General features: G+C 70.0%; 54 protein-coding genes (1 of these 54 only partly in view). 14 read left to right on the top strand and 40 right to left on the bottom strand.

The features are described from left to right. A protein-coding gene (locus LF262_RS16095) for a HelD family protein (protein ID WP_235781410.1) crosses the window boundary here: on the bottom strand, window positions 1-560 show its beginning. Its footprint begins 1714 nt before the window's first position; the window shows 560 of its 2274 coding nt (coding positions 1-560); the start codon lies at window positions 558-560; the stop codon falls past the left edge of the window. Between the two features lie 91 nt (window positions 561-651). Beyond that, window positions 652-1164, bottom strand: coding sequence for an adenine phosphoribosyltransferase (locus tag LF262_RS16090; protein WP_308190553.1), 513 nt, complete (start codon window positions 1162-1164; stop codon window positions 652-654). Between the two features lie 178 nt (window positions 1165-1342). Between LF262_RS16090 and LF262_RS16085 the strand changes: the two genes are divergently transcribed. After that, window positions 1343-1954: a GNAT family N-acetyltransferase gene (locus tag LF262_RS16085; protein ID WP_235781409.1), complete on the top strand. Its 612-nt coding sequence runs from the start codon at window positions 1343-1345 to the stop codon at window positions 1952-1954. Here LF262_RS16085 and LF262_RS16080 read toward each other — a convergent pair. The 5 genes from LF262_RS16080 to LF262_RS16060 all read right to left on the bottom strand — a co-directional run bounded on the left by LF262_RS16080 (window position 1951) and on the right by LF262_RS16060 (window position 6923). Further along, the gene (locus LF262_RS16080; protein ID WP_235781408.1) at window positions 1951-2586 is read right to left on the bottom strand and encodes a DNA-3-methyladenine glycosylase; all 636 of its coding nucleotides are present in this window, start codon (window positions 2584-2586) and stop codon (window positions 1951-1953) included. The genes LF262_RS16085 and LF262_RS16080 overlap by 4 nt on opposite strands. A gap of 3 nt (window positions 2587-2589) precedes the next feature. Continuing rightward, complete coding sequence (locus tag LF262_RS16075; protein WP_235781407.1) at window positions 2590-3336, bottom strand: maleylpyruvate isomerase family mycothiol-dependent enzyme; 747 nt, start codon at window positions 3334-3336, stop codon at window positions 2590-2592. Between the two features lie 14 nt (window positions 3337-3350). After that, window positions 3351-4139, bottom strand: coding sequence for a PIG-L deacetylase family protein (locus LF262_RS16070; protein WP_235781406.1), 789 nt, complete (start codon window positions 4137-4139; stop codon window positions 3351-3353). 80 nt (window positions 4140-4219) lie between these two features. Continuing rightward, on the bottom strand, window positions 4220-5701 hold the full coding sequence (gene argH, locus LF262_RS16065) for an argininosuccinate lyase (RefSeq protein WP_235781405.1): 1482 nt from the start codon (window positions 5699-5701) through the stop codon (window positions 4220-4222). Between the two features lie 16 nt (window positions 5702-5717). Further along, window positions 5718-6923: an argininosuccinate synthase gene (locus LF262_RS16060; RefSeq protein ID WP_235781404.1), complete on the bottom strand. Its 1206-nt coding sequence runs from the start codon at window positions 6921-6923 to the stop codon at window positions 5718-5720. A gap of 174 nt (window positions 6924-7097) precedes the next feature. Between LF262_RS16060 and LF262_RS16055 the strand changes: the two genes are divergently transcribed. Further along, entirely contained in the window at window positions 7098-8486 is a 1389-nt protein-coding gene (locus tag LF262_RS16055) for a M20/M25/M40 family metallo-hydrolase (RefSeq protein ID WP_235781403.1), read from the top strand. A gap of 14 nt (window positions 8487-8500) precedes the next feature. Here LF262_RS16055 and LF262_RS16050 read toward each other — a convergent pair whose 3' ends face one another. The 3 genes from LF262_RS16050 to LF262_RS16040 are packed head-to-tail and all read right to left on the bottom strand — an operon-like array spanning window position 8501 to window position 11897. Beyond that, window positions 8501-9382: an RNA polymerase sigma-70 factor gene (locus LF262_RS16050; protein ID WP_308190552.1), complete on the bottom strand. Its 882-nt coding sequence runs from the start codon at window positions 9380-9382 to the stop codon at window positions 8501-8503. A 52-nt stretch (window positions 9383-9434) separates the two neighbouring features. Beyond that, window positions 9435-10664, bottom strand: coding sequence for an NAD(P)/FAD-dependent oxidoreductase (locus LF262_RS16045; RefSeq protein WP_235781402.1), 1230 nt, complete (start codon window positions 10662-10664; stop codon window positions 9435-9437). 33 nt (window positions 10665-10697) lie between these two features. Beyond that, window positions 10698-11897 carry an NAD(P)/FAD-dependent oxidoreductase gene (locus tag LF262_RS16040; RefSeq protein WP_235781401.1) on the bottom strand — a complete coding sequence of 400 codons (1200 nt, stop codon included), beginning with the start codon at window positions 11895-11897 and terminating at the stop codon, window positions 10698-10700. 109 nt (window positions 11898-12006) lie between these two features. On the opposite strand from LF262_RS16040, the gene LF262_RS16035 reads away from it, so the two are divergent. Further along, a complete protein-coding gene (locus LF262_RS16035; protein ID WP_235781400.1) occupies window positions 12007-12603 on the top strand; it encodes a DinB family protein in 597 nt (198 codons plus the stop codon). Here the strand turns inward: LF262_RS16035 and LF262_RS16030 are convergent. The 7 genes from LF262_RS16030 to argC all read right to left on the bottom strand — a co-directional run bounded on the left by LF262_RS16030 (window position 12587) and on the right by argC (window position 19308). Then, window positions 12587-13048: a DUF8821 family protein gene (locus LF262_RS16030; protein ID WP_235781399.1), complete on the bottom strand. Its 462-nt coding sequence runs from the start codon at window positions 13046-13048 to the stop codon at window positions 12587-12589. The two genes, LF262_RS16035 and LF262_RS16030, sit on opposite strands and share 17 nt — an antisense overlap. 240 nt (window positions 13049-13288) lie before the next feature. Further along, window positions 13289-13807: an arginine repressor gene (locus tag LF262_RS16025; RefSeq protein WP_372462795.1), complete on the bottom strand. Its 519-nt coding sequence runs from the start codon at window positions 13805-13807 to the stop codon at window positions 13289-13291. A gap of 13 nt (window positions 13808-13820) precedes the next feature. Then, window positions 13821-14792: an ornithine carbamoyltransferase gene (gene argF, locus LF262_RS16020; RefSeq protein ID WP_235781397.1), complete on the bottom strand. Its 972-nt coding sequence runs from the start codon at window positions 14790-14792 to the stop codon at window positions 13821-13823. Next, window positions 14789-16105 carry an acetylornithine transaminase gene (locus tag LF262_RS16015; protein ID WP_235781396.1) on the bottom strand — a complete coding sequence of 439 codons (1317 nt, stop codon included), beginning with the start codon at window positions 16103-16105 and terminating at the stop codon, window positions 14789-14791. The genes argF and LF262_RS16015 overlap by 4 nt, the downstream gene beginning before the upstream one ends. Next, window positions 16102-17070, bottom strand: a complete 969-nt coding sequence (gene argB / locus LF262_RS16010; RefSeq protein ID WP_235781395.1) for an acetylglutamate kinase — start codon at window positions 17068-17070, stop codon at window positions 16102-16104. Before argB ends, LF262_RS16015 begins: the two co-directional genes overlap by 4 nt. A gap of 7 nt (window positions 17071-17077) precedes the next feature. Beyond that, a complete protein-coding gene (argJ, locus tag LF262_RS16005; protein WP_235781394.1) occupies window positions 17078-18244 on the bottom strand; it encodes a bifunctional glutamate N-acetyltransferase/amino-acid acetyltransferase ArgJ in 1167 nt (388 codons plus the stop codon). Next, window positions 18241-19308 (bottom strand): N-acetyl-gamma-glutamyl-phosphate reductase, encoded by a 1068-nt coding sequence (gene argC, locus LF262_RS16000; RefSeq protein WP_235781393.1) that lies wholly within the window; start codon window positions 19306-19308, stop codon window positions 18241-18243. The genes argJ and argC overlap by 4 nt, the downstream gene beginning before the upstream one ends. Window positions 19309-19426: 118 nt before the next feature. On the opposite strand from argC, the gene LF262_RS15995 reads away from it, so the two are divergent. From LF262_RS15995 to LF262_RS15985, 3 genes are read left to right on the top strand one after another with little or no spacing between them, the layout of a single operon-like run. Continuing rightward, window positions 19427-20398, top strand: a complete 972-nt coding sequence (locus tag LF262_RS15995; RefSeq protein ID WP_235781392.1) for a quinone oxidoreductase family protein — start codon at window positions 19427-19429, stop codon at window positions 20396-20398. Between the two features lie 53 nt (window positions 20399-20451). Beyond that, entirely contained in the window at window positions 20452-24402 is a 3951-nt protein-coding gene (locus LF262_RS15990; RefSeq protein ID WP_372462794.1) for a Pls/PosA family non-ribosomal peptide synthetase, read from the top strand. Further along, window positions 24372-25772, top strand: a complete 1401-nt coding sequence (locus LF262_RS15985; protein WP_235781391.1) for a M1 family metallopeptidase — start codon at window positions 24372-24374, stop codon at window positions 25770-25772. Before LF262_RS15990 ends, LF262_RS15985 begins: the two co-directional genes overlap by 31 nt. Before the next feature lie 73 nt (window positions 25773-25845). On the opposite strand, the gene LF262_RS15980 is transcribed toward LF262_RS15985, so the two are convergent. From LF262_RS15980 to pheS, 3 genes are read right to left on the bottom strand one after another with little or no spacing between them, the layout of a single operon-like run. Next, window positions 25846-26610: a 4'-phosphopantetheinyl transferase family protein gene (locus tag LF262_RS15980; protein ID WP_235781390.1), complete on the bottom strand. Its 765-nt coding sequence runs from the start codon at window positions 26608-26610 to the stop codon at window positions 25846-25848. Window positions 26611-26627: 17 nt separating this feature from the next. Then, on the bottom strand, window positions 26628-29174 hold the full coding sequence (gene pheT / locus LF262_RS15975; protein ID WP_235781389.1) for a phenylalanine--tRNA ligase subunit beta: 2547 nt from the start codon (window positions 29172-29174) through the stop codon (window positions 26628-26630). Window positions 29175-29179: 5 nt separating this feature from the next. After that, the gene (gene pheS / locus LF262_RS15970; RefSeq protein WP_372462793.1) at window positions 29180-30271 is read right to left on the bottom strand and encodes a phenylalanine--tRNA ligase subunit alpha; all 1092 of its coding nucleotides are present in this window, start codon (window positions 30269-30271) and stop codon (window positions 29180-29182) included. Window positions 30272-30305: 34 nt separating this feature from the next. Here pheS and LF262_RS15965 point away from each other — a divergent pair, with 34 nt between their 5' ends. From LF262_RS15965 to LF262_RS15955, 3 genes are read left to right on the top strand one after another with little or no spacing between them, the layout of a single operon-like run. Beyond that, a complete protein-coding gene (locus tag LF262_RS15965) occupies window positions 30306-30734 on the top strand; it encodes a hypothetical protein (RefSeq protein ID WP_235781388.1) in 429 nt (142 codons plus the stop codon). Beyond that, window positions 30731-31375, top strand: coding sequence for an SIMPL domain-containing protein (locus LF262_RS15960; RefSeq protein ID WP_235781387.1), 645 nt, complete (start codon window positions 30731-30733; stop codon window positions 31373-31375). Before LF262_RS15965 ends, LF262_RS15960 begins: the two co-directional genes overlap by 4 nt. A gap of 50 nt (window positions 31376-31425) precedes the next feature. Beyond that, a complete protein-coding gene (locus LF262_RS15955) occupies window positions 31426-32544 on the top strand; it encodes an Rv2578c family radical SAM protein (protein ID WP_235781386.1) in 1119 nt (372 codons plus the stop codon). Between the two features lie 75 nt (window positions 32545-32619). Here LF262_RS15955 and LF262_RS15950 read toward each other — a convergent pair whose 3' ends face one another. Further along, window positions 32620-33054 (bottom strand): (deoxy)nucleoside triphosphate pyrophosphohydrolase, encoded by a 435-nt coding sequence (locus LF262_RS15950; RefSeq protein ID WP_235781416.1) that lies wholly within the window; start codon window positions 33052-33054, stop codon window positions 32620-32622. Window positions 33055-33376: 322 nt separating this feature from the next. Here LF262_RS15950 and LF262_RS15945 point away from each other — a divergent pair, with 322 nt between their 5' ends. Further along, window positions 33377-34519 (top strand): MFS transporter, encoded by a 1143-nt coding sequence (locus LF262_RS15945; RefSeq protein ID WP_235781415.1) that lies wholly within the window; start codon window positions 33377-33379, stop codon window positions 34517-34519. 9 nt (window positions 34520-34528) lie between these two features. Here the strand turns inward: LF262_RS15945 and LF262_RS15940 are convergent, their stop codons facing one another. The 5 genes from LF262_RS15940 to infC all read right to left on the bottom strand — a co-directional run bounded on the left by LF262_RS15940 (window position 34529) and on the right by infC (window position 38548). Next, complete coding sequence (locus LF262_RS15940; protein WP_235781385.1) at window positions 34529-35449, bottom strand: cation diffusion facilitator family transporter; 921 nt, start codon at window positions 35447-35449, stop codon at window positions 34529-34531. Between the two features lie 83 nt (window positions 35450-35532). Next, window positions 35533-36435, bottom strand: a complete 903-nt coding sequence (locus tag LF262_RS15935; protein WP_235781414.1) for a TrmH family RNA methyltransferase — start codon at window positions 36433-36435, stop codon at window positions 35533-35535. A 148-nt stretch (window positions 36436-36583) separates the two neighbouring features. Then, window positions 36584-36967, bottom strand: a complete 384-nt coding sequence (gene rplT, locus LF262_RS15930) for a 50S ribosomal protein L20 (protein WP_235781384.1) — start codon at window positions 36965-36967, stop codon at window positions 36584-36586. A 96-nt stretch (window positions 36968-37063) separates the two neighbouring features. After that, window positions 37064-37258 carry a 50S ribosomal protein L35 gene (rpmI, locus tag LF262_RS15925; protein ID WP_235781383.1) on the bottom strand — a complete coding sequence of 65 codons (195 nt, stop codon included), beginning with the start codon at window positions 37256-37258 and terminating at the stop codon, window positions 37064-37066. A 168-nt stretch (window positions 37259-37426) separates the two neighbouring features. After that, entirely contained in the window at window positions 37427-38548 is a 1122-nt protein-coding gene (infC, locus tag LF262_RS15920) for a translation initiation factor IF-3 (RefSeq protein WP_235781382.1), read from the bottom strand. Window positions 38549-38911: 363 nt separating this feature from the next. On the opposite strand from infC, the gene LF262_RS15915 reads away from it, so the two are divergent. Then, complete coding sequence (locus LF262_RS15915; RefSeq protein ID WP_235781381.1) at window positions 38912-39337, top strand: DUF1844 domain-containing protein; 426 nt, start codon at window positions 38912-38914, stop codon at window positions 39335-39337. Between the two features lie 93 nt (window positions 39338-39430). Here the strand turns inward: LF262_RS15915 and LF262_RS15910 are convergent, their stop codons facing one another. From LF262_RS15910 to LF262_RS15875, 8 genes are all read right to left on the bottom strand, one after another. Continuing rightward, window positions 39431-40741 carry an MFS transporter gene (locus LF262_RS15910; RefSeq protein WP_235781380.1) on the bottom strand — a complete coding sequence of 437 codons (1311 nt, stop codon included), beginning with the start codon at window positions 40739-40741 and terminating at the stop codon, window positions 39431-39433. A 48-nt stretch (window positions 40742-40789) separates the two neighbouring features. Continuing rightward, window positions 40790-41737 carry an SseB family protein gene (locus LF262_RS15905; protein ID WP_235781379.1) on the bottom strand — a complete coding sequence of 316 codons (948 nt, stop codon included), beginning with the start codon at window positions 41735-41737 and terminating at the stop codon, window positions 40790-40792. Further along, window positions 41738-42478 carry a bifunctional 1-(5-phosphoribosyl)-5-((5-phosphoribosylamino)methylideneamino)imidazole-4-carboxamide isomerase/phosphoribosylanthranilate isomerase PriA gene (gene priA / locus LF262_RS15900; RefSeq protein ID WP_235781378.1) on the bottom strand — a complete coding sequence of 247 codons (741 nt, stop codon included), beginning with the start codon at window positions 42476-42478 and terminating at the stop codon, window positions 41738-41740. A 30-nt stretch (window positions 42479-42508) separates the two neighbouring features. Further along, window positions 42509-42667 (bottom strand): CG2302 family histidine operon protein, encoded by a 159-nt coding sequence (locus LF262_RS15895; RefSeq protein WP_235781377.1) that lies wholly within the window; start codon window positions 42665-42667, stop codon window positions 42509-42511. 3 nt (window positions 42668-42670) lie between these two features. Beyond that, window positions 42671-43351 (bottom strand): imidazole glycerol phosphate synthase subunit HisH, encoded by a 681-nt coding sequence (hisH, locus tag LF262_RS15890; protein WP_235781413.1) that lies wholly within the window; start codon window positions 43349-43351, stop codon window positions 42671-42673. Window positions 43352-43422: 71 nt separating this feature from the next. Continuing rightward, a complete protein-coding gene (gene hisB, locus LF262_RS15885; protein WP_235781376.1) occupies window positions 43423-44055 on the bottom strand; it encodes an imidazoleglycerol-phosphate dehydratase HisB in 633 nt (210 codons plus the stop codon). A 51-nt stretch (window positions 44056-44106) separates the two neighbouring features. Continuing rightward, a complete protein-coding gene (locus LF262_RS15880; protein WP_235781375.1) occupies window positions 44107-45228 on the bottom strand; it encodes a histidinol-phosphate transaminase in 1122 nt (373 codons plus the stop codon). 122 nt (window positions 45229-45350) lie between these two features. Further along, on the bottom strand, window positions 45351-45722 hold the full coding sequence (locus tag LF262_RS15875) for a LysM peptidoglycan-binding domain-containing protein (RefSeq protein ID WP_235781374.1): 372 nt from the start codon (window positions 45720-45722) through the stop codon (window positions 45351-45353). A 360-nt stretch (window positions 45723-46082) separates the two neighbouring features. Here LF262_RS15875 and lexA point away from each other — a divergent pair, with 360 nt between their 5' ends. Beyond that, window positions 46083-46790 (top strand): transcriptional repressor LexA, encoded by a 708-nt coding sequence (gene lexA, locus LF262_RS15870; protein ID WP_235781373.1) that lies wholly within the window; start codon window positions 46083-46085, stop codon window positions 46788-46790. Between the two features lie 11 nt (window positions 46791-46801). On the opposite strand, the gene LF262_RS15865 is transcribed toward lexA, so the two are convergent. Both LF262_RS15865 and hflX read right to left on the bottom strand, forming a co-directional pair. Beyond that, a complete protein-coding gene (locus LF262_RS15865; protein ID WP_235781372.1) occupies window positions 46802-48817 on the bottom strand; it encodes an ATP-dependent DNA helicase in 2016 nt (671 codons plus the stop codon). Window positions 48818-48877: 60 nt separating this feature from the next. Further along, window positions 48878-50494, bottom strand: a complete 1617-nt coding sequence (gene hflX / locus LF262_RS15860) for a GTPase HflX (RefSeq protein WP_235781371.1) — start codon at window positions 50492-50494, stop codon at window positions 48878-48880. 366 nt (window positions 50495-50860) lie between these two features. On the opposite strand from hflX, the gene LF262_RS15855 reads away from it, so the two are divergent. Together LF262_RS15855 and LF262_RS15850 are read left to right on the top strand one after the other, a co-directional pair. Continuing rightward, on the top strand, window positions 50861-51472 hold the full coding sequence (locus LF262_RS15855; protein ID WP_235781370.1) for a class I SAM-dependent methyltransferase: 612 nt from the start codon (window positions 50861-50863) through the stop codon (window positions 51470-51472). 17 nt (window positions 51473-51489) lie between these two features. Then, window positions 51490-52035, top strand: a complete 546-nt coding sequence (locus LF262_RS15850) for a DUF488 domain-containing protein (RefSeq protein ID WP_235781369.1) — start codon at window positions 51490-51492, stop codon at window positions 52033-52035. Window positions 52036-52053: 18 nt separating this feature from the next. Here LF262_RS15850 and dapF read toward each other — a convergent pair whose 3' ends face one another. The 4 genes from dapF to LF262_RS15830 all read right to left on the bottom strand — a co-directional run. Beyond that, window positions 52054-52995, bottom strand: coding sequence for a diaminopimelate epimerase (dapF, locus tag LF262_RS15845; RefSeq protein WP_235781368.1), 942 nt, complete (start codon window positions 52993-52995; stop codon window positions 52054-52056). Window positions 52996-53004: 9 nt separating this feature from the next. Further along, entirely contained in the window at window positions 53005-53925 is a 921-nt protein-coding gene (gene miaA, locus LF262_RS15840; RefSeq protein WP_235781367.1) for a tRNA (adenosine(37)-N6)-dimethylallyltransferase MiaA, read from the bottom strand. Between the two features lie 2 nt (window positions 53926-53927). Then, entirely contained in the window at window positions 53928-55460 is a 1533-nt protein-coding gene (gene miaB / locus LF262_RS15835) for a tRNA (N6-isopentenyl adenosine(37)-C2)-methylthiotransferase MiaB (protein ID WP_308190551.1), read from the bottom strand. 95 nt (window positions 55461-55555) lie between these two features. Beyond that, on the bottom strand, window positions 55556-56004 hold a 449-nt coding region (locus tag LF262_RS15830), incomplete at its 5' end, for an aggregation-promoting factor C-terminal-like domain-containing protein (protein ID WP_372462792.1).

Raw genomic sequence — 56004 nt, 5'->3', positions numbered from 1 at the left:
ATGATCCGGTCCTGCTCCGCCTGGATGGTGCTGACGATATCCGCCATGCGGCCCGTACGCTTCGAGTTGAGCGCCGCGAGGAGCGCGCCCTCGCCCTGGTGGTGGGCCGCGCCGTCGGCGAGCAGCTCCGAGTCGAGCACGTCATCCTCGAGGGCCTTGACGTCGCGGCCCTGGAGGATCAGGTGGCGGCGGCGCCGCACCCCCTGGCGGTCGAATGCCGTGGCCTGGTAGAAGTGGCTCGCCTCAGGGGCGCGCCAGTCCACCATGAGACGGCGAAGGTCCTCAGTGCTCATGCCGATGCGGCCGATGTACTGCGACTCGCCATCGTCAAGGTCGAGGCGGCCGAACACGAGCCGGTCCTCGACAGCATCGAGCTGGGCGAGCCGGTCCTCATACATCGCGGCAAAGGCGTCGCGCTCCGAAACGTTCTGGCTTGAGCCGATCGCACCCGCCTTGCGGACGGCCGCGAGCTGGCCGCGCTTCTCCTCTCGCAGCTCGTCAAGCCTCGTGTAGAGGCCCTTGACGTAGTCCCGTTCATGGGCAAGATCGGCGTCGAGCATCCTTGCCTTCCCCTGTCAGAAAAGTTCGACCGTCCATTCTACAGCGATTCCGGTGAACGGACGCGAAACCCTCCACACGATGTGACGCCGGTCAGTCATGGAGTTGCTGGAGCGAGTGCACGCGCTCGCCCGCGAGCGCCTTCCGGCCGCCCAGGCCGACGAGCTCGAGCACGACACCGATGCCCACCACGCTGCCGCCCGACCGGTTGACGAGCCGCACCGCTGCTCCCACCGTCCCGCCCGTGGCCAGGACGTCGTCGAGGACGAGGACGCGGGCGCCGGCCGGGATGTCGGTGGTGTGCACCTCGAGTGCTGCACTGCCGTACTCGAGGGCGTATTCCTCGGTGAACGTCTCACGCGGGAGCTTGCCGGCCTTGCGGACTGTCAGGACGCCGGTGCCAGTCGCGTAGGCTGCAGCGGCCGCCAGCAGGAAGCCCCTCGCCTCGATCCCGGCCACGAGATCGAATTGCCCGGCAAACGGCCGGACGATGGCGTCCACGATGGCCCGCAGCCCCTGGGCGTCGGCGAACACCGGGGTGAGGTCCTTGAACGTGATCCCGGGCTTCGGGTAGTCCGGAACGGTCATGCAGAGACGGTCCAGGATGTCCTCCACAGCCCGGGCGCCGGGCACGTTCTCGGGGCCGGCGGCGCCGCTCGTCGAAGGGGTCTGGGCCGCGGTTTCTGGGCTGGGATCACTCACACCTCCACGTTAGGCGAAAGTTCCTATCCACATGGCCGGTGACACCGCCCACGCGGGGACGCCCGGATGCTTCACTGGCACCATGCATCACGAGCTCACGTTCGCCGGGCACGGCATCCGTTTGCTTCCGCTGGCGCCCCAGCACGCGGAACACCTCTTCGGCCACATCGACGACTCGCTGTGGTCGGGCATGGCCGCACGCCGTCCTGACTCGGTCGAGGATCTGGCAGAGCTCTTTGCCGCGCGCCTTGCGGACCCCTCGGCGCTGCCGTTCACCGTGGCCGACGGCGCGACGGGGGCGCTCGCGGGCACGACAGGGCTGTACGACGTCGATGCGAGGCTCGGGCGTGCCGAGCTGGGCGGGACCTTCTTCGGCCGCCCCCATTGGGGTTCGGGGATGAATCCGGCGAGCAAACTGCTTCTGCTGCAGCATGGCTTCGAGGACCTGACCCTGAGTCGCATCGCGTTCCGGGTGGACACCCGCAACGCGCGCAGCGCGAAGGCCCTCCTGGCGCTCGGCGCGGTCTACGAGGGAACGCTGCGCGCATACCGGCCGGGCCACGACGGCCCACGCGTTGACGCCGCCGTCTTCTCAGTGCTCGACGCCGAGTGGCCCATGGTCCGCGCCCGCCTCCTCGCGCGGCTTGCGGCACGGGCCTTTCCCATCAGCGTCGCTCCGGCGGACGCAGCCTAAGCGCGGAGGGGCCGCGGCTTGGCTGGGCGGTACTGGGAGACGCTCGGCTCGCCGGGCAGCCAGAACCGCCACGGGTAGTCCTCGGATCCTCCCGGACCGGCCAGCCCCACCCGGGGTCCGGACAGCACCCCAGCGGCCCGGTGCGCTGGCGGCACGAGGCGGAACCGCGCGCCGTCGAGCGTCGCACCATCGTCACCGCGGCCGATCCCGAGCGCCTGCGTGAGCCTGGCAGGCCCACGGGCTAGCTCGACGTCCCGCCTCGCAGACGCACGGCGCGAACGCGCTAGTTCGACTCCCCCGATGATCTCTCCCGCCCGCAGGAGGCACCCTGACGACGTTCCTGCGGGACCGCACACCACGTTCGCGCAGAAGTGCATGCCGTAGGTGAAGTAGACGTACAGGCGCCCGGGAGGACCCCACATGACCTCGTTCCGCGGCGTTCGTCCGTTGTAGGAGTGCGAGCCCGGGTCGGGGTGGTCTGAGCCGCGGTGGCCGCGGTAGGCCTCGACCTCGGTGAGCCGGACACTCACGGCGCCCTCCGGCGTCGTATGCGTCAGCACTGCGCCGAGGAGATCCGGAGCGACTGCCACCGGATCCCGCAGGAGCCAGCGGACGAGTCCATCGAAGTCCATCGGCTACTTCGTGGGAATCGCCGAGGGCCACGGCCCGAGCCCGGGCAGGGGCACGGCCTCACCGGCATGCGTGGCGCGGACGGCACCGTGCGAGACGGAACGCCCCGCGAGCCACGCCGCCAAGTCCTGGAGACGCCCCTCGAGGACGACGACGTCGCTGCCGCCGCCGAGGCTGATCTCCTCACCTCCTGTGGCACACAGGTCGAAGGTGCGGCCCTCGGGAACCCGTGGGGCGAGGAAGCCGAGGAGATGCCGGCAGAAGGCACCCGACCACTCCTGCTGGGTGCACCCGGTTCCGAGATCGCCGCGGTGGATGACAAGCTCGCGCCACAGCGCCAAGGCCGCGTCGCGCACCACGCCATCTCGGAAGCGCACCGGGGTATCCCATTCCTCCGGGCTCAACACCTCGAAGGCCGCGAGCGCGCGGTCCACCGACGCCCCGACCCGCTTGCGGTGCACGCCCGCCGCGGCATGCGCCCCGGCCTCGATGGCACGGTCTCGAGCGGGCAAGCCGCCGTCGTAGAGGTCCGCCTGCCTGTGGCGTCGCGCAAGCTCGGCCTGCCGCGCGAGGGCGGAGGCGATCCCCTCGATGTGGGCGAGCACATGGCCGCGGGTCCAGCCCGGCAGCTCAGACGGTGCCGTGACCGAATCCTCCGAGAGGCCGCCGAGCTCGCTGTGGATCCCCTCCGCTGCGGCCCGCAGCGCCATGAGGAGCTCTTCATCGGTCAGGGCTGCGGCACGGGTTCCCATGCGGCCCAGCGTACCTACTCGAGACCCTCGAAGATGTCAGTCAAGAGCGGCTCGCCCCGTCCGCGCGGAGGCCAGGCCTGTACGAAGTACTCCCTCGACGTCGCCGAAAGCCAGGCAGCGCGGGCCAGGGGGTGTTCGAACAGGGAGAGCCGCTGGCTCCTGTGCTCCGACAGGCCCGCAACGACGCGCTCGGCAACGCTGCTCGTGTCCACCCGAATGTCCACCAGTTCGTCGGGGATTCCGCGGAAGTGGTAGACCTGCGATGGATCCCAGGCCGCCAGCCCCGTCGCCTGGCGCGCCACATTGACGCGCCGCCACGTCGACTCCTTCATGGCCCAGTGCAGAAGTCGCTTGAGTCCAGGGCCGCCATCCAGCGCGAGGGAGACGAAGGCCGCGTCCGTGGCCCGGCCGATGGCGATGTGGTCGGGATGGCCCGTCACGCCGTCGGGGCCGAAGGTCGCAACGACATCCGGCCTCTCCTCATCGAGGAGTGCGCCCACGCGGGCTGTGAGCTCGGCGAAATCCACGTGGGCGAGTCTGCCGTCGTCGTACCCAAGCCACTCGTGGCGGTCCGGCCCGCGGCCGTGCGCCGCCCAGGCCTTCGCGTCCTCGAGCCGCCGCAGGGCACCGAGGGTCGCGGGCGTCGCGTCGACCTCGGGGGCGATCAGGCCAGCCGCTCCGTCGGTGGCGTGGACGAGCGCGAAACGAAACGCCGGCTCGTGCCCGTGGAGGGCGATCGAGCCGGCAATGCCGACGGCGTCGTCGTCGGGGTGAGCGACGACGAGCATCAGCGCGCGGGCCACGGAATGATGATGCGCCGCGGCGGCCGTCATTGGGAAGGGGACGGCCGCCGCAGTCGGCGGGCTGCGCGGAGTAGGAGCTCTCAGCCGGCCGACGGCGTGTGGATGGCGAACGCGCGCGCCTCGCCCAGCTGGGCCTTGAGTGCGTCAAGCTGCTTCGTGACGGCCGACGGCGCAGTCCCGCCCTGCGCGCTCCGACTCGCCAGAGAACCCTCCGTGGACAGCACCGAACGGACCTCCGGGGTGAGCGCGGGGCTGATCGCCGCGTACTCTCCGTCGGTGAGGTCCCAGAGCTCGACGCCGCGCGACTCTGCCTGCTTGACGGCGGCGCCCGAGAGCTCGTGGGCTTCGCGGAACGGCACGCCCTGGCGGACGAGCCACTCGGCGATGTCGGTCGCAAGGGCGAAGCCCTGCGGCGCGAGGGCCGCCATGCGCCCGGTGTTGAAGGTCAGCGTCCCGATCATGCCGGATACGGCCGGGAGCAGGAGCTCGAGCGTGTCCGCGGCGTCGAACACCGGCTCCTTGTCCTCCTGCAGGTCGCGGTTGTACGCGAGCGGAAGGCCCTTGAGGGTCGCGAGCAGGCCTGTGAGGTCACCGATGAGGCGCCCGGCCTTGCCCCGGGCGAGCTCGGCGACGTCCGGGTTCTTCTTCTGCGGCATGATGCTCGAGCCGGTGGAGTAGGCGTCGTCGAGCGTGACGAAGGAGAATTCCTTCGTGGCCCAGAGGATGACCTCCTCCGAGACGCGGGAGAGGTCCACGCCGATCATCGCCGCGACCCAGGCGAACTCGGCGAAGACATCCCGCGAGGCCGTGCCGTCGATCGAGTTGTGCACGGCCGAGTCGAAGCCGAGGTCCGCAGCGACGGCCTCCGGGTCGAGCCCGAGGGACGAGCCCGCGAGCGCCCCTGAGCCGTAGGGGGAAACGGCCGCGCGCTTGTCCCAGTCCGCGAGGCGCTGGACGTCGCGGAGCAGTGCCCACCCGTGGGCCAGGAGGTGGTGGCTGAGCAGGACGGGCTGCGCGTGCTGGAGGTGCGTCCGGCCGGGCATCGCCGCTTCTGGGTGCGCCTCGGCCTGGGTCACGAGCGCGTCGACCGTGGCGAGGACACCGCAGGCGATGATCCGCGCGTGGTCGCGCAGGAACATGCGCCCGAGGGTCGCGATCTGGTCGTTTCGCGAGCGGCCCGCGCGGAGCTTGCCGCCGAGGTGCGTGCCGGCGCGCTCGATGAGGCCGCGCTCGAGCGAGCCGTGCACGTCCTCGTCGGACTCGGCCGCGACGTACGCGCCCGAGGCCACGTCAGCGTCAAGGCGGTCCAGCGCGTCGAGCATGCCGGCCAGCTCGACGTCGTCGAGCAGTCCTGCGCGGTGCAGGACGCGTGCGTGCGCACGCGAGCCGGCGATGTCGTAACGGGCCAGGCGCCAGTCGAAGTGCGTGGACTTGCTCAGTGCGGCCAGTGCGTCCGCAGGTCCCCCGGCGAAGCGTCCGCCCCAGAGCGCGCCCTCATTCGTCCCCGAGTGCCCCCCGGCCTCGCTGCGCTCGGTCGGGGACCCCTGCACTCGTGGGCCCATCCCGTCAACCATCGCCCTACTCCCCCGCGACGCGCTGGTCGCGGCTCGAGGCGACCTTGGAGGACATGCCCCAGATGTCGATGAAGCCCTTGGCGTTCGACTGGTCGAACGTGTCGCCGGTGTCGTACGTGGCGAGGTTGAAGTCGTACAGCGACGTGTCGGAGCGGCGGCCATTCACCACGGCCGTGCCGCCATGCAGGACCATCCGGATGTCGCCGGAGACGTACTTCTGGGAGTCGTCGATGAAGACGTCCAGGGCGCGCTTGAGCGGGGAGAACCACTGGCCGTCGTACACGAGCTCGCTCCAGCGGCGGTCCACGCCGGCCTTGAAGCGCGCGTGCTCGCGCTCGATCGTGATGTCCTCGAGGTGCTTGTGCGCCGCGATGAGGGCCATGGCTCCGGGGGCCTCGTAGATCTCGCGGCTCTTGATGCCCACGAGGCGGTCCTCGACCACGTCGATGCGGCCCACGCCCTGGGCACCCGCGCGGCGGTTGAGCTCCTGGATGATCTGCAGCGGGGTCATGGCGACGCCGTCGAGCGCGGTGGGCGCGCCCTGAGCGAAGGTGATCGTCACCTCATCCGGCGCTGGCGGGAACTCAGGCGCCGCCGTGTAGTCGTAGATGTCCTTGGTCGGGGCGTTCCAGATGTCCTCGAGGTAGCCCGTCTCCACCGCGCGGCCCCACACGTTCTGGTCGATCGAGTAGGGGTTCTTCTTGGTGGTGATGATGGGGAGGTGCTTCTCCTCCGCGTACGCGATCGCCTTGTCGCGGGTGAGCGCTAGGTCGCGGACCGGTGCGATGCATTTGAGGTCGGGGCCGAGGGTCTGGATGCCCACCTCGAAGCGGACCTGGTCGTTGCCCTTGCCGGTGCAGCCGTGGGCCACGGTGGTGGCACCGAACTCGCGGGCGGCCTTGACGAGGTGCTTGACGATCACTGGACGCGAGATCGCCGAGACGAGCGGATAGTGGCCCTGATAGAGGCCGTTGGCCTTGAGGGTGGGCATGCAGTACTCGTCGGCGAACTCGTCGCGGGCGTCCGCGATGTAGGCCTCCACAGCGCCGCAGCCCAGAGCGCGCTGGCGCACCGTCTCCATGTTCTCGCCGCCCTGGCCCACATCGACGGCGACGGCGACCACCTCGGCGCCTGTCGCGTCGGCGATCCAGCCGATGGCAACGGAGGTGTCCAGACCGCCCGAATAGGCGAGGACGATGCGATCCTTCATGGGGTTCTCCTTTGGCACAGAATCCACAGCAGAGCGGATTACGAATTGTTATGCATCAGTCTACATAGATATGCATTCGTCGCAATCCGTGGCGTCAGCTCTCAGGCATTGTCGTCGGCCAGAGCCCCAGTGACAACGCTTGGCCCGACGCCTTCACTCTGAGAGGGTGGGCGCATGCCAGACGAAAGCGGGAATGTGCGCGCACAGGCCGAGGCAGGCTTCAACGAGGCAATCACGGATTTGGCCCGCCTCGTCGCGATTCCTGGCTCGGCCTGGCCCACACTCGACCCCAGCCCGCTCGGTGTCAGCGCCGCACTCGTCGCCGACCTGTTCACCAGGGCGGGCTTTCCCGAGGTCGGAGTCGTACAGGCGCCGCGGCCGGATGGCACGCAGGGAGCCCCTGCCGTCCTCGCCCACAAACCTGCACCACCCGGAGGTCCTACAGTCCTCCTGTACGCACACCATGACGTCCAGCCTGCGGGCGACCCCGCCGAGTGGCAGGTGCCCCCGTTCGAGGCCACCGAGCTGGGCGGGCGCCTGTACGGGCGCGGCGTCGCGGACAACAAGGGCGGCGTCATCCTCCACCTCGCGGCGTACCGTGCCCTCGTTCGAGCCCTCGGGCCCGAGGTGGGCCTCGGTGTGACCGTGCTCATCGATGGAGAGGAGGAGATCGGCTCGCCATCACTTCCGGCGCTCCTGGACCGTCACCCAAAGGTCCTGCGATCGGACGTCGTGATCGTCGCCGACTCGGGCAACTGGCGCGTCGGGACGCCCGCTCTCACCACGAGCCTGAGGGGCTACGCTTCAGCCACGATAGAGGTCCGCGTGCTCGAGCACGCCCTGCACACGGGAACCTACGGTGGCCCGGTACTCGATGCCCTCGCGGTACTCGCACAGCTCATCGCGAGCCTGTATGCCCCGGACGGAAGCGTGGCCGTTGCCGGGCTTGTGGGCTGGGACGCCGGTGGGACGGAGCTGAGCGAGGAGGACTACAGGTCGGACGCGGCTGTACTGCCGGGGGTACGGCTCGCCGGATCGGGGAGCATCACATCGAGACTGTGGACCAAGCCCGCACTGTCGGTCATCGGGCTCGACGCACCGCCAGTGGACCTCTCGCCAGACGCCATCGTCCCAAGGGCCAGGGCCAAGGTCAGTCTCAGGATCGCGCCCGGCGACGATCCGGCCCGAGCCCTCGACACGGTGCGGGCGCATCTCGAGGAGCACACCCCGCTCGGAGCACACGTCACCCTCGCACCGGGGAGCGCAACGAGGTCGTTCGCCGGCGACGCCCAGTCACCGGCTGCGCGATCGATGCTGCGCGCGATGGAGGAGGCTTGGGGCGTCCCACCGGTCCTCATGGGCGTGGGGGGTTCGATCCCGGCGGCCGCCGAGCTGGCGGCGTCGATCCCCGGCGCCCAAGTGCTCATCAACGGTGCCGAGGACCCCGACTCGCGCGCCCACGGCGTTGACGAGTCCATCGACCTCGACGACTTCGGAAAGGCCATCCTGGCCGAGGCCCTCCTGCTCGCCTCGCTGGCAGAGGAGGGCGGATGGCGCTCGTGAGCCGCCCCGGCACGTCAGGAGCGAACGACCACCGTGTCCGCCCCGAGGCGCGTGAGCTTCTCCGGATTGCGCACGTAGTAGAGCCCGGTGATCCCCGTGCTGTCGACGCGTGCGGCCAGCACGCCGTCGAGCTTGCCGTTCAATCGGAACACGAGGGCTGGCGTGCCGTTGACGAGCGCGGGCTCGGCGGTCGGAATCACCCCCGATTTTGCCAGACCCCCCATCACCATCCGGACGATCCGATCTGCACCCACCACGGGCCGCAGCGCCGCCTGCCGGATTCCACCGCCGTCACCGATGTACACGACATCCGGCGCGAGCACGTCGAGGAATCCCTGCCGGTCGCCCGTCTCGAGTGCGCGCTGCAGCGAGGCCAGCGCTGTGCGGGCCTCCGCCGCTGACGCGGGCTGGCGCGGCTGCCGGGCCTCGACGTGCTTCCGGGCCCGGTGGGCTATCTGTCGGACCGCCGCCTCGCTCTTGTCCACTGATCGGGCGATTTCCTCGTAGCCGACGTCGAAGACCTCTCGCAGGACGAACACGGCGCGCTCGGTGGGTGTGAGGGTTTCGAGCACCACCATGAGCGCCATGGACAGGCTCTCGGCGAGCTCGACGTCCTCGGCCACGTCCGGGGATGTCAGCAGCGGCTCGGGGAGCCACGGGCCCACGTACGCCTCCTTGCGGCGCGCCATCGTCCGGAGGCGATTGAGAGCCTGACGGGTCACGATCCTGATCAGGTAGGAGCGCCCGTCCCGGACTGTCTCCAAGTCCACCTCGGCCCATCGCAGCCACGACTCCTGGAGGACGTCCTCGGCGTCGGCAGCAGAACCGAGCATCTCGTACGCGACCGTGAACAGGAGGTTACGGTGGGCCACGAACACCTCTGTTGCCACACCCACCGCGTGCTCATGCCGTGGCGGACTTTCCTCCCTGCGTGACATCGCCGCCACCCTAGCCTCCCTTGTGAGCGGGCACCAGCCCCACGGAGCCACGGGACGCGATCCGGGCGGTGCGCCTGCGGTCCCTGACGATCCAGGCATGCGAGCCGGGTCTGCGTGCCTCCTTGGCCAGCTGGTCGATCGGGCTGGTGCACGCCGCTTCCTTCAGCAGCGCACCAGCTCGTCCCGACACATGCAGCCAGATGGCCGTGTCATCGGAGCGGGCGAACTGGAAGACGCCATCCCGCCGGCCCAGGCTCACGCACATCGCGGCGATTCCGCGGGTAAAGTCCTGCGGGGTCTGGCCTGCGATCCGCTGTAGCACCGTGTCCGCCGCATGCGAGCCGAGCGGAAGTGCTGCTTGGCAGCTCATCCTCAGGGGCATGCCCGACGGTGAGGCGGCGTCGCCTGTCGCGACGATGCGGCCGTCGTCGATGCTGGTCAGCGTCTCGTCGGTCAGGAGCCGTCCCGCGGAGTCGACACTGAGCCCGCTGCGGAGCGCGAGCGCCGAGGCAGCGAACCCGGTGGCCCACACCGACACGGCGCTGGCAAGGTCGTGGCCGTCGGCAAGGCGGACGGCGTCTCGGGTCACCTCGGCAACCCGGGACGCGGGGCCCTCGAGCACGGTGACGCCGAGCCTCGCCAATCCGGCGGCCACCGAACGGCGGCCCCTTGGGTGCAGGTAGGGGCCGAGCGTGCCACCGCACAGAAGCGTGACTGCTCGGCCCTGTTCGGCGAGCTCCGAGGCCACTTCGATGCCGAGCGGACCGGCGCCGACCACGGTGATGGGCGCCCTCGGCGGCGTCGTGGCCACGATCGCGCGGAGCCGCTGCGCCTGTTCGAGGATGGACACCGGGTGGGCGAATTCGGCAGCACCGGGGATCAGCGGAGATGCCGCCGCGCTTCCCACAGCGTAGACGAGGTAGTCGTACGCGATCGTCGAGCCTGAAGCGAGCTCCACGGCGCGCTGCTGGGCGTCGATGCGCGCGGCCGTGTCCACGACGAGCCGTACGCGCGGCGAGAGGACGGCGGCGAAGTCGCGGACGGCGTCGTGCGTCCCGCCCACAAGCTGGTGCAGGCGGACCCGCTCGACGAACTCGTTGCGCGGGTTGACGAGGGTGACGTCCACGTCCGGTCGTTGGGTCAGCCGGTTGGCTGCCATCGTGCCGGCATATCCGCCGCCGATCACGGCGACACGGGTGCGCGGGGTGCTCCCTGAAGCAGCTGAGGCGGTGCTCTCCATGACGGTTCTTCCTCCTGGTGGTCGATCCGGTGATTACGCGCTGACCCGCGCTGACTCAAGCAGGCCCTGCCGCCCGGTGTCCTTGAACGGGACCCAGTTCATGAGTCCGGGTCGCTTGCCCTCGAAGACCAATGACCCGTAGGCGAACCCAGACCCGGACTCCTTGAGGATGGCCGCGCTGCGTCCGGCGACATAGGCCTTCGTCGCATGGTCGTCTTTTGAAGCGAACTGGTACACGCCGAAGCGGCGTCCCAGACTCAGGCACTGCCCGACGAATCCAGGGGCCACGGCCTTCGGCTCCCGGCCGTCGATACGCGCCAACACCGTGTCCGCCGCCAGATTGCCGAGCGGGACAGCGATCTGGCAGCTCATCCGGTAGGGCGCGCCCGACGGTGAGGCGGAGTCTCCCGCGGCGACGATCCGCGGGCTGTCCACGCTCGTGAGCGTCTCGTCGGTGAGGAGGCGACCTGCCTCGTCCGTGCTCAGGCCGCTGCGCGCGGCGAGATCTGGTACCGCAAATCCCGCTGTCCAGAGCGTCACGTCGCTGGCGACCTCGCGGCCGTCCTCCAGAAGCACGGTGGCCGCACCCACCTCAACCACGCGTGCGCCGTCGCCGTCGCCGTCGAGCACCGTCACTTTGAGCGATCGCAGCCTGTCCCCGACGACCCTGCGGGCGGGCGCCTCCAGATACGGGCCCAGCTCGCCACCGCACACGAGGGTCACGCCGCGTCCCTGCTCCGTGAGCTCGGCGGCAGTCTCGATGCCCGTAGGGCCCGCGCCGACGATCGTCACAGCGCCGGACTCCGGCGCCACGTCGACGGCCGCCCGGGCCCGTCGCGCGTCCTCGAGGGTCGATATCGGGTAGGCGAACTCCGCCACGCCCGGCATGCTTGGCGTCGCGCCGAAGCTTCCGACGGCGTAGACAAGGTAGTCATACGCGACGGTCGCGCCCGATATGAGCCCGACGGCGCGCTGCTGGGCGTCGATGCGCACCGCGGTATCCACGACGAGGCGGACGCGCGGCGAGAGGACAGCGGCGAAGTCGTGGACGGCGTCGTGCGTCCCTCCGACAAGCTGGTGAAGGCGGACCCGCTCGACGAACTCCGCGCGTGGGTTGATGAGGGCCACGTCCACGTCTCGGCGCTTCGTGAGCCGGTTCGCCGCCATGGTCCCGGCGTACCCGCCGCCGATCACGACGACGCGGGTGCTGGCGCTGCTCCTGTTGTCAATCACGGTGTCTCCTAGGGTCCGGTATCCCGTGTGTCGGGATTCCGACCACAAGACACCGTTGCCTGCGGATCTGTGACACGCTCTTCAGTGGGATCTCGGTGAGAATGGCGTCATGACGGACCTCAACGATCCCAAGACCGCCCTCAAGCGCTACCTCCAGACCCAGCGGGAGGCCCTGCTGTGGAAGCTCGAGGGCCTGAGCGAACGGGAGCTGCGGCTGCCGCGCACGCCCACCGGGACCAACCTCCTCGGCCTCATCAAGCACGTGGCCAACGTCGAGATCGGCTACTTCGGCAAGCCCTTCGGGCGTCAGTGGCCAGCGCCGGAGGAGCTCGTCTCGGACGCGGAGTTCGACGCCGACCCGCAGTCCGACTGGTACGCGACCGAGGACGAGACGGTCACGGGCATCGTCGACTTCTACCGGCGCGCCTGGGCGTTCTGCGACGCGACGATCGAGCAGCTGCCTCTCGGCGCGCCGGGGCAGGTCCCCTGGTGGCCCGGGGACCGGGGCCACGTGACGCTCGAACGGATCATGATCCACGTCATCGCGGAGGTGGCCCGGCATGCCGGGCACGCGGACATCATCCGCGAGCTGATCGACGGAGAGGCGGGCTTCCGCACTGGCACCAGCGCCCTCCCCGACATCGATTGGCCCGCCTATCTCGTCAAGCTCAACACTCTGGCGGAACGGTTCAGTACTCGCCCTTGATCACGAAGTAGGAGCCGCGGATCGTCCCAGCCAACTTCGACTTCTGACGCGCGAACTTGAAGTCACCCAGCTCCTCAGGCACGTCCATCCCGTCGGACAGCTTGAACCCGACGCCGCGCTTCCCGCCGTCTTCGAGGGTGTACATGACGTTGATCGACAGGCCTGACTCGTAGAACACGTACGACATCCTGATGCCGTCCACCTCGAATTCCGTGACTTCGAGCGGGGTCGAGGCGATCACGATGTTCCGCTCCTCGGAGAGGACCTTGTTGATGTAGGCCAGCGTCTCCGGGTCCTCGCTCGCCGGCGTGACCGTGAAGTCGTGGTCGTACTTGTTCTTGAAGTAACGGGCTTCGTTGGCGCGCAGCCCTGCCAGCGCCTGGGCGACGGGAGATGACTCCAGTCCCGTGGTGGATACGTCCTTGAAGTCAACGGTGTACGGCATGGGCCCTCCTGATTCGTGGCTCTTCGCAGTTCAGACTACGTCGCACGGCGCGGGCGGGCTCCTCTATTCCTGATCGAACACCTCGCTCAACCGGTGCATCGTCGGCCCCGGACCGCTCGTTCGATGGAGCACGCCGGACGCGCATGGCAGGCCGTTACCGGCACAACAGGCGCCGCCGCGGGCCTGTTGTGCCGGTTGGCGCCTGTTGTGCCGGTTGGCGCCTGTTGCGGGCGGCGACCCCTACGCCCCCTGGGACGCGAGCTCGAGGAATCGGGCCGCCATGGCCTCTCCCCCGGCCGGCTCGCGCGTGACGATCATAACGGTGTCATCGCCGGCGATCGTGCCGAGGATCGCGGGGATCACGGAGTGGTCGATCGCGAGCGCCAAGAAGTTCGCCGCGCCCGGCGGGGTGCGCAGCACCGCGATGTTCGCCGACCCCTCGGCGGTGACGAGCAGTTCGGCGCACAGCTTCGCGAGCCGTGCATCGAGCACCTCGGGCGCTGGGCCGAGGCGCGGGCTACGGTCCCCGCCCTCGCCGCGCACCGCGTAGACCAGCCCGCCATCGGCGCCGCGCACCCGTACCGCGCCGATCTCCACGAGATCCCGCGAGAGGGTCGCCTGGGTAACCTGCACGCCGTCGTCCGAAAGCAGCGCGGCGAGCTCGGCCTGCGAGCGCACCGAGGCGCCCGCCAAGAGCCCGCGGATGCGCGCCTGGCGAGCCGCCTTGGTCTGCGGGGCGGAGCCGGGAATCGCGGTCATGGCCATCGCCTCGTCACACCGCCGGCAGGCCTTCGACGACGGCCTGGCCAGAGTAGTGCAGCACCCACGCGAGCAGGGCCTTCTGGGCATGCAGCCGGTTCTCGGCCTCGTCCCACACGATCGACTGCGGGCCATCGATGACCTCGGCGGCGACCTCGTACCCGCGGTACGCCGGGAGGCAGTGGAGGAACACGGCGTCGGGCGCGGCCTTGGCCATCGCGGCGCCACCCACCGAGTAGTCACGGAAGAGCTGCATCCGCTCGGCCTTCTCGTCCTCCTGGCCCATCGACACCCAGGTGTCAGTCGCGACGACGTCGGCGCCCTCGAGCGCCGCGACCGGATCAACTGTGATGAGCACCGAGCCGCCCGTCGTCGCGGCGACATCCTCGGCCTCGGCCACGATCTCCGGGGCGGGCAGGTAACCTTCAGGCCCGGCGATGCGCACGTTCATGCCCGCCGTGGCGCCGGCAAGGAGGTACGAGTTGGCCATGTTGTTCGCCGCATCGCCCAAGTACGCCATGGTCAGCCCGGCGAGCTTGCCCTTGTGTTCCTTGACAGTGAGCAAGTCGGCGAGCAGCTGGCACGGGTGGTAGTCGTCGCACAGGGCGTTGACCACGGGCACCCGTGAGTTGGCGGCCATGTCCACGAGCCCTTGATGGGCCCCCGTGCGCCACACGATGGCCGCGACCATGCGCTCGAGGACCCTCGCGGTGTCCTCGACCGACTCCTTGTGCCCGATCTGGCTCTCGCCCGGGTTGATGATGAGCGGGGTGCCCCCCATGTCAGACACGCCGGTCGAGAAGGACACGCGGGTGCGGGTCGAGGTCTTGTCGAAGATCACGGCCACCGTCTTGCGGGCCGCGCCCTCCGCCGCGAGCGGCTGCGCCTCGTACGGAGCAGCCTTCATGCGCACCGCGAGGTCGAGGACCTCGGCCTGCTCTGCAGGGCTGAGGTCGGTGTCCTTGAGGAAGTGCCGGATGGTCACGTGGTCTCCTTTTCTGCAGCGGCAAGCTGCCCCGCGGCGGTGGCCACGAGGCCCGGCAGCGCCGCAATGAAGGTGTCGGCCTGCTCCGCCGTAAGGATGAGCGGCGGGGCGAGGCGGATGGTGCGCGGTCCGGGCGCGTTGATGATGAAGCCGGCCTCGAGCGCGGCGTTGACGACGGCGCCCGCCAGGTTCGCGCCGGCTGCCACCGCAGTGCCGTCCCCGCCCGGGCCCACGAGGTCGATGCCGATCAGCAGCCCGCGGCCGCGGACCTGGGCGACCTCCGGCAGCGCGGCGAGTGCGGAGCGAAGCCGCTCGCCCACTGAGCGCACGTTCGCGAGGACGCCTTGGGTCTCGATCGCGTGGACGGTGGCGAGCGCGGCGGCGGTGGCGACCGGGTTCCCGCCGAAGGTGGTGCCGTGCTGGCCGGCGGCGAGGCGTGCGCTGTTGTCGGCGCCGAAGGTCACGAGGGCCCCGATCGGGAACCCGCCGCCGAGGCCCTTGGCGAGCGAGACGGCGTCGGGCACGATGCCCGAGCCCTCGATGGCAAGCCAGGTGCCGGTGCGGCCCATCCCGGTCTGGACCTCGTCGACGATGAGGAGGGCCCCGGCGTCGTGCGTGATCTTCCGGGCGGCAGCGAGGTAGCCGGCCGGGAGGGGAATGACGCCGGCCTCGCCCTGGATGGGCTCGAGGAACACGGCCTGCGTTGTCTCGTCCACTGCTGCGGCGAGCGCGTCGAGGTCCCCGAACGCCACGTGCACGACGCCGCCGGGCAACGGCTCGAACGGCTCGCGGTAGGCCTTCTTGGCCGTGAGCGCGAGCGCGCCCATGGTGCGGCCGTGGAAGGCGCCCTCAAGCGCCACCACCTTGGTGCGTGGCTTCTCTGGCGTCCCCCGGTTGCGGCGCGCCAGCTTGAACGCCGCCTCGTTCGCCTCGGTGCCTGAGTTCGCGAAGAACACCTTCGAGCCGGAGGGAGCGCCGGTGACCTGAAGGAGCTTCTCGGCGAGGGCCACCTGCGTGGGGCTTGTGAAGAAGTTCGAGACGTGGCCAAGTGTGGACAGCTGTGAGGAGATCACACTCGTGACGAACGGGTGGGCATGGCCGAGCGCGTTGACCGCAATCCCGCCGAGGAGGTCGAGGTACTGCTTGCCGTCGGCGTCCCACACATAGCAGCCCTGCCCGCGCACGAGAACGCGCTGCGGGGTGCCGAAGACACCCATGAGCGAGTCCTGGTAACGGGCCAGCCACTCAGATCCGCTCGAGGCGCCCGCTAGCTCGGACAGAGGACGGGCCTCGGGGAGGTTCTCGGTGGTCATGCGTGCTGTCCTTCCCCGTCGGGCACCACCTGGGTTCCGACGCCTGCGTTCGTGAAGACCTCGAGGAGCATCGTGTGCGGGCTCCGGCCGTCCACGATCGCGGCCCGGTCCACGCCTTCGGTCACCGCCTTGAGGCATGCCGCCATCTTCGGGATCATGCCCGAGGCGAGGCCCGGGAGCATCCCGCGCAGCTCGGAGGCGGAGACCTGCGAGATGAGCGAGTCCTTGTCGGGCCAGTTGCGGTAGAGGCCCTCCACGTCCGTGAGGATCACGAGCCTCGAAGCCCCGAGGGCGACGGCGACAGCCGCGGCAGCTGTGTCCGCGTTGACATTGAGCACCTGGCCCGTCGGCTGGTAGGCGGGCAGGCCGCCGTCCTGGGTCCCGCTGCCCGTGGCGACCTCCGGGGCCACTCCCGAGATGACCGGGATGCGGCCGGCCTCGAGGATGTCCAGGACGGCGCCGGGTTCGACGCCGACCACCTCGCCGACGAGGCCGAGGTCAACCTCCTCGCCGTCCACAACGGCACCGGTGCGGACGGCACGCAGGAGGCCCGCATCCTCGCCGGAGAGGCCCACCGCGTAGGGGCCGCGCGAGTTGATGAGACCCACGAGCTCGCGGCCCACCTGGCCGGTGAGGACCATACGGACCACGTCCATGGCCTCCGGCGTGGTGACGCGCAGTCCGCCCTTGAACTCGCTCTCAATGCCCACGCGGTTCAGCATGGCGCTGATCTGCGGGCCGCCGCCGTGCACGACAACCGGCCGGATGCCCACGTGGTGGAGGAACACGATGTCCTCGGCGAAGGCGCGGCGGAGCTCGTCGTTGACCATCGCGTTGCCGCCGTACTTGACCACCATGGTGGTGCCGGCGAATTTCTGGATCCAGGGCAGGGCCTCGATGAGGGTCTCGGCCTTGTCCATGGCGAGCCGGATGTTCGCCCTGGTGCTCTCTGGGCTCTCTGTCATGCCAGCCTCAGCTCGAGTAGGCGGAGTTCTCGTGCACATAGTCGTGCGTGAGGTCGTTGGTCCAGATAGTGGCCTCGGCGCTGCCGGCAGCTAGGTCGATCTCCACGAGCACCTCGCGCGGCTCGAGGTCCACGAGCGAGCGGTCCTTGCCGATTCCGCCCTTTTGGCAGATCTCGATGCCGTTGATAGAGACGTTGATCTCGTCCGGCTCGAACACCGCGTCGGTCGTGCCGACGGCGGAGAGGACCCGGCCCCAGTTGGGGTCCTTGCCGAAGATCGCGGTCTTGAAGAGGTTGGAGCGGGCAACAGTGCGCGAGACGAGCTCGGCGTCGCGCTCGGTCGCGGCGTTGAACGTGCGGATCGCGATGTCGTGCGAGGCGCCCTCGGCGTCGCCGATGAGCGCGCGTGCCAGCTCTGCGCAGACTTGGGTCAGGCCTGCCGTGAACCCGTCCGCGTCCGGGACGGCTCCCGAGGCGCCGGAGGCGAGCAGCACCACGGAATCATTCGTGGACATGCATCCGTCCGAGTCCGCCCTGTCGAAGGTGACGCGGGTCGCGTCGCGGAGGGCGGCGTCGAGCATCTCCGGCGTCGTCGCGGCATCGGTCGTGAGGACCACGAGCATTGTCGCGAGGCCCGGCGCGAGCATGCCAGCGCCCTTCGCGATTCCGCCGATCGTGTACTCGATCCCGGCGGCGTCGGTGCCCGCGAACACGGCCTCCTTCGGCACCGTGTCCGTGGTCATGATGGCGACGGCGGCCGCATGCCCGCCATCGTCCGCGAGCGCCGCGGCGAGCGCGTCGACCCCCGGGACGAGCTTCTCCATCGGCAGCTGCTCGCCGATGAGGCCGGTCGAGCACACTACGACGTCGCCAGCCGAGATGCCGAGGACGTCCGCGGTCTTCTCCGCGGTGCGGTGGGCGTTCTGGAAGCCCTCGGGCCCGGTGCACGCGTTCGCCCCGCCGGAATTGAGCACCACCGCGTCTACCTGCCCGTCGGTGACGACCTGCTTGGACCAGCGCACGGGCGCTGCCACGACGCGGTTGGTGGTGAAGACGGCGGCGGCGTGCTTGTCCGGCCCGTCATTGACGACAAGAGCCATGTCCGGGTTGCCGGAGGTCTTGAGGCCGGCGGTGACGCCGGCGGCCCGGAAGCCCTTGGGTGCGGTGACGGTCACGGAGCGACTCCCAGCTGGTTCAGGCCGGCGCCCTCGGGAAGGCCCAGCGCGATGTTCATGGACTGCACGGCGCCGCCTGCGGTGCCCTTGGTCAGATTGTCAATGGTCGAGCTGACGATCACGCGGCCCGCGTGCTCGTCGAACGCGAGCTGGATGACTGCGTTGTTGGAGCCGAGGACCATCTGGGTGGCGGGCCACTGGCCGGACGGCAGGAGGTGGACGAACTGCTCGTCCGCGTACGCGGCCTCCCAGGCCGCGCGGAGCGACGCGATGCCCACGCCTGCCTTCACCCGCGCGGTCGCCGTGGCGAGGATGCCGCGGCTCATGGGTGCGAGGGTCGGGGTGAAGGACACCGTGACGGGCTCTCCCGCGGCATTGGAGAGGCCCTGCTCGATCTCGGGGGTGTGGCGGTGGCCGCCGCCCACGCCGTAGGGGCTCATGGAGCCCATGACCTCGGACCCGAGCAGGTGCGGCTTGACGGACTTGCCCGCGCCGGAGGTGCCCGAGGCGGCGACGATCACGACGTCGTCGGGCTCGAGGAGGCCGGCGGCGAAGCCAGGGGTGAGGGCCAGGAGGGCGGAGGTCGGATAGCAGCCGGGCACGGCAATGCGCCGGGCGCCGCGGAGCTTCTCGCGCTGCTTGCCTCCGGCTCCGCCTCCAGAACCGGCGCCTCCCAGAGGCAGCTCGGGCAGGCCGTAGGGCCAGGTGCCGGCATGCTCCGAGCGGTAGAAGCGGAACCATGCTTCAGGATCCTCGAGGCGGTGGTCGGCGCCGGCGTCGATCACGAGGGTATCCTCGGGCAGGGCGGCCGCCACCTCGGCCGAAGCGCCGTGCGGGAGGGCGAGGAAGACGACGTCGTGCCCGGCGAGGTTCTCTGCCGTGGTCTCGACGATGACACGGTCGGCGAGCGGGAGCAGGTGCGGCTGGAGCTCGCCCAGTCGGCTGCCAGCGCTCGAGTGGGCGGTGATAGCGCCGATCTCGACGTCAGGGTGGTTGGCCAGCAGACGGAGGACCTCTCCCCCGGCGTAGCCGCTGGCTCCGGACACGGCTGCAGTAATGGTCACGGCACCACTCTAGGCAAGTTTATGCATGGTGGTCAATATTTATGCATAGATTCCTTCTCTAGGATGGGTGCGGACCCATGGAACACCCAACGACAGCAGCAAGACGTAGAGGAGAGCCATGATCAACGCCATCGTCGCCGCCACCCCCGGAGGACCCGAGGTACTTGCCCCAGCCGAGATTGAGATGCCGGAGCCGCGCCCAGGCCAACTCCTCGTGCGCGTCGCCGCGACCGGAGTGAACTTCATCGAGACGTACCAGCGGCAAGGCCTCTACAAGGTGCAGTTCCCCTTCACCCCCGGTGCCGAGGCAGCCGGTGTCGTGACCGCCCTCGGGCCCGGCGCGGAGGAGGCAGGCTACGCCGTGGGCGACCGGGTGGCCACAGCCGAGGGCCGCGCCACCTATGCCCAGTACACGCTCATCGATGCGGACAAGGCGCTACCGGTCCCGGAAGGCGTGGACCTCCTGACCGCCGCGGCGCTTCCCCTCCAGGGCATGACCGCGCACTACCTGGTCACCTCGACCTTCCACATCGAACCGGGCCAGTCGGCGCTCGTGCACGCAGGGGCCGGCGGCGTCGGCCTCCTGCTCATCCAGATGCTCAAGGCGCGCGGCGCACGGGTCATCACCACCGTCTCCACCGACGCCAAGGCGGAACTCGCGGCCGCGGCAGGCGCCGACCACGTGATCCAGTACCACGACTTCCCTGCTCAGGTGCGCGACCTCACCTCCGGTGCGGGCGTGGATGTGGTGTACGACGGCGTCGGGCGGGACACCTTCGACGGCTCGCTCGAGTGCCTCCGCCTCCGCGGGATGCTCGTGCTCTTCGGTGCCGCCTCGGGCCCCGTGCCGCCGGTCGACGTCCAGCGGCTGAATGCCGGTGGCTCGCTCTTCCTCACGCGACCGACCATCGCGCACCACCTCCTCAACGCCGCGGAGCGGCGCTGGCGCTCCTCCGAGGTGTTCGGAGCCGTGGCGGACGGCACCCTCAACGTCCGCATCGGTGCGCAGTTCCCGCTGTGGGAGGCCGCCGCCGCCCACACCGCGCTCGAGGGACGCGCCACGACCGGCAAGGTCCTCCTCGTCCCCTGACCTGAAACAATGGCCGCACCATGACACCGCGCAATGAGCCTGAAGGCACGGCCGTGAACGAACCACCCGACGAAAAGCACCTCGAGACAGTCCTGACAAAACCCGGCCCCGTAGACCAGACCTTCCCTCCTCAGCTGCCCGGCTCGGATCGAGCCCCGGAGCCCAGGACCCTCATCGACGTCCTCAGCGCGAGCGCGGGAGCCTTCCCTGAAGCCCCCGCACTGGACGACGGGAGCCGTGCGCTCTCCTACACGGAGCTCCTCGAGGAGGTCCGGGCGATGGGGAGGAAGCTCCACGCTGCAGGCCTCGGCGCAGGCGACCGCATCGGCGTGCGCATCCCGTCCGGCACCGCCGAGCTCTACATCGCGATCCTCGCCACGATGCTCATCGGTGCCGCCTACGTCCCGGTCGACGCCGATGACCCCGACGAGCGGGCCAAGCTCGTCTTCGGCGAGGCAAAGGTAGCCGGGATTCTCCGCGGGAACGGGTCCATGGTCGTGGACAAGAGGCATCCCAAGCCGTTCCCGGCCCCGCGGCCGCCCGTTCCCGAGGACGACTGCTGGATCATCTTCACCTCGGGCTCGACCGGGACCCCCAAGGGCGTGGCCGTCACGCACCGCTCGGCCGCGGCATTCGTGGACGCCGAGGCGCGCCTCTTTCTGCAGAGCGAGCCGATCGGGCCCGAGGACCGGGTGCTCGCCGGACTCTCGGTCGCCTTCGACGCCTCGTGCGAGGAGATGTGGCTCGCTTGGCGCCACGGCGCGTGCCTCGTCCCCGCGCCGCGGGCCCTCGTCCGCACGGGCATGGACCTCGGGCCCTGGCTCGTGCAACGCGGCATTACGGTCGTCTCCACCGTGCCCACCCTCGCCGCCCTGTGGCCGGCCGAGGCGCTCGAGAACGTGCGCCTGCTGATCTTCGGCGGCGAGGCGTGCCCGCCCGAGCTCGCCGCCCGGCTCGCCGTCGAGGGGCGCGAAGTGTGGAACACCTACGGGCCCACCGAGGCCACCGTGGTCGCCTGCGCGGCGCAAATGGGCGGTGCCGGTCCGGTGAGGATCGGCCTGCCACTGGACGGCTGGGACCTCGCGATCGTCGATGCGGCCGGGGTGCCCGTCCCCGAGGGCGGCGTCGGGGAGCTCATCATCGGCGGCGTCGGGCTGGCCCGCTACCTCGATCCCGCCCAGGACGCCGAGAAGTACGCGTCCATGCCCACCCTCGGCTGGGAGCGTGCCTACCGTTCCGGGGACCTGGTGCAGTACCAGCCGGAGGGACTCATCTTCCAGGGACGCGCCGACGAGCAGGTCAAGCTCGGCGGCCGCCGCATCGAGCTCGGCGAGGTGGACGCCGCGCTCCAGGCGCTACGCGGCGTCGCCGGCGCGGCCGCAGCGGTGCGCACGACGGCGGCCGGGAACCAGATCCTCGTCGGGTACCTCACACCGGCCGACGGCGCGAGCCCAGATCTCGTGGCGTCCCGGAAGCAGCTCACACGAGAACTGCCGGCCGCGCTCGTGCCGGTGCTCGCCGTCGTCGGCTCCCTCCCCACCAAGACGAGCGGCAAAGTGGACCGCAACGCCCTGCCCTGGCCACTCCCAGACGTCGACGATGAGGAAGGGACAGACCTCGAGCTGCCCGAGGACGCCGCCTGGATCGTCGAGCAGTGGGGTGCGGTACTCGGCACCGGCGCCCCTGGGCTCGATGCGGACTTCTTCGCCCACGGCGGCGGCTCGCTCTCCGCCGCCCAACTGGTCTCGGCTCTCCGCAGCCGCTACCCGACGGTAACAGTCGCGGATCTGTACGCCCATCCTCGAGTCGGAGCGCTCGTGGAGGCGGTGCTCGGCACAGGCGCAGCTGCCGCAGGGCGGGAGCGGACCGTGCGCCCCACCTCGCGACGGACCCAGGCGGTCCAGACCCTCATGGGCGTCCCGCTGTTCATCCTCGTGGGAATGCGGTGGCTCACCTACCTCGCCGTCGGGAACAACGTGCTCTCTGCCGTCGACGGCTGGTCCGCGGCCCCGACGCTGTCGTGGTGGTGGATCGCTGCCATGTGGCTCGTCTTCGTCAGCCCGTGGGGCCGCATGGCGATCTCGGTCGCGGCCTCGCGGGCGCTGCTGCGTGGCGTCACCCCGGGCCGCTACCCGCGTTCGGGCAGCGTCCACCTGAGGCTGTGGCTCGCCGAGCAGATTGCCGACCTGGCCCAAGCCGTCAGCCTCGCGAGCGCACCCTGGGTCCCCTACTACGCGCGCGCCCTCGGGGCGAAGATCGGCCGGGACGCGGTGCTGCACTCCGTCCCGCCCGTCACCGGAATGCTCTCCATTGGCCCGGGGGCTTCAATCGAACCCGAGGTCGATCTCTCGGGCTGGTGGATCGACGGCGACTGGATATACCTCGGCGGCATCAGCATCGGCGCTGGCGCAACGATCGGCGCGCGCAGCACCATCTTGCCAGGGGCCCGCATCGGCGCGGGAGCAGTCGTGGACCCGGGGTCGGCCGTCTCGGGGAAGGTCAAGGAGGGCCTGCGCGTCTCCGGTTCCCCAGCCACGCGCCTGGGCAAGGCCAAGCCGCACTGGCCGGAGGCCACCGTACCGCGGTCCCGGCTCCGCGAGGCCGCATGGATCGCCCTGTTTGCCGCTGGCTCGGCCCTCCTGGCCCTGATTCCGTTCGCGTCGGCCGCGGTCGCGGCCATCGTCCTCGTCTGGGCCGCCGGCGGCCACGGCTCCCTCCACGGAGCGTTCGGTGTCCTGCTCCCCGCAACGCCGCTCGCAGCGGTCACATGGTTTGTCCTCAACCTCGTGCTCATCGCCGGTGTGACACGCCTGCTCGGCCTCGGGCTCACCGAGGGATACCACCGCGTCCGCTCGAGGACCGGCTGGCAGGTGTGGGCAACTGAACGGGTGCTCGACCTCGCCCGCGACGTCCTCTTCCCAATCTACGCGAGCCTCTTCACACCCGTGTGGCTGCGGATCCTAGGGGCGAAGGTCGGCAGGGACGTCGAGGCGTCCACGGTTCTCCTGCTGCCCAAGATGACCACCGTAGCGGACGGCGCGTTCCTCGCCGACGACACCATGGTGGCCAGCTACGAACTCGGCGGCGGCTGGGTGAAGATTGCGCCGGCCAAGATCGGCAAGCGGGCGTTCCTCGGCAACTCGGGCATGACGGCGCCGGGCCGCTCGGTGCCGAAGGACGGCCTCGTCGCCGTCCTCTCGGCCACTCCGAAGAAGGCCAAGTCCGGCTCATCGTGGCTCGGCAGCCCTCCAGTCCGGCTTCGACGCACCGTAATTGAGACGGACACCGAGCGGACGTTCCGCCCCGCGCCCCGCCTCAAGGTGGCCCGCACCCTCTGGGAGCTGTGCCGCGCGGTGCCGGTCGTGCTCACGGTGGCGATCGCCGTCGTCGTGCTCTGCGTGCTCGATTGGATCGCCGCTGCATGGGGCTATCTTCCTGCCGCCCTCCTTTGCGGCGCCGTCATGCTCGCGGCCGGTGCCGTTGCGGCGGCGTGCGCGACTGTCGCGAAGTGGCTCTTCGTGGGCCGCATCAAGGCCGGCGAACATCCGCTCTGGAGCTCGTTCGTGTGGCGCAACGAGGTCCAGGACACCTTCGTGGAGATGGTCGCCGCGCCGTGGTTCGCGCGCGCGGCGTCCGGCACGCCTGCCCTCGTGTGGTGGCTTCGGTCCCTCGGAGCCACGATCGGCTCGGGCACGTGGTGCGAGAGCTACTGGCTGCCAGAGGCGGACCTCGTCTCGCTCGGTCCGAGCTCCACTGTGAACCGAGGCTGCGTGGTGCAGACCCATCTGTTCCATGACCGGATCATGGCGATCGACGCCGTCGTGCTCGGCGAGGGCGCCACCCTCGGGCCGCATGGCGTCATCCTCCCGGGTGCCGAGCTCGCCGACGGCGCGACCGTGGGGCCGGCCTCGCTCGTCATGCGCGGCGAGCACGTGCCCGCGGCGACGTACTGGCGGGGCAATCCGGTGGTCCCGTGGAAGGAGCCGGAGGCTCCGAGCCGGTGAGCCCGAACAAGCACATCCATCCTGCCAAGAAGTCCAAGAACCCAGCCCTGCCGGACCCCTACACGCCCGACCACGGGAGCGCCGCGTACCGGGTGCGGCACTACGACCTCGAGGTGGACCTCCGGCTCGCGAGCAATCGCCTCACTGGGCGCGCGCTGATCCGGGCCACCGCGAAAGAGCGCCTCGAGGCGGTCACGCTGAGCCTCTCAGGGCTCCGCGCTCCCAAGCTCCAGGTCAACGGCGCCCGCCCGGCCAAGACGTCCCAGCGCGGCAACGAGCTGCGCATCTCCCCCGCGGAACCGATCGCCAAGGGAACCGACTTCACCCTCGAAGTTCGGTACGAGGGAAACCCAGGCCCCGTGAATGGGCAGTGGGGCGAAGTAGGCTTCGAAGAGCTCGCGGACGGGGTGCTCGTGGCGGGCCAGCCCATCGGCGCGCCCACCTGGTTCCCGTGCAATGACCACCCGAGTCAGAAGGCCACCTTCCGCATCAGCGCCACGGCGGACGCGGGCTACCGGGCCGTCTCCAACGGGCTGCTCGTGGGGCATCGGCGCAAGTCGAGCCGCGAGACGTGGGTGTACGAGGTCCACGAGCCTATGGCGCCGTACCTCGCCACGCTGCTCGTGGGCCGGTACGAGATGCTCGAGCTGGGCCGCATCCCCCACCGGTCCTCCCCCGCCGTCGGCGTGTACGCGGCGGTGCCGGCCCCCCTGCGGCAGAACGCGCTCACAGGGCTGCGTGACCAGCGGTCCATGCTGGAGTTGTTCTCCGAGCTGTTCGGGCCATACCCGTTCCGGGACTACACCGTGGTGGTCACCGAGGACGAGCTTGAGATCCCGCTCGAGGCCCAGACCCTCTCGATCATGGGCCGCAACCACATCACGAGGTCCTGGGAGTCCCAGCGGCTCCTCGCCCACGAACTCTCGCATCAGTGGTTCGGGAACTCGGTGACGGTGCGGCGCTGGGAGGACATCTGGCTGCACGAGGGCTTCGCGTGCTACGCCGAGTGGCTGTGGAGCGAGCATGCAGGTCAGGGCTCGGCGAGCGCCCGTGCCCAGGTGGCGTGGAGGCTCGTGGCGTCCCAGAAGGAGGACATCGTGGTGGGTGCCCCAGGGCCGGACCTCATGTTCGACGACCGGGTGTACAAGCGCGGCGCCCTCGCCCTTCACGCCGTGCGCCGCGCCATGGGCGATGACCGGTTCTTCCGCGCCCTGCGGGCGTTCTGCGAGGAGAACCGGCATGCCAATGCGTCGACCGCAGACTTCGTCGAGCTCCTCGGCCGTGTCGGCGCCGGCACCGGCGACTTCTCGCCGGAGAAGCTCCTGCGCCCGTGGCTCTTCGAGCGGAGGCTCCCGCCGCTGCCCAGCTAGGCCTTCATGCAGCCGCCCACCGTGTTGAGGGGTCATGTCCCAACGTTGAAGGGCCACGTCCCAACGACACGGGTCAACTGAATGCCAGCGCCGCGACGAATCCCTCCGGAAGGCCGAGCTCATGGGCGTTCAGATCGTGGAGTCGGGGGTCGCGAACGGCCTCGACCTCGGTGGGATCGCCCCGCAGCCCGGTGCCGAGCGCCTTCAGCAGGGCTTCCTTGCGAGCCCACAGACGGGCCGCTTCCGCCGCCGGGTCACCGGAACGTGACAGACGACGCCGCTCGCCCACCGAGAAGGCAGCCTGCGGGATCACCTGACGGAAGTCCGCCACGCAGGCGAGGTCAACGCCGATCCCTGGCTTGGCGGGCTCGCATGACCAGACCTGGGCGCCCCACGGGGTGACCTCGGCGCCCCACGGGGTGACCCCGGCGCGCCACGGGGTGACCCCGACGTCGTGGGAGCCAGCCCCGGTGGCCTGGACCGCCAGGAGGGCCCAGCCGCGCGCCCGGGACATGCTCGCGGCGAGGTCCAGCGGGAGCCGCCGCCCGGCGTCGTGCGCAGAATCCTTGCCAATCGGACCGGATGAGGCGAGCGCAAACCCGGGAACGCCATGCTCACCCAAACCGCATTCCGGGCACGTGTACGCAGAGACCACGGACATCGGGTCGACGCCTGTCGCCTCGGCAACGAGTCCCCGCAGGGCCAGCCGCCCCGCAAGGAACTCGTGCCGGCGGACCGGATCGAGGATCGCGGCACCGCGCTCGAGCTCGCCTGGGGTGCTGACGCCAGCGGGCAGCGCCGACCCGGGAGACCCGAGTGGCACTGCCCGCAGGAGCATGCTTGCCGGAACCGCGGCTACCGCTGGACCGCGCCGAACCGCTCGGCCGCGAGCGCCACGGCTGCCGCACGGGCCTCCGAGGCCTCGTCGGCGGTGAGCGTACGGTCATCGGCCCGGAAGCGGAGCCCGAACGCGAGGGACTTCTTGCCCTCGTCGATGCCCTTGCCTGTGTAGACGTCGAAAAGATGGACCTCCTCGAGGAGCTCCCCGGCGCCCTCGCGCAGCGCGCCGAGCACCGCATCGGCCGGCAGCTTGGCGTCGACGATGAGTGCCACGTCCTGCGTCGCCACCGGGAACGTCGAGAGGGGCTTGGCCACGACCACATCGGCAGCCGCCTCGAACATGGTCTCCGCGTCGAGCTCGAACGCCACTGAACGCGCAGGCATGTCCAGGCGTGCGAGGAGCTTCGGGTGGAGCTCGCCAGCGTAACCGACCACTTCACCGGAGCGGAGCGACAGCTGCGCGGCGCGGCCCGGGTGGAACGCCTGGTGCGAGCCCTGGGCGACCACGAGCTCAACGCCGAGGACGTCGCCGACCAGCCGCGCGGCGTCGAGGGCGTCGACCCAGTCCCAGAGGCGCGGATCGTTGCCCGGGGATTCGGGGGAATCCTTGCCGGTGAACACCGCACCGATGTGGAGGGGCTGGTCCGGCAGGCCATCGTAGAGCGAGTCGAGGACCTCGTCCGAGGGCCGCGCCCCGAGCGGCGGGATCGTCGCGGTGCCGAGGGCCTCACCGTCGGGCAGGAACACGAGGCCGGCCTCGTACAGCGCGAGGTCCCGGAATCCGCGCCCGTGGTTCCGCTTGGCCGTCTCGATGAGCCCCGGCAAGAGCGAGGTGCGCAGCCAGCCGTGCTCCTCGCTCAGGGGGTTGGCGAGCCTGATGGCCGGGCGGGGCGCACCTTCCTCGGCCACACCGAATGTCTCGTTCTCGGCCTCAGTGGCGAACGGATACGCGAGGATCTCCGTCAGGCCTGCATCCGCGAGCGCCTGGACGACGCGGCGGCGCTGCTGCTGCCTGCGCGTGAAGCCACGGCCCGGAGGGGCCACCGGCAGGGTCGAGGGGATCTTCTCGTAGCCGACGAGTCGGGCGATCTCCTCCGACAGGTCTTCCTTCGTCTCGAGGTCGTTGCGCCAGCTCGGCGGGGTGACCCGGAAGTCCGCGCCGGCCCGCTCCACCTGTGACCCCAAGTCGCCGAGGGTGCGCGTGATGAGCTCGTCGCTGAATTCCATCCCAATCCGCTCTGAGGCGAAACCGACGGGCAGATCAATCTGCACCGGCGTGGGCGGAGTCCCGACATCCGTGCCGCCCTCATCCGCGACGCCTCCGCCGAGCTCCACGAGGAGGTCGACGACGCGCTGCGCCGCCACATTCGCGACATTCCAGTCGACGCCGCGCTCGAAGCGCTTCGACGCCTCCGACGGCAGCCTGTGCCGCCGGCGTGACCGTGCGATGCTCACGGGGTCGAAATGGGCGGCCTCGACCAAGACATTCACGGTGGTCTCGGAGCACTCGGTCGAGGCTCCGCCCATGACGCCCGCGATGCCGATCGGCCCCGACTCGTCGGTGATGAGGAGGTCCTCGGCGTCGAGGGTGCGGACCTTGTCATCCAGCGTGGTGATCTTCTCCCCCGCGGCGGCCCGGCGCACCGTGATGGGGCCGGTGAGCCTGTCGAGGTCGTAGTTGTGGATGGGCTGGCCCAGCTCGAACATCACGTAGTTGGAGATGTCCACGGGAAGCGAGATGGATCGCACGCCGGCCAGTCTCAGCCTCGCCACCATCCACTGTGGGGTGGGCGTCGTCGCGTCGATCCCGCGGACGGTCCGCGCGACGAACCGGTCGCAACCGGGGACGCCGTAGATGGGGGCACGGTCGTCGAGGACGACGCCGTAGCCCCCCTCGAGCGCCTGGGGCGCCTTCACAAGGGTGGCTGGGTCGGTGAACTCTGTGCCGGTCGCGTGCGAGTACTCGCGGGCGATGCCCCGGATCGAGAAGCAGTAGGCGCGATCCGGGGTCACGTTGATCTCTGCGGCCTCGTCCTTCAGGCCGAGCAGCTCGAGGGCGTCCGTGCCGACCTCAGGGTCGAGTCCGATCCGGGAGAGCACGAGGATGCCGTCGTGGTCGTCACCGATGCCGAGTTCGCGGACGGAGGCGATCATGCCGGCCGAGACGTGCCCGTAGGTCTTGCGGGCCGCGATGTGGAAGTCGCCGGGCAGGGTCGCTCCGGGCAGGGTCACGACAACCTTGTCCCCGGGGGCGAAGTTGTGCGCGCCGCACACAATCCCCTGGACCCCGGACGGTTCGATGCCCTTGCCGGTGAGGGTCTGCTCCTGGCCCTCGGGGACCAGGCGCACCTGGCACCAGTTGATGGTCTTGCCGTTGCTCTGGGGCTCCTTGATGGCGCTGAGCACCTGTCCCACCACAATGGGGCCGCTGATCGAGTCAGAGGGCCGGTGGACGGCCTCCTCCTCGAGGCCGACCTTGACCAAATCTGCCATGAGGTCCTCGGCGGTCGCGTCCGCCGGGAGCTGCGTGTACTCGCGCAGCCACGAAAGGGGGATTCGCATTGAACTTAGATCTCCATCCCGAAGTGCTGGCTGAAACGGACGTCGCCCTCGATCATGTCGTGCATGCCGGCGACCTCGTTGCGGAACATGAGCGTGCGCTCGATGCCCATGCCGAAGGCGAAGCCCGAGTACTGGTCGGGGTCGATGCCCGCCGCGCGCAGCACGTTCGGGTTGACCATGCCGCATCCGCCCCATTCGATCCACTGCGGGCCCCCCTTGGCGCCGGGGTGCCAGATGTCCAGCTCTGCGCTGGGCTCGGTGAAGGGGAAGTAGTTGGGGCGCAGGCGGATCTCGGCTTCGGCGCCGAACATCTGCCGGGCAAAATGCTCGAGCGTTCCTCGCAGGTCTGCCATGCTGAGCCCCCTGTCGATCGCGAGGCCCTCGAACTGGTGGAACACGGGCGTGTGGGTCGCATCGAGCTCGTCGGTGCGGAACACCTTGCCCGGGCAGAGCACGTAGATGGGCACCTCGCGCTCGAGCATCGAGCGGACCTGGACCGGAGACGTGTGCGTGCGCAGGAGCAGGTGTGCCTCCGGCGGGTCGACGAAGAACGTGTCCTGCATCTCGCGTGCGGGGTGGTCCGGCTTGAAGTTGAGGGCATCGAAGTTGAACCACTCGGACTCCACCTCGGGGCCCTCAGCGATTTCCCAGCCCATGCCGACGAAGATCTCGCTCACTCGGTCCTGGAGGGTCGAGAGCGGGTGTCGGGCCCCCGCACGACGGCGACGCGGGGCCGCCGTGACGTCGACCGTCTCCTCGAGCAGGATGCGGGCGTCGTTCTCAGCCTCGAGGACCGCCTGGCGCTCGGCGATCGCCTTGGTGACCTGACCGCGGGCTCCGCCGACGATCTTGCCGGCGGCAGCCTTGGAGTCCTTGGGCAGGGACCCGATGGCGCGGTTGGCGAGGGCGAGCGGCGACTTCTCCCCGGTGTGCGCGATGCGGGCGGCCTTGAGCGCATCCAGATCCCCGGCCGAGGAAATGGCTGCGAACGCGGCCTCGACGGCTGCGGCGACGGCGGCCTCATCGACGGGGTCTGGCACGCTCGTGGCGCTCACGGGGACTTCGGTCTCGGCGGATGGGGGCGTTGTCTCGGGCACCCGTCAAGTCTAGTTCACGGGCTACTATGCCCCTGTGCGCGCCGGAAGCCGGGCACGGGCCGTGCTCAACACGCTCAACCTGTCGACGCCGCTGGGCCTCGCCCTCGCCTTGGCGGCACGGACTCCCCTGCGCCGCGGGCCCGGCGGCCTGTTCATCGCCGAGCGGTACAGGCCCGGCCTCCCTGTGGCTGGTGCGTTCACCGTCGGGAACGTCGTGTTCACGCGCGGGAGCGCCACCGATCTCGTAGGCCGACGGGGGCTGTGCGCCCACGAGGCGCGCCACGCGACCCAGTACACCGTGTGCCTCGGCCTTCCGTTCCTCCCGCTCTACTTCGCGGGCCAGCTGGCTGGCGCCGTCGTTGCCCTCGTCTGTCGCGGCGATGCAGCCTCCTTCAACCCGTTCGAGCGCCTCGCCGGCCTCGAGGACGGCGGCTACCGACCACGGAAGGACCTTCGGCCATGACTCACCCCGACTCCATCACGGTCACGGGAGCCGGGTCGGTTCTCGCGGTACCGGACATCGCGATCCTCCGCATCGCCTCCGAAGTCCACGCGCCGCGCCTCGGAGATGCGTACGACGGCGCCTCACGGGCTTCTGAGGCGATCGTCGCCGCAGCGCTGCAGGCGGGCGTCTCGCGGTCCGACATTGCCTCGGCGCATCTGTCGGTCTCCCCCGAGATGGCGTGGGAGGAAGGCCGCGGGCAGCGTCTTGTGGGGTACGCGGCGAGCCGCGGGCTGACTATCGGCGCGAGAGAGATCACGCGCACAGGCGATCTCCTGGACGCTATCGTCGCGGCCGGCGGCGATGCCGTGAGGATCCACGGAATCGCGCTCGGCGTCTCGGACGCCTCTGCCGCACGCGCCTCGGCGCAGGAGGCGGCGTTCCTCGACGCAAGGTCCGCGGCCGAACGGCTCGCTGCCCTGGCCGGGCGGGCTCTGGGCGCTGTAGTGCGCATCGACGCCGGCGAGCCAGCGGACGGCCCGGGACCGCCGGTCCCCGCCCGGCGCATCGCGCTCGCCGCAGCCGAGGCGAGCGCGCCGTTCGAGGCCGGCGAGACGGAGATCTCGGCGTCGGTGACGATCACGTGGGCCCTCGTTGACTGAGCGGGCGCGGCTCCTTGACATGTCTTCGAAGCTGTATTCGAATGAGGTGCATGCGATGGAACACGCAGACGGTCACCGAACCGCTCCCCGGATCGGATGCCGACCCCCCGGCGCAGCCGCCCCTCCTGTCCCTTGCGGGCGCGCTGAGGACCGTCAGGACGCCGGAGTTCCAGGGGATCACATTTCATGAGGTCGCCGCGAAATCGGCGCTCAACAAGGTCCCGCCGGCGTCCTCCATGCCCTTCCGCTGGACAGTGAACCCGTATCGCGGGTGCAGCCATGCATGCGTCTACTGCTTCGCCCGCAACACCCACACCTACCTCGACCTCGATGCAGGGCTCGACTTCGATCGGCAGCTCGTGGTCAAGGTCAACGTGGGCGAGGTCCTGCGCGCCGAGGTGTCCAAACCGTCGTGGGGGCGGGAACACGTGGCCCTCGGGACCAACACTGACCCCTACCAGCGCGCCGAGGGCCGCTACGCGCTGATGCCGGGAATCATCAATGCGCTGGCCGATTCGGGGACACCGTTCTCGATCCTGACGAAGGGCACCCTCCTCGGGCGGGACATCCCCCTGCTCCGAGCCGCGAGCGCCCACGTGCCGATCGGCGTCGCGATGTCGCTCGCGGTGCTCGACCCCGGGCTCCAGCACGCGCTCGAGCCCGGCACACCCTCCCCGGCCGCGCGGCTCACGCTCATTTCGAGACTCCGGGACGCAGGCTTGGGATGTGGCGTCATGGCGATGCCGATCCTGCCGTGGCTCACGGATTCGGAGGAGCACCTCGATGCGCTGATGGCGGCGCTCGCCCGTGCTGGAGCCACCGGGGTGACGGCCGGAGCACTGCACCTGCGCCCGGGGACGCGCGAGTGGTTCATGGGATGGCTGGCCCGCTCCCATCCGCGGCTGGTGGGCCCCTACAGTCGGCTGTATGCAAAAGGCGCGTACGCGCCTGCCGAGTACAGGACGTGGCTCGGCAGGAGGGTCGCTGCGGCCAAGGCCAGGCATGGGTTCGGCAAGGTGTCGCGTGAGGACGGTTCGTTCGGCCACCGGGACACGGGCGTGCGCGCGGCGTTCCCCGCCCGCGGAGTGCGTGACGCGGATGACGGCGGGTCGGCCCACCGCGCGCCGCATCCGTCGTCTGCGCTGCCCCGACAGGGTTCGCTCTTCTGAAAACCCCGCCGGGCCGGCTCCCTGAGGACCCGGGCCCTTCATCAGCGTTGTCTTGGCGTCATCCCCTGCCGCTGATCATGCAACGTGCCTGCGCAGCGCGTCGACGATCGGGAAGTCCGCCGGAATCCACCGCAGCTCGGCGACCCCCTCGCCCTCGAGGTCAACCCACCGGAGCTCGTCGTGGTCCTCGAGGGGTGCCGGCGATCCGTCGTCCACCTCGGCGAGCCACACGCGCATCGCGGCCCGCTCGTTGAGCGGCCAGCCCTGGGCGAGGGGACCGGGGACCTCCTCGCCGAGCACCACCGTGACGCCGAGCTCTTCGCGCAGCTCCCGGCGGAGCCCATCCTCGGCCGACTCCCCGGGCTCGACCTTGCCTCCTGGGAACTCCCACATCCCGGCGAACGCCGGAGGGGCCGTCCGCCGGGCCACAAGGAGCCTCGTGGGATGGTCGAGCGAGTCGACGATGGCGCCGCCCACCACCTGAGTCAACGTGCCAGCGGAGTTCCCCATGCCGTCTTCGCTGCCGGTACCGTCTGGCGTTCGCGTCTGCACATCTCACAGTGTAGGCAGGCGCATCGGAATGATGCGTCGGGCCCTAGTGTTGGCAGCTAGACGAGGGCCAGTGTTGTTCCTCCACACCTCGCCACCAGCGACCTCCGACACGACACGAGGAACTCCACCGGTGCCAGCCCCTGACCTTCCACTGCCCGATTCCGCGACTGCACAGCACACCGCCCCCACGCTGGGCGGCTCTGCTCTAGCGCCAAGCAGCTCTGCGCCGGGCACCGCCGGTCTCTCGACCCTCCTGGCTCCTCGGCCGCTCTTCTGGGCGATGCTTGCCCTCGGTCTGGGCGGCTTCGCCATCGGAACAGTCGAGTTCGCCACCATGGGACTCCTGAAGGAGATCGAACGCGGGCTCGCGATCAGTACCCCGCAGGCGGGCCAGCTCATCTCCGCCTACGCGCTCGGCGTCGTCGTGGGTGCTCCGCTGCTCGCGGCCTTCGGGGCCAGGCTCCCGCGCAAGACGTTGGTGCTGAGCCTCATGGCGTTCTACGCTCTGGCCAACCTGTCCTCGTTCGCCGCGGCGGACTACGGGGCCATGCTCCTCTCGCGCTTCGCCGCGGGCCTGCCGCACGGCGCGTACTTCGGCACCGCCGCCGTCATTGCGGCGTCCCTCGTGGCGCCGACCCGGCGTGGGTGGGCCATCGCGACAGTCATGTCCGGGCTGACCATCGCGAATGTCCTCGGCGTTCCGGCCGCGACCTGGTTGGGGCAGGCCGCCGGGTGGAGGCTCCTGTTCGTGGCCACGGGGGTGATAGCCGTCGCGTGCGTCGTGATGGTCGCCCGGTTCGTCCCGTTCGAGCCGCCCCACCCCGAGGCGAGCATCCGCCGCGAGCTCTCAGCATTGCGCCGCGTGCAGCTGTGGCTCGCACTCGCCATAGGCGTTGTGGGCTTCGGCGGGTTCTTCGCGACCTACACCTATATCGCGCACACTATGACTGGCGTTGCGGGCCTCGACGAGACCCTCATGCCGGTGGTCGTGGCCCTGTACGGACTGGGCATGGTGGCGGGCAACATGCTCGGCGGACGCTTGGCGGACCGCTCCGTGATGGGCACCGTCTACCGGGCGCTTGCCGCTGTCGCGGTAGTCATGGTGCTGTACGGGCTCGCGGCGCCGGTCCGGCCGCTCGCGCTGCTGATGGTCTTCGTCGTCGGCGGTTCCGGGTCAATCCTCATTCCGGCCCTCCAGGCACGCCTGCTGGACTCCGCCCCCGGCGCGGCGACCCTCGCCACCTCACTGAGCCACTCCGCGCTCAACGTCGCCAACGCCCTCGGGGCGCTCCTCGGCGGCGCCGTCATCGCCGCCGGCTGGGGCTTCGTGGCACCGGCCTACATCGGCGCAGTGCTCGCCGTCCTCGGCCTGGGCATCGCATTCCTCAGCGGCGCTCTGGAACGGCACAGGCCATTGCCCTGATCCGTCAGCTCAGGAGCCATCCTCCCGGTGGATGTCCGGCTCGAGGTAGATGACCCGGGCACTCGGGACGGAGGCTCGGACCCGCGCCTCGGCGGCGTCGATCGAGCGCGCGATCTCGGCCCCGCTCGCACCGCGCTCGACGCTGATCTTGGCCCCGACGAGCAGCTCCTCAGGGCCGAGGTGCATCGTGCGGAGGTGGATCACGCGCGTGCCATCGGCCGTGAGCGCCTCCTCGATCAGTGCCACGTCGGCCCGAGTGGCGGACTCGCCGAGCAGCAGCGAACTCGTCTCCAGCGCGAGGATCACGGCGATGACTACGAGGAGCAGTCCAATCATCGCTGTGCCGGCGGCGTCCCACACTCCGTTGCCGGTCACGAGCGTCATCGAGACCCCGAACAGGGCGAACAGGAGCCCCAAGAGTGCGCCGAAGTCCTCGAGCAGGATCACGGGCAGCTCAGGCTGCTTCGCATTCCGCACGAACGACACCCACGACTGCTTCCCGCGCGAAGTGTTGGACTCCTTGATCGCAGTCCGGAAGGACAGTCCCTCAGCGATCACCGCGCCCACGAGGATGACCAGCGGGACCCACCACCATTGGCCCTCGATGCCGTGCGGGTCATGGAACTTCTCCCACGCCTCGAAAAGCGCGAACAGGCCGCCGACACTGAACAGGACGATGGAGACGATGAACGCGTAGATATACCGCTCGCGCCCATAGCCGAACGGATGCTCCGGGCTTGCCTGCCGCTTGGCCCGCTTGCCACCGATCAGAAGAAGCACTTGGTTGCCGGAGTCGGCGACCGAGTGGATCGCCTCGGCGAGCATCGACGAGGACGCTGTGAGAGCGAAGGCGAGGAACTTCATCGCCGCAATGGACAGGTTCGCGGACAGCGCCGCGACGACGGCCTTGGTCCCACCGCCAGAAGCCATGGTCTTCCCTCTTCCATATCTGAGGCCTCGCGAGGTGCGCGCGCGGCCGATCGGAACAAACCTACCGGTTAGCCGGCTGAGGTTCAGCGCCGCTGGCTCCGGGCGCTCGCATACAGGCACACCGTCGCGGCAGTGCCCACGTTGAGGCTCTCTGCCTGACCGTACAGGGGCACCGCCACCCGCTGGTCTGCGAGTGCCTTCTCGGTCGCGTCGAGGCCCTGGGCCTCGTTGCCGAACAGCCATGCGGTGGGGTCTTCGAGGCGGTAGGCGACCGGCGCGTCGTCGTGCGTCTGGCTAGGCACGCCACGGGCACCCGCGCGGCGGCCAGCGGCTTCGTCCTGGAGGACGTCGAGGTCGAGGGTGCCCGTGCCGTCGGCCGCGAGGATCCCCAGGCCCGTGGCCCGGGCCTGGTCCGCGAGGGCTGGGAGGTCTGCGCCGAGGACCACCGGGACATGGAAGAGCGAGCCGGCCGTGCTGCGGACGGCCTTGGGGTTGTAGATGTCCACGCTACCCGCCGTGAGCACTACCGCATCGGCACCAGCGGAGTCCGCGGCCCGCAGGATCGTGCCGGCGTTGCCCGGGTCCTGGACCCGGCACATGACGGCGAGGAGACGCGGCCCGGCGGCGAGGACGGCGTCGAGTGTGACGTCGAGCATCGAGCACACGGCCACGATCCCCTGCGGGCTCACGGTATCCGCCATCGCCGCGAGCACCTCGTCGTCAGCGAGCCGCAGAGCGCCTGTCGCCTCGGCGAGGTGCGCTATTTCAGGGTATCGGGAGAGGCATGCCTCGCTCGCGTAGAGCTCCACGACGGCGGCCCGGCCCCCGTCTGCCCGCCGGGCCGCATCGAGGCGGAGCGCCTCCCGGACTGCCTGCGGGCCCTCGGCGAGAAACTGCCGCCGCCGGTTCCTCGCCGTCCGCGTGGCCAGCTTGGCCACGTCCCGGACTCGGTCCGCGCGGGGATTGGTCATCGTGTCGCGGGGCATCACGGACCAACTCTAGCGAGGCGCGGGCCCCGCAGCGGCGGTGCGGGGCATCTGCACGCGGCAGCGCCCGTGCAGCGGTGGCTGCACGGGCGCTGTGGACCACGGACCCCGTCCGTCCCGAGCGGGAACGAGCGGCGCCTCGCGGATGCTACTTGGCGGCCGGGGCGTTAACGTCGGCCGGGAGGGCCTTCTTGGCGACCTCGACCAGGGCCGAGAATGCGGCTGCGTCAGAGACGGCCAGCTCGGCGAGCATGCGGCGGTCCACCTCGACCTCAGCGGCCTTGAGGCCCTGGATGAGGCGGTTGTACGTCAGGCCGTTGGCGCGGGACGCAGCGTTGATGCGCTGGATCCACAGGCGGCGGAAGTCACCCTTGCGCTTGTGGCGGTCCTGGTAGCTGTACACGAACGAGTGCAGCAGCTGCTCCTTGGCCTTGCGGTACAGGCGCGAGCGCTGACCACGGTAACCGGACGCCCGATCGAGGACGGTACGGCGCTTCTTGTGGGCATTGACTGCCCGCTTCACACGTGCCACGTGCGTACTCCTTTTGAATCTCTCCCAGACACCCGGGCGCTATGTGCCCGGCCGGGATGGCTGGTGGCCCTTCTCAGGGCCGGTGGGTGGAAGAAATCAGATGCCGAGCATCCGCTTGATGACCTTGGCGTCGCCGCCCGTCACGATCTTGTCCGCAGCGAGGCGGCGCGTGAGCGTGGTCGGCTTGTGCTCAAGGTAATGGCGGCGGTTGGCCTGCTGGCGCTTGAGCTTGCCGGAACCGGTCAGCTTGAAACGCTTCTTGGCGCCGCTGTGCGTCTTCATCTTCGGCATGGGAACCGATCTCCTTCTGCTTCCCACGGCGCTGGGGCCGCGGATTTCTCTGGCGGCCTGCTCACGCAGGCCGACTGGTTGCTTCCGCTTGCCGGTCGGAACCGGCAGCGGTGGACCCGACGGGCGGCGCTCCCTCGTTGAGAGGAAGGCAGCCCTGGCCCGGTCTGGCTAGTTGCCCCGCCGGCCGGACGGCCGGGGTGCCGTCGGCTTCGGGGCGGAGGGCTTCGGTGCACCCGAGGACGGTCGCGGTGCTCCCGGCTTGGGAGCCGCGGGCTTGGGAGCTGCCGCCTTGGGCGCGGACTGCTTCGGCGTAGGTGGCCTCGGCGCCGCAGGGCGTGCGGGCGACGCCGGAGTCGCGGACTTCGGCGCTGCCGGAGCCGCGCTGGCCTGCGTCCTCGGCGCCTTGGGTGCCTCGGCCGGCGTCCTCGGCGCCTCGGCTGCAGGTGCCTCGGCCTTCGGCTCCTCGGTCTTCGGCTCCTCAGCTGCAGGGGCCTCGGCCTTCGACTCCTCAGCTGCAGGGGCCTCCGCCTTAGGCTCCTCGGCTGCAGGCGCCTCCGCCGAGACCACTTCGTGCTCCGTGGCCTCTACTGCCGGCGCCTGCTGGGCAGCCTCGCGCGCCCTGGCAGCCTCGAGGAACTCAGCGGGCAGGGCGTCCCCCAGCGACTGGGTCATGGACGACTGCTCGGCGGTTACCGGTGCGGCCTTCGCGGCTTCGGCCTTGGCCTTGTCGGCCGTGCGCTGCGCGGCACGGCGGGCCTCCGCCTTCGCCTCGGCCTTGTTCTTGAGCGGGCCGATGACCATGACCATGTTGCGGCCGTCGATGCGCGGGGTGGACTCTATCGCGCCCACCTCGGCGACGTCCTCCGCGAAACGCTGGAGCAGGCGGATGCCCATCTCCGGGCGCTGCTGCTCGCGGCCGCGGAACTGGATCATGGCCTTGACCTTGTCACCAGCACCGAGGAACCGGAGGGCGTGGCCCTTCTTCGTCTCGTAGTCGTGCTTGTCGATCTTGAGGCGGAAGCGGATTTCCTTGAGAACCGTGTTGGTCTGGTTCTTGCGGGCCTCGCGCGCCTTGACCGCAGCCTCGTACTTGTACTTGCCGAAGTCCATCAGCTTGCATACCGGTGGCTTGGCCTGCGGCGCCACCTCGACCAGGTCGAGGTCTGACTCAGCTGCCAGTCGAAGCGCATCCTCGATGCGCACGATGCCCACCTGCTCGCCCGCAGGGCCTACGAGGCGAACCTCGGGAACGCGGATTCGATCATTGATGCGTGGATCGCTAATGTTCAAGCTCCTGTACTCGGTGACTGTCGTGCCCCGGCAACAAGGAAGGCCCCCGATTGCCGGTGCAATCGGAGGCCTCGGATGGCGCGCGCTCCCCTGAGGGGCGTGCCTGCTCAGAGCGGCTTTCGCCGCCCCGGCCAACCTGAGTACCCGGCAGCTTTCCTGGCCAAAGGCCCGGACGCCGACAGGTGGGAGGTGATCTCCGCTTGCAAACTATCTGTCGAGTATACAGGGTGAACGCGCGAATCCCCGCAACAGGCACTGCCGGAGGTTCTCCGGAGCCTGCCGCACGGGCGTCCTCTGGCTGACACACCCGGCCTGATCACATCAGGTAACGACATCCAGTCGGTCTGTGCAAAGCTTAGCAGCATGAGCAGCACCACCCCCAATGCGTCCGCATCTGCATCCTCCGAGGACACCCACCGCCACAGCTTCGGCGCTGACGAGGCCTCGGCCACGCCGGACGTGAGCACAGAGGTCCGGGACATCGCGGAGGTCGCCGCCGTCGAAGTCATCACGACCACAGCGGTGCACCTCATGAGCGCCGCAGCCGTCAAGTGCGGTCTCGCCGATGGGCCGGACGCAGCGGACCTCAAGGACCTGGACGAGGCGCGCAAGCTCATTACGGCCCTCGCCGGCCTCATCACGGCGGCAGCTCCAGAAATCGGGTCCCAGCACGCCGGTCCGTTGCGCGACGGGCTCCGTTCGCTCCAGCTGGCCTTCCGCGAGGCATCGGCCGTCCAGGACGAGCCGGGCAAGGGCCCGGGCGAGAAGTACACCGGCCCCGTCAACTGACCCCAGACACGTTCAACGCGCATCGCAACACGCTATGGATGTCCACGCCAGAGCGCGCGGTGCGGCGTTTTGCGGTGCCGCCCCGGCGGTCGCTCAGGCGACCGCCTGAGGCGAGCGGCGGCGTCGTGAGCCCTGCGCGATGACCCCAGCGAGGCACAGAAGTGAACCCGCGGCGCCTATCCCGATGAAGCCCGCCCACGGCCCGACCGCGTCAATCAGGGTACCCGCCAGGGGCGAGCCGAGCGCGGTCCCCGCCGTGAGGGCCGATCCGTACCAGCCCATGGCCTCGCCGCGGCGCTCCTCCGCGACGAGTTCGGCGACGCGTTCCGAGGCGGCCGACAGTGTGGGCGCGCACAGGAGCCCCGGCAGGACCGAGAGCAGGCTGAGGGTGACCGTGTCGTGGGCGAAGCCCATGGGGATCGTCAGGATGCTCATGGCAGTCAGGAGCGCGAGCGGGGGCACGGGACGGTGCATGGCCCCATAGAGGATGCCTCCAACGAGCGAGGCTGCGCACCAGAAGAAGAACACGACGCCGAGCTGCGTGCCTCGCCCGTGCTCTCGCAGGACGGCGACGATCCCGACGTCCGTGCCGGAGAGGACCGTCCCGGCCCCCGCAGCGACGACCATGACGACGATGACGGCGACACCGGCCATTGGCGCCTCGCCGCGTGCCCTCCGCAGCAGCCGCGCAAGTCCCGACGCGCCGTCAGCCTGGCCCCAGGCGACCTCAGTGGGCGCGGGCGATTCCGCAGACTCGCGACCCGAGGGAAGGTCTGACGGATTGGCGTCCTCGGATGCCGCCTCCACCAGCGCGCCGGTCTGCCCCGTCCGGGTGGGCGGGTTGAACCACATTAGCGCGAGCCCCGCGAGCGCAGCCGCGGCGCCCACGCCGGTGATCCCCCATACTGTCGAGGCGTTCACCGCCACGAGCGCGGCGAGGGCCGGGCCCACCATGAACGTGATCTCGGTGCCGATCGAGTCCAGCGCGAACGCTGTGCGCCGCTGTTCCGCTCCGGTCATCACACCGAGGGACTGCCGCACCACAGAGAAGATCGGCAGGGCGAACAGCCCAGCGACAAGGGCCGCGGCCAGCAGCAACGGGTAATCGAGGTGCGGGGCCACGCCCCAGAGGACCGCCTCGGCGATCACGGAGGGGACGAGTGCCGCCCGCAGGCCCGCGGTGTCAACGCGCCGGCCGCGCCACGGTGCACCGAGCGCGATCCCGATGGTCAGGACGGCGGCAACCGCACCCGCGGCCGCATAGCCCAGCCCCAGTGTCTGGACCACGTGCAGGGTCAACAGGACTCCTGCCGCCGAGTGCGGGAGCCTCGCGACCATCGCCACCAGCAGGAGGCGCCGAACCTCCACCCGACGCCAGAGATGCCCGTAGTGGGCGAAATTCATGGGCGATTCCCCTTCACATGCCCCGCCCAGGGGTGACCGGGCGGCGACTCAGCCGTGTGCGGGGCGGACCTTGACCTCGATGGAGTCTACGGCCTCCGCAAAGCGCGCGCTGCCAGCCAGTCTGCCGTTCAGCTCTGACACGGTCTCACGCACCTCATCCGCTGACAAGCCGGGCGCGAGCGCGAGGATGAGCCGCAGCTCAGGCCCGGGGCCGCCTCCCGCCACCAGCCGGCCGGACGAATCCCTCGAGGCGACACCTGGACCCGGGGAGATCTCGATCCCGCGCACCGGGCCGAGGCCCTCCGCTGCGCGCTCGACCTCGGCCACGAGGGAGGCATCAGCGTACGACGGCGTCCACTCGCGCTGCTGGGCGAGCGCCCACACGCCGGGGCGGCGCAGCACGAACGTGAAACCCGCGCCCGGGTCGAGGACGAGCAGCTCGGCACCCTCTGAGACCGCGGAGAGGGCCGCCCGCGGCGCGAACACGGCCACCGGGCGTGCCTCGCGGTGCCAGGCCTCGAGACTCTCCACCGAGGTGAAGACCGGCAGCGCCTTGCGCCCGTCCGGCGCGGCCACCGTAACCAGTGCCATGTCCGCTTCCTTGTCCTCTGCGAAGCCGTGCTCGCCGAGGCCCCCCTCGGCGAGGCTCGCGACGACGGCCACGAACACGCGTGCCGTGGCAAGCGCCCGGTGTACTCCCGCCTCGTCGCCGGTCCCTGCGGCGAGTGCCGTGAGCGCAGCGGCGACACCGGGATCCGGCCGGCCGTCATCCGTGTCGAACTGGTGGAGGGGGTTCCCCTCGCCGCTGAGGTCGCGGCCCGCCCACGGCTGGCCCGCCGAGTCGGCGGGGCTGCCGGCGCGTGCGAGCGCCGCGGCGATATGGCCGGGAAGCTGCCGGTGCGCGCCCGACGCCTCGTGGCCGCCGTCGTGCGCGTGGCCGCCGTCGTGCGCGTGGCCGCCGTCGTGCGCGTGGCCGCCGTCGTGCGCGTGCGGCATTCAGCGCCGCCCGGCGACGTCGAGCGCCTCAGGCAGGGTGAACTGACCGGAGTAGAGAGCCTTGCCCACGATCGCCCCCTCGACCCCGAGAGGCACCAGCTCGCGGAGTGCGCGCAGATCCTCGAGGCTCGAAATGCCCCCCGAGGCGACCACTGGCCTGTTGGTGCGGGCGCACATCTGCGTGAGCAGCTCGACGTTCGGGCCGCGCAGTGTGCCATCCTTCGTCACGTCGGTGACCACGTACCGCGCGCATCCGGCGTCCTCGAGCTGGGCGAGGACGTCCCAGAGGTTTCCGCCCTCCTTGGTCCAACCGCGGCCGGCGAGCGTAGTGCCGCGCACATCGAGTCCCACTGCGATCCTGTCACCGTGGCGGGCGATCGTCTTGGCAGTCCACTCGGGGTTCTCGATGGCGGCGGTCCCGAGGTTCACCCGGGCCACTCCAAGATCGAGGGCGGCCTCAAGAGAGGCGTCGTCGCGCAGGCCGCCGGACAGCTCGACCTTCAGGGAGAGGCTCTTCACGACGTCGGCGATGAGGGCGCGGTTGTCCCCGCGGCCGAATGCCGCATCGAGATCCACGATGTGAACCCATTCTGCCCCGGCGTCCTGCCACGCGTGCGCGGAGTCAAGCGGGGAGCCATAGCCGGTCTCGCTTCCGGCCTCTCCCTGGACGAGGCGCACCGCCTGACCGTCGACGATGTCCACGGCGGGCAGCAGTTCGAGGATCTGCTCCTCTTGGGTCATGGTGTCTCCCTCAGTGTCACGGCTGCCGGCTCAGGAAGCCGGCAGTGTCAGCAGATAGGCCGCCACGACAGCGGCAACCGCGAGCGCCCCGAAGGCGATCCACGTCCAGTTGGGCAGGCCCTGCTTGCGGAATGACAGGGCACCCCCCACAAGCAGCCCAGCGAGGCCGAAGAGCAGGACCGACCACATGCGTCAGGAGGCCTCGGCGGGCTTCTTGAGCGACTCGACCCAGTTGCGCAGGAGCCGCGCCCCGGCGTCTCCGGACTTCTCCGGATGGAACTGGGTGGCGCACAGCGGACCGTTCTCGACTGCGGCGATGAACGGTGCACCGTGCTCGCTCCACGTCACGAGCGGCGGAGCCATGCGCGGCTGGGCCACCTCGAAGTTCCACTCCTGGACGCCGTACGAGTGGACAAAGTAGAACCGCTCGTCCTCGACACCCGCGAACAGCTTCGACCCCTCCGGGGCCTTGACGGTGTTCCAGCCCATGTGGGGCACAACCTCGGCCGGCAGGAGCTCGACGGTCCCCGGCCATTCGCCGAGGCCCTCCGCAGCGACGCCGTGTTCGATGCCCCTCTCGAACATGACCTGGAGACCCACGCAGATGGCGAGCACGGGCCGGCCCCCGGCCACGCGCCGGCCGATGATGCGCAGCCCGTCGACCGCCCGGAGCTCCTTCATGACGGTCGCGAACGCGCCCACGCCCGGAACCACGAGGCCGTCCGCATGGAGTGCATCCTCGGCCCTGGCGCTGAGCGTGACGGCGGCCCCAGCGCGTTCGAGGGCGCGCACCGCAGAGCGCACGTTGCCGGACCCGTAGTCGAGCACGACGACGGTGGGCCGCCCCTGAGGGTCCGGTGCCTTCCCGCCCACGTGGCGGGGGTCGACGACGACGGCGCCCTCGGTCCCCTCCGGAGCCTCCGGCAGCGCGTCGGGGCTGGTGCTCACAGGGCTCCCTTGGTGGACGGGATGGCGTCGCCGATCCGTGGATCGGGCTCGACCGCGGCGCGGAGGGCGCGGGCGAACGCCTTGAACTGGGCCTCGGCGATGTGGTGGGGGTCGCGGCCGGCAAGCACGGTCATGTGCAGGCAGATGCCCGCGTGGAGGGTGATCGCCTCGAAGACGTGCCGGGTGAGGGAGCCGGTGAAGTGCCCGCCGATGAGGTGGTACTCCTGTCCGGCCGGCTCGCCGGTGTGGACGAGGTAGGGTCTGCCCGACACGTCGACAACGGCGCGCGCCAGGGCCTCGTCCAGCGGCACCGACGCCTCGCCGAAGCGGCGGATGCCCGCCTTGTTCCCGAGCGCCTGCTTGAGCACCTCGCCGAACGTGATGGCGATGTCCTCGACCGTGTGGTGGACGTCGATGTGAGTGTCGCCCGTCGCCCGGACCGTGAGGTCGATCAGGGAATGCTTGGACAGGGCCGTGAGCATGTGGTCGTAGAACGGGACGCTGCTGGAGATGTCGGAACGGCCGGTGCCGTCGAGGTTGACCTCGACGACGACCGAGGACTCGCTCGTGATGCGCTCCATCCGCGCAGTCCGCTGGGTCACGGGCACGGTCTGCAGCTCGGTGCTCATGGGTGGATGTCCTTCTGCTGGAGGATTCGGTCCGGGGCTGTTTAGTCCATTCTAGGCGGCGGGAAGGCGCCCTTCTGCGGCCAGCAGCTGTTCGAGGCGCTCCAGGAAGACTGTGGTCTCGCGTTCGGTGCCCGCGGTGACCCGCAGGCTGCCGGGGATCCCGATGTCACGGACGATCACGCCGGCCTCGAGTAGGCCGCGCCAGATCTTCTGGGGATCCTCCAGTCCGGTGAAGAAGACGAAGTTGGAATCCGACGATGCCGGCGTGAGCCCCATCCGCTCGAGCTCGGAGACAATTCGGTCGCGCTGCCGCTTGATCTCCTCGACCTCCGCCATCAGGGAGGAGCGGTGGCTCAATGCGGCGAGTGCGGTGGCCTGGGTGATTGCTGAGAGGTGGTACGGCAGACGTACCAGGCGCAGCGCATCGATGACCTCCGGGGCTGCGGCCAGATAGCCCAGCCGTGCGCCGGCGAGCGCGAAGGCCTTGCTCATGGTGCGGGTGACGATAAGCCGTCGGCGCCCCGGCAGGAGCGTCAGCGCGCTCTCGGTTCCGGCGTGGGCGAACTCGGCGTACGCCTCGTCCACGATCACGATGGCCTGACTCGCCTCACCCGCCTCGTACACCGCATCCACCACGTCGAGTCCCAGAGCGGTCCCGGTCGGGTTGTTCGGAGAGCAAAGGAAGACGACGTTGGGGGCGAGGGCGCGCACCTGCTGTGCGGCCGACTCTGCCGAAAGCCCATAGTCTTCGGCACGGACGCCCTTGAGGTAGTCCGTGCCCGTGCCCGAGGCTAGAAGCGGATACATCGAGTACGTGGGCGGGAAGCCGAGGGCGGAGCGGCCGGGGCCACCGAACGCCTGCAGGATCTGCTGGAGCACCTCGTTGGATCCGTTCGCGGCCCACAGCTGGTCTGCCGTGAGCCCGTGCCCGAGGTACTCCGCGAGCGAGTCCCGCAGTTCGGTGAACTCGCGGTCGGGATAGCGGTTCAGGCCTCCGGCGACAGACCGGACAGCCTCGACGATCGCGTCTTGGACATCGCGCGGGACGCCGTGGGTGTTCTCGTTGACGTTGAGCTGGATGGGGACGTTCAGCTGCGGGGCTCCGTAGGGATGCTGGCCGCGGAGATCATCGCGGAGGGGGAGCCGGTTGAGTCGTTCGAGCTGGTCGTCCACCGGTCTAGCCTACGCCAGCGCGCCCCATCAGCCGCACTCGGGACGGCGCAATAACTATCTCAGCACAGGGCCCGACCGCTGCCGACGAGCCGGGCCTGCGGACTGCTCGGCCGTCGTCCGGCTCAGCGGGACAGCGGAACGTGGACTTGCTCGCCGGGCAGCACGCGCGTGCCGGAGAGGTCGTTGAGCTCCCGGATCTGACTGATGGTCACGCGCGGGTCTTGATCAGGGACCCGCTGCGCGGCAATCGTCCAGAGCGATTCGCCGGGTTGCACGGTCACCGTGACAGTTGAGCCTGCGCCGTCAAGCTGTTCCACGCCAGCCCGCGCGGGCGCCACGAGCGCGGCCCACGCCACGAGCGCAGCGAGCGCCGCCAAGAAGAGCGGCATAACGACGAGGACAATCCGGCCGCGCCGTGTGAGCCGCAGCGGGGGCAGCTCGGGCCGGATGCTGCGGAGGCCAGAATGTCCGCCGAGGACGATCGCGTGTGCCATGGTGCGCCTTCCCCTGCCCGCGCCGGGAGTCGACCGTTCGAACTTTTGGCTAACTCCGAATCCAGCGACAAGCAGAATGTCGAATTCATCTTCGATTTCTCTGCTCTCTTCTTAGCACCTCACAACGAATCGTGTCCAGACTCGCTCGAACAAATGTTTGAAAGGTGCTGAGAACTGGCCTACGGTGGGAGCAGCACCGGGTAACGGGCCCGGTACCAGGAATCCAGGACCACTTGGAACCCGGAGCTGCAGTGTTCCCTCCGCAAACCATGTCCACATGGTGCAGAGGGGGTCCGACAGTTCTGGGCCCGGGGCAACAACCCGCCGGAGCCGGCGGCGGGATGAAGGGGCAGGGGCGGCATGGCACCACGGACCAAGGCGGCAAAGGGATTGACCGCACGCCAGAAGCGGATTCTCGAGACGATCCAGAGATCGGTGCAGGTCAACGGATATCCGCCCTCGATGCGCGAGATCGGCGACACGGTGGGCCTCGCGAGCCTCTCGAGCGTCACGCACCAGCTCAGCCAGCTCGAGAAGCTGGGCTACCTCCGCCGGGACCCGAAACGGCCCCGTGCCATGGAGGTCCTGATGCCGCTCACCCTCGACGAGGGCGAGCTCAGCGTCAGTGAGGAGGGCGCGGCCGGCATGCTGGGCTCAGGCGGTGCCACCCTCGAGAGCATGGCGAGCGCCGCGGACACCGCAATGGTGCCCCTTGTGGGACGCATCGCAGCGGGTGGGCCGATCCTCGCCGATCAGGCTGTGGAGGATGTCATGCCACTCCCTCGCCAGCTCGTGGGCTACGGCGATCTGTTCATGCTGCGGGTCAAAGGCGACTCGATGATCGATGCCGCGATCTGCGACGGCGACTGGGTTGTGGTGCGCCGGCAGAACAGCGCCGAGAACGGCGACATCGTCGCCGCCCTTCTCGACGACGAGGCCACGGTGAAGACCTTCCGGCAGCGCGACGGTCACACATGGCTGCTGCCCCAGAACACCCGGTACGAGCCCATCCTGGGCGATCAGGCCACGGTGATGGGAAAGGTCGTCTCGGTGCTGCGCTCGGTCTGAGAATGCGCGGGTCAGCCCGCTTGAGCGAGCCGGCCGAGGGCACCGAGCACGATGTTCCGCTCGGTCGTGCTCCACAGCGGTGGGAGCGCGCTGCGCAGGAACGCTCCATACCGCTCGGTGGCAAGACGCGAGTCGAGGACGGCGACGACTCCACGGTCTGCCGTCGACCGGATGAGCCGCCCGGCGCCCTGGGCGAGGCGAACGGCGGCGTGCGTTGCCGAGACGCTCATGAATCCGTTCCCGCCTGCCTGGGCGACCGCACGGGAGCGTGCCGTCATGAGCGGATCGTCCGGCCGGGGGAACGGGATCCGGTCGATCACGACGAGGCGGCAGGACTGCCCGGGGACGTCCACGCCCTGCCAGAGGGACATCGTGCCGAAAAGGCACGTGTCCGGCTCCGCGGAGAACTGCTTCACCAAAGCGCTCATCGACGATTCGCCCTGGCACAGGATCGTCTCGTCGATCCTGCCGCGCAGCTCATGCGCGGCATCCTCCGCGGCGCGCCGGGACGAGAAGAGGCATAGTGCACCGCCGTGGGAGGCCGTCAGCAGTGCCTCGAGTTCGTCGAGGGCCTCAGGCGAAACACTGCGGCCGGGCTTGGGGAGATGCCTGGCCACGTACAGCATGCCCTGTCTGGGATAGTCGAATGGGGACCCGACGTCTACGCCGGTCCACGAGGGCGCCCCGCCGCCCAGCAGTCCGAGTCCACCCGCCGTCGGTTCGAACGCCGAGCCGATAGCGAGCGTCGCGCTCGTCAGAACCACCGTGTGACCGTCGAAGAGCCCCTCACGGAGGCGGCCACCCACATTCAGCGGTGCGATGTGCAGCATCGCCGGACCCGAGTCATCCGGGGCGGAGAATCCAGTGACCGGATCCGGGGGACCCGTACGGGTCACCCACACGACCTCGCGATTCGCCTCCGCACCCAGGAGCCGCTCGCAGACCTCGACGAGCGCGAGAAGCCTTGACCGCGCGACCTGGCGGCCGCCGTCGGACGCCTGCGCCTCCCCCGGTTTCGAATCGGACAGCGCCACACGGCACGCATCCCGCACGAGCGCGATGTCCTGGGCTTGTTCCTCGTTCAGCCCTCGGGCGAGAAGCCCGGTCGGTGCCGAGGTGAGCGAAACCTCGAGCGCCGCGGCCGCGGTATGGAGAGCGTCCACTGGGATACTGCAGTGGCGTCGGGCGCTGGAGGCAGCCGCCTGAATCATCTGGGAGGACAGCTGCGCGCTCACGGCACCCGTGACGCGATCAGCGAGCTCGTGTGCCTCGTCGACCACCACGACGTCGTACTCGGGCAGCACATTGAGCCCCTCGAAGGCGTTGATCGCGAGCATCGCGTGGTTGGTCACCACGATGTCCGCCTCGGTGCCGTGCTTCCGTGCGAGCTCGCTGAAGCACTCGGCCGCGAAGGGGCACTTCTGGGCGCCGAGGCATTCGAGCGCGGTGACCGAGACCTGTCGCCAGGCGCGGTCCGACACGCCGGGGACGAGATCGTCGCGGTCGCCGGTCTCGGTCTCCTCGGCCCATTCGCGCAGACGCGCCACCTCGCGGCCCAACTGCGTGGTCGGGCCGGCGCCCGGGTGGGCCACGGCCGTGTCCTCGCCGAGCGCGAACAAGGCGCCCTCCGCTGGCTCGTCTGCCGGGAAGCCGCCCTCGAGCTTGTGCCGGCACAGGTAGTTCGAGCGGCCCTTGACAAGGGCCACATCGATGGGTCGCTCCAGCTCGGGGTTCACTGCCTCGAGCAGCCGGGGGATGTCACGGCCCACGATCTGCGCCTGGAGCGCGAGCGTGGCCGTCGCGACGACGGCAGGCCGATCGCTCGTCTGGGCGTGCGCGATCAGAGGCACCAGGTAGGCGAGTGACTTGCCCGTGCCGGTGCCCGCCTGGACGAGGAGGTGGCGCCCCTCGTCGATGGCCTTGGTCACCTGCCGCGCCATCTCGTGCTGCCCCTCGCGCTGCTGGCCGCCCATCGCCGCGACGGCGGTGTCGAGCAGCGCCAGGGCCGCGTCTTCGGTTACACCCATGGGGCCGAACGGACGACGGCGGGTGCGGCCCCGCCGTCGTCCGTCGCCTCCCGATCCGGTTCAGTCATGGACAACGAACGGTGCCAGCTCCGCCGCGAATTCTTCCCGGACCACGGCCTCGACGCGGGTGCCAGCCTCGACGTGCTCGAGCGAGTGGATCTCGGCACTCGACGTATGCAGCCGGTTGAGGATGTCGCCGCGGCTGTACGGAACGAGGAGCGTGAGCGCCACGTCCGGCCGTGGAATGGCATCGCTGATGGCGTCCTTGAGTTCCACGATGCCCTGACCGGTCCGCGCGGACACCACGACGTTGCGCGCCTCGCGCTGCCGCAGCCGCTCAAGGACGAATGGGTCCGCGGCGTCTGCCTTGTTCAGCACGATGATCTCCGGCACCTTGCGGGCGTCCACGTCTGCCAGCACCTCTCGGACGGCCGCGATCTGGCCCTCAGGGGCAGGGTGCGAGACATCCACGACGTGCAGGATGAGGTCCGCATCGGCGACCTCCTCGAGCGTCGAGCGGAAGGCCTCGACCAACTGCGTGGGCAGCGAGCGGACGAATCCGACCGTGTCCGCGAGCGTGTACGGGAGGCCGTCCGGGGTCTCCGCGCGGCGCACTGTCGGATCGAGGGTCGCGAACAGGGCGTTCTGCACGAGGACGCCCGCGTCCGTGAGCCGGTTGAGGAGGGAGGACTTGCCCGCGTTCGTGTAACCGGCAATCGCCACCGAGGGGACCTCGTTGCGCTTGCGGTTGGCCCGCTTCGTCTCGCGTGCCGGCCTCATGCCCGCAATCTCACGCCGGAGCTTGGCCATGCGGGTGCGGATGCGCCGGCGGTCGAGTTCGATCTTCGTCTCGCCAGGCCCGCGGGAGCCGATGCCGCCGCCCGCGGCGCCGACGCGGCCACCGGCCTGGCGAGACATCGACTCACCCCACCCGCGCAGGCGCGGGAGCAGGTACTCGAGCTGCGCGAGCTCGACCTGCGCCTTGCCCTCACGGCTCTTGGCGTGCTGGGCGAAGATGTCAAGAATGAGCGCGGTCCGGTCGATGACCTTGACCTTGACAATGTCCTCGAGGCCACGACGCTGGGACGGGGCGAGCTCCGAGTCCACGATGACGGTGTCCGCACCCGTCGCTGCGACGATGTCCCGGAGCTCGAGTGCCTTGCCCGAGCCGAGGAACGTCCCCGCATCGGGCTTCTGCCGGCGCTGCACGACGCCGTCCAGCACCTCCGAGCCTGCCGTCTCGGCGAGCGCGGCGAGCTCGCGCAACGAGTTCTCCGCGTCCTGGAGCGTCCCTTCGGACCACAGGCCCGCCAGGACAACGCGCTCGAGGCGCAGCTGGCGGTACTCGACCTCGGTGACGTCTTCGAGTTCGGTGGAGAGCCCCGCTACGCGGCGCAGCGCACGCCGCTCGGCCAGGTCCTGCTGGTCGCCGTCGTAGTCTCCGTGCTCGGCGTCGAGGTCCGAGATGGCAAGCGCACGGCCATCACTGAGGGCACCACGGGCCGCACCGCCGTCGTCTTCGCCGCCGTCCTGGCCCGGCGACGGGCGCTTGGCCTTCTTGGCGGCGGCCTCCTCCTTGGCCAGGATCCGGTCGATGACCGCCTGGATGTCTGCGGGGCTGAGGTCCTGCGGCCCGCCGTTGCCCGCGGGTGCGGGGGTGTTGTTGTTCTCGGTCATGGTCTCCTTCACGGATGCAGTTCCAGAATAGTGCTGGCGCTCGGCGGGGGCGCCTTCAGGGGGAGGGACCTGTGGAAAGGCCTCCGGCGCTGGCTCGGGTGGCAAGGAATTCTCCTGGGGATGCCTGTTCGGGCCAGCCGGAATGGGACCTCGGCTCGGCGCGAGTCGTTCGACGCGAGGCGCTGCGGTCCCTGCAAGGGGGCGGCGCACCGGGAATCAATGGCGTCAGATTGGCCAACAGCGTCAGATTCGCCAACAGCGTCAAATGAACAGGAGCATCCGTCCATTGTAGCTGACGTCCGCCGCCCTCACTGGAATCGGACCCCCTGCGGATGCGGCAAGGGCCTGCCGCTACGCTGGATGCCTATGGACCAGGCCCACTACTTCAACGCCGACCCGGACGTGCCCGACGTACGCCGCCCGCTCGCCGTCGTGCTCAACGGGCGCGAGGTGACCCTGCGCACCTCGGCGGGAATCTTCAGCCCGGACGGCGTCGACAAGGGCACGGCCGTGCTCCTGGCCGAGGTTCCGGAACCCGCACCCCAGGGGCACCTCCTCGACATCGGCTGCGGCTGGGGACCCCTCGCGTTGACGATGGCCCTCCGCTCGCCTGCCGCCACCGTCCATGCCGTGGACGTCAATACCCGCAGCCTGTCCCTCACCCAGGAGAACGCAGCCGTCCTGGGCCTCGACAACGTCCGTGCACAGCTGCCGGACGAGGTCGATCCTGACGTCCGCTTCGCGACGATCTGGTCCAATCCGCCCATCCGCATCGGCAAGGCCGCGCTCCACGAGCTGCTCCTAATGTGGCTGCCGCGCCTCGCGGCGGGCGGCGAGGCGTGGCTGGTGGTGCAGAAGAACCTCGGCTCGGATTCGCTGGCGCGGTGGCTCGCGGACCAGCTCGGGGACGCGTTCGACGTCGCGCGTGCGGCGACGTCGAAGGGCTTCCGCGTGCTCGTGGTCACCCGCACGAGCTGACGCCTCCGGATACCCCCATGAGCCGTATCTTCACGATCGGGCATTCGACCCGAGAGCTCGATGACGTCGTGTCGATGCTTCGGCCCAGCGGGGTAACGCATCTGGTCGATGTGCGCTCGTTCCCGGCCTCGCGGAAGCATCCGCAGTGGAACCAGCAGGCGATCCGAGAGGCCCTCCCGCCGGACATCGAGTACCGGTGGATGGCCGCGCTCGGCGGACGCCGCCATACCCCTGCCGGGGTCCCGAGCCCCAATGGAGGCTGGAGGGTCAAGGGCTTCCGGGACTACGCCGACTCCATGGGCACCCCGGCCTTCCGCGAGGGCTTGGACGAGCTCTTGGCGCTCGCTGCCGAGGCGATCCCGGCCATCATGTGCAGCGAGGCTCTACCGTGGCGCTGCCACCGCAGGCTCATCACCGACGCCCTCCTCGTGGCTGGCACCGAAGTGGTCCATCTCGTGTCGCCGACCTCGACGGAGCACGCCACGCTGACCCCATTCGCCAGGATCCGGGACGGGCAGATCACCTATCCGCCGCCCGGTACCGAGACCGCGCCCCTACTCTGAGTGCCGAGCTAGGCCGGGCTACCCGAGGGTGCCGTGGGCCACGATGACAGCAGGGCCGGAGAGCTCCACATGCTCGCGGCCGTCAGTACCGGGCACGAATGCGACGCTGACCCTGCCGCCGGGAACGTCGACGTCCCAGCGGTCGGGAGCGCCGGCGCCAGCCCAGTAGCGGATCGCCACCGCCGCAGCGCATGCGCCGGTCCCGCACGACTGGGTCTCCCCCACGCCGCGCTCGTGCACGCGCATCGAGATGCTGCCCACACCGGAGGTCACGAGCGGCTCGGAGGGCACGACGAACTCGACGTTCGTGCCGTGCGGAGGCACGGGCTCGACGGCGGGCGCGGTGTGCAGCCCGAGGCCGGAAAGCTCTGCGGGCTCGGCGAGGGCCACCACGGTGTGCGGATTGCCCATGCTTACGCTCAGGGCAGGGCGGGCAACGTCGAGCCCCACGGCCGTGACAGTCGCGTCCGCCGCATTCGCTGCGGCCCGCTGCGGATCGATGAACGCCCAGGGCCCCATGTCGACGGCGAATCCGCCCTCGCGCCGCTCGACGCGCTTCACGCCCGCACGCGTGCCGATCGGCAGCACCGCCCCAGCATCAAGCTCCACGAGCCCCTGCTCGAGCAGGAACGCCACGAAGACGCGGACGCCGTTGCCGCACATCTCCGAGAGCGAGCCGTCCGCGTTGCGGTAGTCCATGAACCACTCGGCTGCCGGCTCCTCGGCGAGGATCGCCGCGCCCTCAGGCAGCTCCCTGGAGCGGATCGCACGGATGAGTCCGTCCGCGCCGATGCCCTGATGGCGGTCGCACAGTGCAGCGGCCTCGGTCTCGGCGAGGTGCCGCTCGCCAGCAGGATCGGCTACGAGGACGAAGTCGTTCCCCGTGCCGTGGCCCTTCGCGAACTGCAGGCCCGCGAGGCCGGAAAGGACGTCAGGGGCGGACTGCGCGGATAGGGTCATGGTTCAAGCCTACCGGCCGGACATGGCGTCCGCTGAGCGCACAACAGCCAGCGCCTGCCCCACCACGTCCGGAGACAGGGCGTCGAGCCAGTGCACCCGCGGATCGGCCCGGAACCACGTGAGCTGGCGTCGGGCGAACTGCCGGGTTGCGACGATGGTCTTTTCCGCGGCACGCTCGGGAGTGCACTCACCGTCGAGGACCCTGAGGAACTGGCCGTAGCCGAGTGCGCGGGACGCGGTCTTTCCCTCCCTGAGGCCCGCGGCGGCGAGGCGGGAGACCTCGGCGGCCAGACCGGCGTCGGCCATCCGGTGCACGCGGGCGGCGATCCGCTCGTGCAGCGCTGCCCGGTCCAGGTCCAAGCCGATCTGCACGGCCGGCGCCGCATACTGCCGCACCGGCATGAACGAGCTGAACGGACGCCCCGTGAGCTCATGGACCTCAAGCGCGCGGATGATCCGGCGCGCGTCGCCGAGCCTGGCAGCCGAGACGGGATCGACGGCGCGCAGCCGTCCACGAAGCGTTTCGATCCCGTCGCGATCGGCCTCCGCCTCGAGGCGGCCCCGGAGCGCGGGGTCGGTGCCCGGGAACTCGAGGACATCGAGGGCCGCCCGGACGTAGAGCCCCGAGCCGCCGACGAGGATAGCGCGGCGCCCGCGTGCATGGATGTCCGCGATGGCCTCGCGCGCCCACGTCTGGAACGTGGACACGGAGGCCTCCTGGGTCACGTCGAGCACGTCGAGAAGGTGGTGCGGCACGCCGCGGCGCTCCTCGGGGGTGATCTTCGCAGTGCCGATGTCCATGCCACGGTAGAACTGGAGGGCGTCCGCGTTGACGATCTCGCCGTCAACTGCGAGCGCGATCTGGACCGCGAGATCCGACTTGCCCGAGCCCGTGGGGCCCACGATCGCAACGATCGGCCGTGTGGCCACGCTCAGGAGGAGCGCACGGGCAGGGACGGCATGCCGAGGCTCACGGCGCCGTGCGCCCCTGCGTCCCCTGCCCGCACGGAGGGGACGCCGCACGAGTCGGCCTGCGAGCGGTCCCACGCATCTCCCGCTCGGGAGCGGCGCAGCGAGTAGTCGGCCGCGGAGGCGGGGTCGGCGATGAGGTGGAACGGGGCCGCCTCGGTCACCGTCACTGTCACGAGGTCGCCGGGGCGTGGCGCCACAGCGCCACCGGGGACTGAGAAGTGCACGAGCCTGTTGTCGCGCGCCCGGCCGGAGAGCCGGTGCGTTTCCTCTGCCTTGCGGCCGGCCCAGGCCGTCGCCATGACCTCGATGGTGCTGCCCACCTGCTTCGCGTTCTCCTCGGCGGCGATGCGGTCCTGGAGTGCGGTGAGGCGTTCGTAGCGCTCCTGGACCAAGGCCTTGGGCAGCTGGTCCGGCAGGGTCGCCGCGGGCGTTCCAGGCCGCTGGGAGTACTGGAACGTGAAGGCGTTCGAGAAGCGCGCGCGTTCAACGACGTCGAGGGTCGCTTGGAAGTCCTCGTCCGTCTCGCCGGGGAAGCCCACGATGATGTCAGTGGTGATCGCGGCGTGCGGGATGCGCTCCCGGACCTTGTCGAGGATGCCGAGGAACTTCGCGCTGCGGTATGAGCGGCGCATCTCGCGCAGGATCCTGTCCGAACCGGACTGCAGCGGCATATGCAGCTGCGGCATGACGTTGGGCGTCTCGGCCATGGCCTCGATGACGTCGTCGGTGAACGCGGCAGGATGGGGGCTCGTGAACCGCACCCGCTCGAGGCCCCGGATCTCGCCGCACGCGCGCAGGAGCTTGCCGAACGCCAGCCGGTCGCCGAACTCCACGCCGTAGGAATTGACGTTCTGGCCCAGTAGCGTGACTTCGATCGCGCCGTCGTCCACGAGGGCCCGGACCTCGCCGAGGATCTCGCCCGGGCGGCGGTCCCGTTCCTTTCCTCGAAGGCTGGGCACAATGCAGAAGGTGCACGTGTTGTTGCAGCCCACCGAGATGGACACCCACCCGCTGTACACCGAGTCCCGCTTGGTGGGCAGAGTCGAGGGGAAGACTTCGAGCGATTCGAGGATCTCGAGCTGCGCCTCCTCGTTGTGGCGCGCCCGCTCGAGCAGCGCGGGGAGCGCGCCCACGTTGTGCGTGCCGAACACGGCGTCGACCCACGGCGCAATGCTCAAGATCGTGTCCCGGTCCTTCTGGGCGAGGCAGCCACCCACGGCAATCTGCATGCCCGGGTGCCCCTCCTTCACCGGCCGCAGCTGCCCGAGGTGCCCGTAGAGGCGGTTGTCCGCGTTCGCCCGCACGGCGCACGTATTGAACACCACAACGTCAGGCTCGGAACCCTCCTCCGCACGCACATAGCCAGCCGACTCGAGGAGGCCGGACATCCGTTCGGAGTCATGGACGTTCATCTGGCAGCCGAACGTGCGCACCTCATAGGAACGAGGGGCGTCCCTGCGCTCGGTCGCGGGGGCGGGCAGGATGGAACTCACCCATCAAGGGTACCGGTAGCGGCCGACGCCGGTCTCGCACCTCTTGGCGCCAGCCCGTCCGCGGGGGTACTACGCGTGAGAACCAGCGCGACCGCTCAGTACCAGTTGTAGGAGACCTCGTGGGCCCAGGCGTTGCAGGGGGTCCCATAGCGGTTGGCGATGTAGCCGAGGCCCCAATTAATCTGGGTGCGGTAGTTCGTGAGCCAGTCGCTGCCAGCGGTCGAGTACTTCGAAGGTGGAAGGGCCTGTGCGATACCGTACGCGCCGCTATACGGGTTGGTCGCGTCAGTCATCCAGCTGGATTCCTGGTTCCAGAGTTTGACCAGGCACCCGAACTCCCCGCTCCCCCAGCCGAAGCTGGCAAGCTGGGTCGACGCGTAGCTCTGTGCACCGGCGGGGTTGTTGACGATCCCGGCACCCGGGCTCACCACGGGCGGGGGCGGCGGCGGAGGTGCGGGCGCCGGCGGAGCGGCCTGAGGTACGGGCGGGGGCGGCGGCGGAGGTGCGGGCGCCGGCGGAGCGGCCTGAGGTACGGGCGCCGGCG

Origin of the sequence: Sinomonas notoginsengisoli (genome assembly GCF_021554725.1) — a bacterium.
GTDB lineage: Bacteria > Actinomycetota > Actinomycetes > Actinomycetales > Micrococcaceae > Sinomonas > Sinomonas notoginsengisoli.
Note: the sequence above shows the minus strand (reverse complement) of the source record. Positions and strands in the feature narration are given on the sequence as shown.

What these genes read in the sequence shown, in the direction of transcription:
- LF262_RS16085 (WP_235781409.1), top strand. Translation starts at nt 1,343, where the DNA reads ATGCATCACGAGCTCACGTTCGCCGGGCACGGCATCCGTTTGCTTCCG.
- LF262_RS16080 (WP_235781408.1), bottom strand. Translation starts at nt 2,586, where the DNA reads ATGGACTTCGATGGACTCGTCCGCTGGCTCCTGCGGGATCCGGTGGCA.
- LF262_RS16075 (WP_235781407.1), bottom strand. Translation starts at nt 3,336, where the DNA reads ATGGGAACCCGTGCCGCAGCCCTGACCGATGAAGAGCTCCTCATGGCG.
- argH (WP_235781405.1), bottom strand. Translation starts at nt 5,701, where the DNA reads ATGGGCCCACGAGTGCAGGGGTCCCCGACCGAGCGCAGCGAGGCCGGG.
- LF262_RS16060 (WP_235781404.1), bottom strand. Translation starts at nt 6,923, where the DNA reads ATGAAGGATCGCATCGTCCTCGCCTATTCGGGCGGTCTGGACACCTCC.
- LF262_RS16055 (WP_235781403.1), top strand. Translation starts at nt 7,098, where the DNA reads ATGCCAGACGAAAGCGGGAATGTGCGCGCACAGGCCGAGGCAGGCTTC.
- LF262_RS16045 (WP_235781402.1), bottom strand. Translation starts at nt 10,664, where the DNA reads ATGGAGAGCACCGCCTCAGCTGCTTCAGGGAGCACCCCGCGCACCCGT.
- LF262_RS16035 (WP_235781400.1), top strand. Translation starts at nt 12,007, where the DNA reads ATGACGGACCTCAACGATCCCAAGACCGCCCTCAAGCGCTACCTCCAG.
- LF262_RS16030 (WP_235781399.1), bottom strand. Translation starts at nt 13,048, where the DNA reads ATGCCGTACACCGTTGACTTCAAGGACGTATCCACCACGGGACTGGAG.
- LF262_RS16025 (WP_372462795.1), bottom strand. Translation starts at nt 13,807, where the DNA reads ATGACCGCGATTCCCGGCTCCGCCCCGCAGACCAAGGCGGCTCGCCAG.
- LF262_RS16015 (WP_235781396.1), bottom strand. Translation starts at nt 16,105, where the DNA reads ATGACCACCGAGAACCTCCCCGAGGCCCGTCCTCTGTCCGAGCTAGCG.
- argB (WP_235781395.1), bottom strand. Translation starts at nt 17,070, where the DNA reads ATGACAGAGAGCCCAGAGAGCACCAGGGCGAACATCCGGCTCGCCATG.
- LF262_RS15995 (WP_235781392.1), top strand. Translation starts at nt 19,427, where the DNA reads ATGATCAACGCCATCGTCGCCGCCACCCCCGGAGGACCCGAGGTACTT.
- LF262_RS15980 (WP_235781390.1), bottom strand. Translation starts at nt 26,610, where the DNA reads ATGCTCCTGCGGGCAGTGCCACTCGGGTCTCCCGGGTCGGCGCTGCCC.
- pheT (WP_235781389.1), bottom strand. Translation starts at nt 29,174, where the DNA reads ATGCGAATCCCCCTTTCGTGGCTGCGCGAGTACACGCAGCTCCCGGCG.
- LF262_RS15960 (WP_235781387.1), top strand. Translation starts at nt 30,731, where the DNA reads ATGACTCACCCCGACTCCATCACGGTCACGGGAGCCGGGTCGGTTCTC.
- LF262_RS15955 (WP_235781386.1), top strand. Translation starts at nt 31,426, where the DNA reads ATGCGATGGAACACGCAGACGGTCACCGAACCGCTCCCCGGATCGGAT.
- LF262_RS15950 (WP_235781416.1), bottom strand. Translation starts at nt 33,054, where the DNA reads ATGGGGAACTCCGCTGGCACGTTGACTCAGGTGGTGGGCGGCGCCATC.
- LF262_RS15945 (WP_235781415.1), top strand. Translation starts at nt 33,377, where the DNA reads ATGCTTGCCCTCGGTCTGGGCGGCTTCGCCATCGGAACAGTCGAGTTC.
- LF262_RS15940 (WP_235781385.1), bottom strand. Translation starts at nt 35,449, where the DNA reads ATGGCTTCTGGCGGTGGGACCAAGGCCGTCGTCGCGGCGCTGTCCGCG.
- LF262_RS15935 (WP_235781414.1), bottom strand. Translation starts at nt 36,435, where the DNA reads ATGCCCCGCGACACGATGACCAATCCCCGCGCGGACCGAGTCCGGGAC.
- rpmI (WP_235781383.1), bottom strand. Translation starts at nt 37,258, where the DNA reads ATGCCGAAGATGAAGACGCACAGCGGCGCCAAGAAGCGTTTCAAGCTG.
- LF262_RS15915 (WP_235781381.1), top strand. Translation starts at nt 38,912, where the DNA reads ATGAGCAGCACCACCCCCAATGCGTCCGCATCTGCATCCTCCGAGGAC.
- LF262_RS15910 (WP_235781380.1), bottom strand. Translation starts at nt 40,741, where the DNA reads ATGAATTTCGCCCACTACGGGCATCTCTGGCGTCGGGTGGAGGTTCGG.
- LF262_RS15905 (WP_235781379.1), bottom strand. Translation starts at nt 41,737, where the DNA reads ATGCCGCACGCGCACGACGGCGGCCACGCGCACGACGGCGGCCACGCG.
- priA (WP_235781378.1), bottom strand. Translation starts at nt 42,478, where the DNA reads ATGACCCAAGAGGAGCAGATCCTCGAACTGCTGCCCGCCGTGGACATC.
- LF262_RS15895 (WP_235781377.1), bottom strand. Translation starts at nt 42,667, where the DNA reads ATGTGGTCGGTCCTGCTCTTCGGCCTCGCTGGGCTGCTTGTGGGGGGT.
- hisB (WP_235781376.1), bottom strand. Translation starts at nt 44,055, where the DNA reads ATGAGCACCGAGCTGCAGACCGTGCCCGTGACCCAGCGGACTGCGCGG.
- LF262_RS15875 (WP_235781374.1), bottom strand. Translation starts at nt 45,722, where the DNA reads ATGGCACACGCGATCGTCCTCGGCGGACATTCTGGCCTCCGCAGCATC.
- lexA (WP_235781373.1), top strand. Translation starts at nt 46,083, where the DNA reads ATGGCACCACGGACCAAGGCGGCAAAGGGATTGACCGCACGCCAGAAG.
- LF262_RS15865 (WP_235781372.1), bottom strand. Translation starts at nt 48,817, where the DNA reads ATGGGTGTAACCGAAGACGCGGCCCTGGCGCTGCTCGACACCGCCGTC.
- hflX (WP_235781371.1), bottom strand. Translation starts at nt 50,494, where the DNA reads ATGACCGAGAACAACAACACCCCCGCACCCGCGGGCAACGGCGGGCCG.
- LF262_RS15855 (WP_235781370.1), top strand. Translation starts at nt 50,861, where the DNA reads ATGGACCAGGCCCACTACTTCAACGCCGACCCGGACGTGCCCGACGTA.
- LF262_RS15850 (WP_235781369.1), top strand. Translation starts at nt 51,490, where the DNA reads ATGAGCCGTATCTTCACGATCGGGCATTCGACCCGAGAGCTCGATGAC.
- dapF (WP_235781368.1), bottom strand. Translation starts at nt 52,995, where the DNA reads ATGACCCTATCCGCGCAGTCCGCCCCTGACGTCCTTTCCGGCCTCGCG.